Origin of the sequence: Shewanella waksmanii, assembly GCF_043643685.1 — a bacterium.
GTDB lineage: Bacteria > Pseudomonadota > Gammaproteobacteria > Enterobacterales > Shewanellaceae > Shewanella > Shewanella waksmanii_A.
Genome location: NZ_JBHZSN010000002.1, coordinates 336,182 through 393,852 on the forward strand (window position 1 = coordinate 336,182; position 57,671 = coordinate 393,852).

The 57,671-nt window shown below is 44.6% G+C and carries 45 protein-coding genes (2 of these 45 running past the window's edge); 17 read left to right on the forward strand and 28 right to left on the reverse strand.

Going from position 1 to position 57,671, the window contains the following annotated elements:
* The 9 genes from ACHUFW_RS04325 to ACHUFW_RS04365 all read right to left on the reverse strand — a co-directional run.
* Positions 1 to 950 carry the start of an exopolysaccharide biosynthesis polyprenyl glycosylphosphotransferase gene (locus ACHUFW_RS04325; RefSeq protein WP_394200880.1) on the reverse strand. Its footprint begins 1,033 nt before the window's first position, so 950 of the gene's 1,983 nt are visible here — the first part of the coding sequence; it begins with the start codon at positions 948 to 950; the stop codon falls past the left edge of the window.
* A gap of 313 nt (positions 951 to 1,263) precedes the next feature.
* Positions 1,264 to 2,304 carry a glycosyltransferase family 2 protein gene (locus ACHUFW_RS04330; protein ID WP_394200883.1) on the reverse strand — a complete coding sequence of 347 codons (1,041 nt, stop codon included), beginning with the start codon at positions 2,302 to 2,304 and terminating at the stop codon, positions 1,264 to 1,266.
* Complete coding sequence (locus tag ACHUFW_RS04335) at positions 2,294 to 3,589, reverse strand: oligosaccharide flippase family protein (protein ID WP_394200884.1); 1,296 nt, start codon at positions 3,587 to 3,589, stop codon at positions 2,294 to 2,296. Before ACHUFW_RS04335 ends, ACHUFW_RS04330 begins: the two co-directional genes overlap by 11 nt.
* A gap of 168 nt (positions 3,590 to 3,757) precedes the next feature.
* Positions 3,758 to 5,026 (reverse strand): O-antigen ligase family protein, encoded by a 1,269-nt coding sequence (locus ACHUFW_RS04340; RefSeq protein WP_394200886.1) that lies wholly within the window; start codon positions 5,024 to 5,026, stop codon positions 3,758 to 3,760.
* Positions 4,981 to 6,396, reverse strand: coding sequence for a GumC family protein (locus tag ACHUFW_RS04345; protein WP_394200888.1), 1,416 nt, complete (start codon positions 6,394 to 6,396; stop codon positions 4,981 to 4,983). The genes ACHUFW_RS04340 and ACHUFW_RS04345 overlap by 46 nt, the downstream gene beginning before the upstream one ends.
* 18 nt (positions 6,397 to 6,414) lie before the next feature.
* Positions 6,415 to 7,638 (reverse strand): polysaccharide biosynthesis/export family protein, encoded by a 1,224-nt coding sequence (locus ACHUFW_RS04350; RefSeq protein ID WP_394200889.1) that lies wholly within the window; start codon positions 7,636 to 7,638, stop codon positions 6,415 to 6,417.
* Between the two features lie 26 nt (positions 7,639 to 7,664).
* Positions 7,665 to 8,018 carry an STAS domain-containing protein gene (locus ACHUFW_RS04355; protein WP_394200890.1) on the reverse strand — a complete coding sequence of 118 codons (354 nt, stop codon included), beginning with the start codon at positions 8,016 to 8,018 and terminating at the stop codon, positions 7,665 to 7,667.
* 502 nt (positions 8,019 to 8,520) lie between these two features.
* Positions 8,521 to 8,910, reverse strand: a complete 390-nt coding sequence (locus ACHUFW_RS04360; RefSeq protein WP_394200891.1) for an ATP-binding protein — start codon at positions 8,908 to 8,910, stop codon at positions 8,521 to 8,523.
* 71 nt (positions 8,911 to 8,981) lie between these two features.
* Positions 8,982 to 10,193 carry a PP2C family protein-serine/threonine phosphatase gene (locus ACHUFW_RS04365; RefSeq protein ID WP_394200893.1) on the reverse strand — a complete coding sequence of 404 codons (1,212 nt, stop codon included), beginning with the start codon at positions 10,191 to 10,193 and terminating at the stop codon, positions 8,982 to 8,984.
* A gap of 297 nt (positions 10,194 to 10,490) precedes the next feature.
* On the opposite strand from ACHUFW_RS04365, the gene ACHUFW_RS04370 reads away from it, so the two are divergent.
* Genes ACHUFW_RS04370 through ACHUFW_RS04380 form a run of 3 tightly spaced genes read left to right on the forward strand, consistent with a single transcriptional unit; the run spans position 10,491 to position 16,333 of the window.
* Positions 10,491 to 11,375, forward strand: a complete 885-nt coding sequence (locus ACHUFW_RS04370; RefSeq protein ID WP_394200895.1) for a phosphate/phosphite/phosphonate ABC transporter substrate-binding protein — start codon at positions 10,491 to 10,493, stop codon at positions 11,373 to 11,375.
* A 1-nt stretch (position 11,376) separates the two neighbouring features.
* A complete protein-coding gene (locus ACHUFW_RS04375; protein WP_394200897.1) occupies positions 11,377 to 14,811 on the forward strand; it encodes a PAS domain S-box protein in 3,435 nt (1,144 codons plus the stop codon).
* 16 nt (positions 14,812 to 14,827) lie between these two features.
* Positions 14,828 to 16,333 carry a sigma-54-dependent transcriptional regulator gene (locus ACHUFW_RS04380; RefSeq protein ID WP_394200898.1) on the forward strand — a complete coding sequence of 502 codons (1,506 nt, stop codon included), beginning with the start codon at positions 14,828 to 14,830 and terminating at the stop codon, positions 16,331 to 16,333.
* Between the two features lie 79 nt (positions 16,334 to 16,412).
* On the opposite strand, the gene ACHUFW_RS04385 is transcribed toward ACHUFW_RS04380, so the two are convergent.
* From ACHUFW_RS04385 to ACHUFW_RS04435, 11 genes are all read right to left on the reverse strand, one after another.
* Positions 16,413 to 17,879: a capsule assembly Wzi family protein gene (locus tag ACHUFW_RS04385; RefSeq protein WP_394200899.1), complete on the reverse strand. Its 1,467-nt coding sequence runs from the start codon at positions 17,877 to 17,879 to the stop codon at positions 16,413 to 16,415.
* Between the two features lie 406 nt (positions 17,880 to 18,285).
* A complete protein-coding gene (locus ACHUFW_RS04390) occupies positions 18,286 to 19,014 on the reverse strand; it encodes a DUF6445 family protein (protein WP_394200901.1) in 729 nt (242 codons plus the stop codon).
* Positions 19,015 to 19,071: 57 nt separating this feature from the next.
* The gene (locus tag ACHUFW_RS04395) at positions 19,072 to 20,565 is read right to left on the reverse strand and encodes a tryptophan halogenase family protein (protein ID WP_394200903.1); all 1,494 of its coding nucleotides are present in this window, start codon (positions 20,563 to 20,565) and stop codon (positions 19,072 to 19,074) included.
* Positions 20,566 to 20,619: 54 nt separating this feature from the next.
* Entirely contained in the window at positions 20,620 to 21,636 is a 1,017-nt protein-coding gene (locus tag ACHUFW_RS04400) for a cupin-like domain-containing protein (protein ID WP_394200905.1), read from the reverse strand.
* Between the two features lie 24 nt (positions 21,637 to 21,660).
* Positions 21,661 to 22,398: a SapC family protein gene (locus ACHUFW_RS04405; protein ID WP_394200907.1), complete on the reverse strand. Its 738-nt coding sequence runs from the start codon at positions 22,396 to 22,398 to the stop codon at positions 21,661 to 21,663.
* A gap of 53 nt (positions 22,399 to 22,451) precedes the next feature.
* Positions 22,452 to 24,005, reverse strand: a complete 1,554-nt coding sequence (locus ACHUFW_RS04410) for a tryptophan halogenase family protein (RefSeq protein ID WP_394200909.1) — start codon at positions 24,003 to 24,005, stop codon at positions 22,452 to 22,454.
* A 132-nt stretch (positions 24,006 to 24,137) separates the two neighbouring features.
* On the reverse strand, positions 24,138 to 27,128 hold the full coding sequence (locus tag ACHUFW_RS04415) for a TonB-dependent receptor (protein ID WP_394200910.1): 2,991 nt from the start codon (positions 27,126 to 27,128) through the stop codon (positions 24,138 to 24,140).
* A gap of 346 nt (positions 27,129 to 27,474) precedes the next feature.
* Complete coding sequence (locus ACHUFW_RS04420; RefSeq protein ID WP_394200911.1) at positions 27,475 to 28,473, reverse strand: LacI family DNA-binding transcriptional regulator; 999 nt, start codon at positions 28,471 to 28,473, stop codon at positions 27,475 to 27,477.
* Positions 28,474 to 28,505: 32 nt separating this feature from the next.
* A complete protein-coding gene (locus tag ACHUFW_RS04425) occupies positions 28,506 to 29,837 on the reverse strand; it encodes a glycoside-pentoside-hexuronide (GPH):cation symporter (protein WP_394200913.1) in 1,332 nt (443 codons plus the stop codon).
* A gap of 38 nt (positions 29,838 to 29,875) precedes the next feature.
* The gene (locus tag ACHUFW_RS04430) at positions 29,876 to 31,411 is read right to left on the reverse strand and encodes an MFS transporter (RefSeq protein WP_394200914.1); all 1,536 of its coding nucleotides are present in this window, start codon (positions 31,409 to 31,411) and stop codon (positions 29,876 to 29,878) included.
* Between the two features lie 33 nt (positions 31,412 to 31,444).
* Positions 31,445 to 32,773 carry a GH1 family beta-glucosidase gene (locus tag ACHUFW_RS04435; protein ID WP_394201136.1) on the reverse strand — a complete coding sequence of 443 codons (1,329 nt, stop codon included), beginning with the start codon at positions 32,771 to 32,773 and terminating at the stop codon, positions 31,445 to 31,447.
* A 380-nt stretch (positions 32,774 to 33,153) separates the two neighbouring features.
* Here ACHUFW_RS04435 and ACHUFW_RS04440 point away from each other — a divergent pair, with 380 nt between their 5' ends.
* The 6 genes from ACHUFW_RS04440 to ACHUFW_RS04465 all read left to right on the forward strand — a co-directional run bounded on the left by ACHUFW_RS04440 (position 33,154) and on the right by ACHUFW_RS04465 (position 40,872).
* Positions 33,154 to 34,440, forward strand: coding sequence for a sugar MFS transporter (locus ACHUFW_RS04440; RefSeq protein WP_394200916.1), 1,287 nt, complete (start codon positions 33,154 to 33,156; stop codon positions 34,438 to 34,440).
* A 2-nt stretch (positions 34,441 to 34,442) separates the two neighbouring features.
* The gene (locus tag ACHUFW_RS04445; RefSeq protein ID WP_394200917.1) at positions 34,443 to 37,022 is read left to right on the forward strand and encodes a glycoside hydrolase family 3 protein; all 2,580 of its coding nucleotides are present in this window, start codon (positions 34,443 to 34,445) and stop codon (positions 37,020 to 37,022) included.
* A gap of 100 nt (positions 37,023 to 37,122) precedes the next feature.
* Complete coding sequence (locus ACHUFW_RS04450; protein WP_394200919.1) at positions 37,123 to 38,145, forward strand: glycoside hydrolase family 16 protein; 1,023 nt, start codon at positions 37,123 to 37,125, stop codon at positions 38,143 to 38,145.
* Between the two features lie 277 nt (positions 38,146 to 38,422).
* Positions 38,423 to 39,322 carry a fructokinase gene (gene mak, locus ACHUFW_RS04455; RefSeq protein ID WP_394200920.1) on the forward strand — a complete coding sequence of 300 codons (900 nt, stop codon included), beginning with the start codon at positions 38,423 to 38,425 and terminating at the stop codon, positions 39,320 to 39,322.
* A 152-nt stretch (positions 39,323 to 39,474) separates the two neighbouring features.
* On the forward strand, positions 39,475 to 40,176 hold the full coding sequence (locus tag ACHUFW_RS04460; RefSeq protein WP_394201137.1) for a YdcF family protein: 702 nt from the start codon (positions 39,475 to 39,477) through the stop codon (positions 40,174 to 40,176).
* Positions 40,177 to 40,197: 21 nt separating this feature from the next.
* A complete protein-coding gene (locus ACHUFW_RS04465) occupies positions 40,198 to 40,872 on the forward strand; it encodes a DUF2982 domain-containing protein (RefSeq protein ID WP_394200921.1) in 675 nt (224 codons plus the stop codon).
* 52 nt (positions 40,873 to 40,924) lie between these two features.
* Here ACHUFW_RS04465 and ACHUFW_RS04470 read toward each other — a convergent pair whose 3' ends face one another.
* The 4 genes from ACHUFW_RS04470 to galU form a co-directional block, all read right to left on the reverse strand.
* Complete coding sequence (locus tag ACHUFW_RS04470) at positions 40,925 to 41,311, reverse strand: bactofilin family protein (protein WP_394200922.1); 387 nt, start codon at positions 41,309 to 41,311, stop codon at positions 40,925 to 40,927.
* 95 nt (positions 41,312 to 41,406) lie between these two features.
* Positions 41,407 to 41,898 carry a ferredoxin-type protein NapF gene (gene napF / locus ACHUFW_RS04475; protein WP_394200924.1) on the reverse strand — a complete coding sequence of 164 codons (492 nt, stop codon included), beginning with the start codon at positions 41,896 to 41,898 and terminating at the stop codon, positions 41,407 to 41,409.
* Between the two features lie 47 nt (positions 41,899 to 41,945).
* On the reverse strand, positions 41,946 to 42,962 hold the full coding sequence (gene galE / locus ACHUFW_RS04480; RefSeq protein ID WP_394200926.1) for a UDP-glucose 4-epimerase GalE: 1,017 nt from the start codon (positions 42,960 to 42,962) through the stop codon (positions 41,946 to 41,948).
* A gap of 1 nt (position 42,963) precedes the next feature.
* Positions 42,964 to 43,878: a UTP--glucose-1-phosphate uridylyltransferase GalU gene (galU, locus tag ACHUFW_RS04485; RefSeq protein ID WP_394200928.1), complete on the reverse strand. Its 915-nt coding sequence runs from the start codon at positions 43,876 to 43,878 to the stop codon at positions 42,964 to 42,966.
* 398 nt (positions 43,879 to 44,276) lie between these two features.
* Between galU and phhA the strand changes: the two genes are divergently transcribed.
* From phhA to maiA, 5 genes are all read left to right on the forward strand, one after another.
* Positions 44,277 to 45,074 (forward strand): phenylalanine 4-monooxygenase, encoded by a 798-nt coding sequence (gene phhA, locus ACHUFW_RS04490; protein ID WP_394200929.1) that lies wholly within the window; start codon positions 44,277 to 44,279, stop codon positions 45,072 to 45,074.
* A gap of 17 nt (positions 45,075 to 45,091) precedes the next feature.
* Positions 45,092 to 45,430: a 4a-hydroxytetrahydrobiopterin dehydratase gene (locus ACHUFW_RS04495; protein ID WP_394200930.1), complete on the forward strand. Its 339-nt coding sequence runs from the start codon at positions 45,092 to 45,094 to the stop codon at positions 45,428 to 45,430.
* Between the two features lie 224 nt (positions 45,431 to 45,654).
* Positions 45,655 to 47,202: a transcriptional regulator TyrR gene (gene tyrR / locus ACHUFW_RS04500; RefSeq protein WP_394200931.1), complete on the forward strand. Its 1,548-nt coding sequence runs from the start codon at positions 45,655 to 45,657 to the stop codon at positions 47,200 to 47,202.
* Positions 47,203 to 47,462: 260 nt separating this feature from the next.
* Entirely contained in the window at positions 47,463 to 48,449 is a 987-nt protein-coding gene (locus ACHUFW_RS04505; protein ID WP_394200933.1) for a fumarylacetoacetate hydrolase family protein, read from the forward strand.
* A 150-nt stretch (positions 48,450 to 48,599) separates the two neighbouring features.
* The gene (gene maiA / locus ACHUFW_RS04510) at positions 48,600 to 49,259 is read left to right on the forward strand and encodes a maleylacetoacetate isomerase (RefSeq protein ID WP_394200934.1); all 660 of its coding nucleotides are present in this window, start codon (positions 48,600 to 48,602) and stop codon (positions 49,257 to 49,259) included.
* Positions 49,260 to 49,296: 37 nt separating this feature from the next.
* Here maiA and ACHUFW_RS04515 read toward each other — a convergent pair whose 3' ends face one another.
* Positions 49,297 to 50,187, reverse strand: a complete 891-nt coding sequence (locus ACHUFW_RS04515; protein WP_394200935.1) for a LysR family transcriptional regulator — start codon at positions 50,185 to 50,187, stop codon at positions 49,297 to 49,299.
* A gap of 94 nt (positions 50,188 to 50,281) precedes the next feature.
* Here ACHUFW_RS04515 and ACHUFW_RS04520 point away from each other — a divergent pair, with 94 nt between their 5' ends.
* The 3 genes from ACHUFW_RS04520 to ACHUFW_RS04530 all read left to right on the forward strand — a co-directional run bounded on the left by ACHUFW_RS04520 (position 50,282) and on the right by ACHUFW_RS04530 (position 53,314).
* Positions 50,282 to 51,520 carry an MFS transporter gene (locus tag ACHUFW_RS04520; RefSeq protein WP_394200936.1) on the forward strand — a complete coding sequence of 413 codons (1,239 nt, stop codon included), beginning with the start codon at positions 50,282 to 50,284 and terminating at the stop codon, positions 51,518 to 51,520.
* Between the two features lie 60 nt (positions 51,521 to 51,580).
* Positions 51,581 to 52,609, forward strand: a complete 1,029-nt coding sequence (locus ACHUFW_RS04525; protein WP_394200937.1) for an NAD(P)H-dependent flavin oxidoreductase — start codon at positions 51,581 to 51,583, stop codon at positions 52,607 to 52,609.
* Between the two features lie 228 nt (positions 52,610 to 52,837).
* Positions 52,838 to 53,314, forward strand: coding sequence for an Sbal_3080 family lipoprotein (locus ACHUFW_RS04530; RefSeq protein ID WP_394200938.1), 477 nt, complete (start codon positions 52,838 to 52,840; stop codon positions 53,312 to 53,314).
* Positions 53,315 to 53,358: 44 nt separating this feature from the next.
* Here ACHUFW_RS04530 and ACHUFW_RS04535 read toward each other — a convergent pair whose 3' ends face one another.
* From ACHUFW_RS04535 to ACHUFW_RS04545, 3 genes are all read right to left on the reverse strand, one after another.
* Positions 53,359 to 54,723: a sigma-54-dependent transcriptional regulator gene (locus tag ACHUFW_RS04535; protein WP_394200939.1), complete on the reverse strand. Its 1,365-nt coding sequence runs from the start codon at positions 54,721 to 54,723 to the stop codon at positions 53,359 to 53,361.
* Positions 54,723 to 56,588, reverse strand: a complete 1,866-nt coding sequence (locus tag ACHUFW_RS04540; protein WP_394200941.1) for a sensor histidine kinase — start codon at positions 56,586 to 56,588, stop codon at positions 54,723 to 54,725. The genes ACHUFW_RS04535 and ACHUFW_RS04540 overlap by 1 nt, the downstream gene beginning before the upstream one ends.
* Before the next feature lie 96 nt (positions 56,589 to 56,684).
* Positions 56,685 to 57,671: the 3' portion of a TRAP transporter large permease gene (locus ACHUFW_RS04545; RefSeq protein WP_394200943.1), read on the reverse strand. It continues 411 nt past the right edge of the window; only the last 987 of its 1,398 coding nucleotides appear in the window; its start codon lies beyond the right edge, outside the window; its stop codon occupies positions 56,685 to 56,687.

Consider the following 57,671-nt stretch of genomic DNA (forward strand, 5'->3'; position numbering starts at 1 on the left):
TTAATTTTGTCGATAACACTTGCATTGAGCGTGCTGTCGGCTAAGTAGCCATGATGAGTGCCGGCAATTTTTAGCTTAGGAAATCGCTTAGACATATTTTGTGCGGTGATTTGCGCGATACCGGGTCTGCCACCTAAAAGAAAGATTGACTTTCCTTGTAGGGATAGTTGCTCACATAGCAATGGGAACATATCGGTGCCGTTAACATTGTCTTTGAGCGCCAATCCTAGGTGTTGAGCGGCAATACGCACCCCTAAACCGTCAGCAAACACACTTTGGCAGCTGTTAAGTGCAGTGACGTAATCATGGTGATGGTAGGCGGTGTTCATGCAGTCGGCATTAACAAATGCAAACCGCGCTAGATTTTGCTTGTCGGTAGTAGCTTGCATTACTTGCTCTATCATCGAGGGCATGGTCACGTTGCTAATTTTGACATCAAATAACCTAAAGCTGTCACATTGAAGGTGTGTCGCTGAGCCGGAAAACAGGTTGATAAGTATTAATCGAAAAATAGCCAGTAGGTAACTGATAGCGTTGCGATGTGCATTGATGAGAGCTTGTTGTTGGCACTCAAAATTTAAGCCCATTTTAATGTGTACTTGATTGAAACAAAGGATGCCTGGCTTTGAAGCGACCACAGTGCTTTTTTCGAATATAAAACGCTGTTGCGATCCTAATAGGTGCAACTTACCAGTGATCACTTGTAATAACTCGGGAAGCTTACGCGCAGGGTGTTGAATATTTAAGTGATATACGTAGAAAGCTTGCTGCCTTTGGTCGAGTAGTGCAATGCGCTCAAAGGCGGCATTGAGTTTGAGTTTTCGAATGGTGGCAATCAACATAATGATAGGAGCGCTTAAAGTAAGCAGCATGACAGCTAAGGTCACGTCAACTAAACGTATCATTGCCTTGGTCATGTTCATGCCAGCTTTAATCTTGTATGAGGTCATAGGTGGCTCCTAATTCATGTTTAACTGTGCTTAGTGTTATATAAAGATAAGCATGAGGTGTGCCAACATTTAAAATTGCTAATTATCAATCGCTTGAGTTAAATTTGAGTTGGTTGAGTGTTGGCCGTGTGCGGTTTGAGGATTGCTCTTTGCAGTTTGCAATGCGCATTGCAGTGCTCACAGTCGGCCAAGATAGCGAACCAATACTGGCAACGGGGATTGTTAGCATTGGCAAAAGATGGAGGGCGACAAAACAGATTGGATCTGATGTTGTCGCAACAGCTTGTTATGGTTCATGTACTAAAACCCTGGCTTAAAATTGTGATGCGTTAACCCCATCACGCCCGATCACCCAGCGTTGCCTAAGTCCAATGCAGTATTGGCCTAGTTTGGCGCATGCTTTGAACATACTTGTAGGTAATATATACAATAAATAAGCGGCACTTAAGGTGACAACAGTACGCCCGGTTTCTTCCATCAATAGATCCGGTGATTGAGCAATGGCTTTATCAATCATTTGTTTAGCCGTTTTGCCTTGTCCGCTCCTTACCGCTTGCCTGGCTAAATATCTTAGCTGGTAAGCGCGCGCTTTATTTTCGTGCTTTTTAAGCAATTGCGGGGCAAAGATCCTCGCTTTATCAATCATTTTCTCCCACGATGCCAGCTGTTTATTTACATCAGCAGACAAGCCTTCTGGGTTTAACCGATAATAAGTCAGTGGCTGCGGGATACCCGCCATTTTCCAGTTGGTTGTTGCAATCATTCTAAGCCAACATTCGATGTCTTCTGACTGGCGAAAAGTTTCATCGAAGTAGCAACTATATTCATCGGCATGGCTGTAAGGTTTAAAGCGAATATCATTTAATGCTTCTCGGCGGATCACGGGGGCTGAACCATTACCAACAGGGTTGCGGCAAAGCAGCACTTCGGCACTAATATTTGTTAGTTGTGGCATCTGATAAATGGGTGTCATGGTGCCGTTGTGGCGCATAAATGCGCTGCGAGAAAAGCTAATACCGACCTTAGGGTTGGCATCGAGGTGGTCAACATGCAAGCGCAATTTATCTTGGTGCCATTGATCGTCAGAGTCGATAAATGCAACATAGCGACCAATAGCATGTCTGATACCAGTGTTTCTTGCTGCAGCCAAGCCTTTGTTGTTTCGATGATTAATGATGCGAATACGACTGTCATTAAATGTTTGGCACAGTGCTAGGCTTTGATCAGTCGAGCAATCATTTACAATAATCAGTTCAAAGTTTGTATAAGTTTGCTTCAATACAGAATCGATAGCACTTTTAACAAAGTGCTGCACATTATAAACAGGCATGACGACCGATACTTTAATATTCATAGCGAGCCTCCTGAGGCGACTTAAGATAATTTTTTGATGCACGCTGTTTAAGGGTGCGGTAGATGTAGAAACTGAAAATAGGCATACCGATTAGGTGGATAAGTAAAATAGCCAACGCAATCATGGTGAGCCCGAAGTAACTGGCAATGACAATCGCTATCGTCAGTGCTGCGGTAAATCCGACGTTGTAGAATAGATTGAGTTGGCTGCGGCCAATGCTTATTAATAATTGACTGGTTGCTTCACCCAGTGGGCGAAATAATCCGCTGAGGCATAGCAAGATAAAGATGGGCAGCGCGCCGGCATTGACCCATTGCTCGCCATAAACTAACGGTACGTACAAAGGGGCCAATATGGCTTGCAGGCCTATGATAGGTAGTGCAAAAACAAATATCAGTTTTAAAGAGTTGATGTACTGCTGGCTTCGTTGCTCGATAGGCGCTTCGCACAGATTTGAGTACAGGGCAGTGCCATAACTCTGAACCAACCCTAAACTAATACCAAGACTGGCATTGAAGGCAAAGAAATAGACCCCTAAAGCTTCGACGCCTAAAAGGTAACCGACAAGCAGGTAGTCGATGTTTTGTCGCAACGCGATACTTAAGTCGGCCAAGCCTACCTGCAAGCCTGGACGTGCCAAATTAGCCAGTGAGCGATTTTTTATCTGGTGACTTAATTCGATGTTGGTGGCGCGGCGGTGGATGAAAACCCATACAAATACAACTAGCACTTTAGGAACAATAATTGCCCAAATGCCAAAACCTAGTATCGCAAGCAGCCCCGTAAGTAGGCTATCGAAAATGGTTTGCCAAAGCACAGCACTGCCAACGACTCGCATATTATTATCTTTAAGATTTTTCGCAGCATGCAACATGCCAAATGGCAACAGTAAATAACTTGAAGCCATTACTATCATAGGCAGCACTAAGGGCTGTTGGTAATAACTGGCAATAGGAAAACTGACTAATGCCATGATGAAAAACGCTGCAATACAAGCTAACCAATTAAGTCTATTGGCCGAGGCTAAATGGGCGGTAAATTTTGTTTCAGACATCGCGATCAACATGGCAGAGCTAATTCGTTTAGTGGGTGTGTGAATGAGCTCGAAGCAGGTAAGAATGATGGCGACTTGGCCAAACACTTCCGGTGTTAGTAGCCGCGCAATAATAATACTTGAACCTAATCTAACGATGCGGCCAATCACTTGCGCCGAACCCAGCCAGAAAATACCTTTACTGAGTTTATCGCTGGCGATGCCTTTAAGATATTGAGTGAGTTTTGCCATGGTTCATCCTAGTTTGTTGTCGTGGCTGAGTGATTGCCTAACCTAGGGCTTACAGGATTTATGCCATGTTTTATACTATTGAAATTAAAGGGTAATATTTTTTGTGGCAGTAAGGCAGGCAGCACTTTTGCATTTTGCAAATGAGCTAAAGTGCATTTTGCTTAGGTTTTATGATGCGTTATCGGATTGACTCGGTGTTAATTGAGTTTTAAAGGCAATACCAATGATTAAAAGCCCTGGCCAAAACAGGTAGGCTAAGATTTCAAGGTTTTCACCAAAGGTGTAAAGAAATAACATAATGAGCACAGCCAAAGCGACGCGGCTTAATGGGTGACTAGCACAGTGTCTTATTAAGCTCATAGCGCTGAACAGCATTGCGATTGCTAACGCGGTAGCGCCAATAGCCCCTTTAACAAAGAGGAGTCCATACCAAGTGTGGTGTGAGCCAATGGGCATGTATTCCACTAGGTGGGGCCCGCGCTCGACAATCCCGTGACCCCACCATATCGCTTCATTGGACCAACGTTCAATCGCGATGTGTGCCAGTTCTCCTCTTACTCTTGTTGAGCCCGCCCTTGCAGCTTTGATTGCTAAGATAGTAGATTCGAGTTTTTCTAGTACATGAGTGCCAAATAGGCCTGCAACGAGCACGATTGGGCTGGCAATTAAATATAGCGCTGGTTGTTTGTGGTAGCGCCAAAAAATGAAATAAACCATTATGAAAAGATAACAAGCAATGGCGAGCCGAGATTGAGAAATTAATATCATTATCAATGCACCGGCTAAACCATAGAGTTTGTATTTTAGCGACTTTTCTTGCAAGGCAAATATTGAAAACAGATTGCCTAACATACCTAGAGCAGGTGCCCACGGGGTAAATAATCGCCACCTGGGTAAGCCGCTGCCGGGATCGATTTCATATAAGCTCACACTAAAGAATTCAGGACCTGGCCCGCCAATGATGCTGGTGGGTGACACATACAATGTTTCTGGTAATCGAACCAACCATGCTAAGACGAATAAAGGCAGTAAAATCAATGTATGTTTACAGACTTGGCAGCATGCGCGGTAGATAATTTCGGGGCGAATATCTAGTGCGCCAATTAATGGGAATACGGCTAATAATGCCCAACCTTTTGCCCAGCCAATTGTTGATTTAATCAGTTTGGGAGTACCCAGTTGATAGTCAATATGGGCGATGATTAGCGCGACGAGCATGATAAACATGGCAATACACCATGTTTTAACCGCTGGCGGGATCTGGTAGGGGGCATGGTTAAAAGTATAGCGGCGCAGCATTTTTAACAGCAATACCCAACCGATCACTGGTGCCACAATGTACACAGCGCCTAGCAACCAGAAAAGGTAGGTAAAACTAATACTATACCAAACTAACTTTTCATCACTATTTTGCGGAGTATGGGTTTGCGTATCCATGCGATTCCTAATCCAGTGATTAACATAAACGAACTTAACAACCCACCAATGATTGCCAAAATGGTGGCCATCTTGCTTGGTTTTTCAGCCAGACTTGGTGCTGAAAGCAATTGCACCATAGGGTAAGCTGAATAAATATCTGACTTTCCTACATCCATTTTTGCTAGTGCAGATGTAAATACCGCTGTTGCAACTTGGTGTTGGCGATGTAAGTCTTCGAGTTTGGCTGCATCATCGTGACTATGGGTCAGTCTGTCATACCATTGATTGATTTGGCTATCTAATGTATTGATCTCTTCTGTAAGACCATGCAACTCAGTTGTTGTTGATAATAAGCGACTCATCAATTCAGCACGCATATCAATGTCATCTGCAGATAGCTTTAACATCAAACTGTTATCAGCATAGCCCAATAAACTTTGACTGCGCTTAGTCATCGCTTTCATTATGGTATTTTGTTGTTGCTTCTGGGTAAGTACTTGGGGGTGTTTAGCCCCATATCGTCCGCTTATTTCGGCTAATGTGGAAGTCGCATTGGTATAAACCACAAGTAACTGTTGATACAGTTGGTCATTTTTTAAAGTAAGAATATCAGCTGCTTGCTGAGGCGATAGTGATAACTGTGCTTGAATTGATCGCTGGCTTGCTTTCAACCCTTCTAGCTTTGAGACGAGATTGACGCGATTATGGCGTAAACGCTCGATAGTGAGTGCTAATTCTTTAAATTGGTCAAGTGATACTAGGCCTATCTCAGACTGAAATGCGAGGATCTCCTTTTGGCTTGCGTTAACTTTAGAAGCGAAGCCTTCAATGCCCATTTTTATGCCGTTTTCACGTTGACGACTTTCATCTTCTCTGAGTGAGTTCAGTAAGGCTTGAAGGCTATGGTATAGTGCCCAAGCTTTGTCCTGCGCTCCTTGGGCAGTAGCACTCTTTATACTAAAGTGCATAATGCCTGTTTGAGTGGGCAGTTTTAATTTGGGCTTACCTAATTCGCTGGTTTTGATTTGTAATGATTTTGCTGCCAGTGCCAATACGTTATCACTGGTCGATAATGCCTTGTAGTTTTGGCGAGGATCAATTGCCGAACTTTGATAGGGTGAGTTTGAAGAGCTATTGGCTTGACCAATGCTATCTAGGCTCACCGTTGCACCCGCACCAACCCCCGGTAAAATCAAAGTCCACTTGCTTTCGTAACGTTTAGGGCTTGCGGTAACCGTAAGTAGCACGACCAGCCAAATCAACAGCAGTGCACATGCTCCGGTTTTGATATATAGCTTGCGGCGCTCGGCAGGTGCTAGATTGGTGCCATCGACAAAGGCACGCATCAACCAGCGCAGTTGCTTTGGAGATTGAGATGCAGTAGCCATAGCCGTCACCTAGATGCCTTACAGTACGCCCATAAGCGTAGCTGGTAATAAGATATCAGTGAATGTGCGGGCAATTTCGCGAATATTCGTTACGGTGGAGTCATAACACGCTAAGCCGTCGCCAGGCAGTAAGACCGGGTTTACCTTGCTTTGATAAGAGTTGGCAATCAGGTTATTGATTGAACGTTCAACCACATCCATTTGTTGAGTAATGGGGTTTTTAGTGATGAGCAGCACATGACGGTCAGCATTGGTGGTATTGGCGCCGCCGACACAGTTTGCGCCAATGGCCCCACTTAATAATCGCGTTCCGTAGGGAAAACGCGTGGCTTCAGTATCCACCGCTGATTGAGAGTTACTGCTCGCAGGTTGAGTCAGGTTTGAGATAAATACTCTGATACCGGGTATTGTAATTTGCGAAGGGCGGGCTAACTGATCTTCAAAGTGGGCCGTGTTTGGCACATGGATATGATCGCCGGTGACCAAATTAAACGTTGGGACTTTTTCACCGGTTAAGAAGCCGGTTAAATCAACATGAAAACTTTGATGGTTACGGGTAACAATGACTTGGCTGATGTCGGCATCAGGACGCACACCACCAGAGGCTCTAAGTGCCGCCGCGAGACTTCGCTCACTGGCCAGATCGCCACTAAATTGCTCATGTTCATCGGCCATTTGTACTTCAGATTTTTTATTTATCAAGCGAATGCCTGGCTCGTAGACCGCACCAGAAATACGCACCTCTATTGCTCCCCACTTTAACGGCACGATGCTGACTCTTACCGCATGGGCGTGCATCAGCTGTTCACTGATTAAGGTTTCCGCTACCGAAGTTTTAAGCTGAGCTAGTGAAAGACCTTGTGCTTTTATGGGGGGAAGGTAAGGCAGATAGACATGGCCATCTGGGTTGACTTCCACTTGACCACTGAAATCTGCGCCATGTAATACATCGATGTCTAATCGGTCACCGCTAGTTAACGAGACTTGTTGCATGGCGATGAGACTTGCATCTTGCAACTTAGGATGGACTGGCATAGGTGCGATGTCCAGTTGCTCGTCAACGGGCAGGTGCCTGACATAAGGTGTGGAGTTACTGTAGTAATGGCACTGTTTTTTCTGCGCTTTGGTCGCATCTTTATGGCAAAGAGATTTCTCTTCAGTGTGAAGCGGTGTAACGCAAGCGCTCAATGCCATTACTGAGGCCAATAGTAAACTATGCAGAAGTGTTATTTGATTACCCATAATACAGTGCTCCTTGTCGCTGCTTGCTAGTGACTGACTGCAGGTGAACATACGTGTTCAATCGCTGAGTGTTTGTTTTCAAAAATGGTGAACACTTGATGTAACTGAGTTAGTTCGATAAGCGCTCTGACACCATTGGTTGGTGACAGTAAAACAATTTCGCCTGCCGATTTATCAGCGATTTTCATTGCCGAAATTAGAATTGATAATCCGCTGGAATCAATATATTCAACTTCATGAAGATCAACCACCAAACGGTTGGTGCCAGATTCTAGCTGACGGATGATTGCGGCACGCAAAGTCGGTGTTTGAGACATTACAACTTGTTTGGGTAGGGTGACTAAGCAAGCATTGCTGTGTGGTAATGGAGAGAATTTCATTTTGAACTCCTTGGCCTTGGCCGGTAGTAGTAAAATTATTTAGTGAGTTAGTTCATAGTTAGCTAAAAGTGTGCCAATTTTTTAGGTGTTGTTTTTAAAGGTTTTTTGTTGGTTTTGTGATTTTGTAGGATTGTTTTGAGTGTGAGGTTTGCAATGTGACATGCGTTTTGCAATTTGCGAACTCATCGTTACGGCGAGCAAAGCTGGGTGGTTAGCTCACTAAAAAGAAGAGGGTCACAGCAGTGGGGCGTTTAACCGCAAAGCGCCGGTTAAGGCACTTTTTGAGTTAAGGTCATAACAGTGCTTGTTGTAAAAGCCAGTTGAATCAACTTGCTGAAATAGCGGCAATATAAGCCGCAACTGGCAGCTATGAACGTTCATCAAAACGGCGAGATTGCTAATCACACTGACTTTTAAAACTCTGGTTTATGTAACACCGGTTTTTAATCATATGGACTTTATACCCAGCATTAGGTCGTAATAGTATTAGCTCGTAATAGTATTAGTTGCGCAGTAGCGATAACCTTAAGTGGCTACCTGCAACAGTACCTTGATAGCGGACTTGATCCATCCAGTTTTGCATTATCCAAAGCCCCCTTCCTGATGGCGAAAACGCAGGAGGGCAGTGGGGCGTTTGCAATGGTTTGTGTGGGTTGTTGTCTAATAGGTCTATAGTTACTTTGTCTCGCTCACAACGTAATATTAAACTGACCTGTTCGAGGCTGTGTTGACTATGTTGCTGGATATTGGCTACGGCCTCTAAAATGCACGTGACGATTTTAAATCGCTGTGAGCCCATGACACTGTTTTGTAGTAAAAACTGATCAAGCTGAGTGCAGAAGTGCGGATCATTTAACACTGATTGGGTGACATTAAACTGTAAGCTGTTCATATCTTGTATTCCTTAGTAAATCATTTACACCAAGTTAGGCCAAACTGTTTCGGTGGCTATCATCGAGATAGCTATCCAGCTTGTGACTGTCTTTGGCGTGAATGGGTTGAAATTATCATCATTGAAATATCATCTTGAATGTTGTTTTGCTGCCACAGGCTGACTGCATGGCGTAAATGGCTCAGCAGATGCTTAGGTGACAATTTAACGGCTTGCTGGCAAAGGCGTTTAACCCTTGCTAAGCCAAACTCGCCGTATTTAGGGTGTTGGCATTCATATAAGCCGTCTGAAAAAAGCATTAAGTTATCGCTTTGCTGCAGCTTAAAGGTATCGAAGTGATAGCGGGTGCCGGCTTTTACCCCAATAGGGAGTTGGTTATCCAATGGCGGATGACTAACGCCGTGTTGATTGATGACAATGGCACGAGGATGACCCGCATTAGTCATTCGGCACTCGCCTGTTAGCGTGTTGGCGATACCAATAGACAGGGTGGCAAATCGCCCCAGATCTTCTGGATCAGAAAAGTCATTATTCAAGTTTTGCGCAATAATGGCTGGGTCATAGCTGTCCCAAGGACATTGTGGACTACTCAGTTGTTGGGCTAACGTAAAGCTTTGCATTGCAGCGGCAATGCCGTGCCCTGTGACATCTAGCAAGTAAAAACCTAAGTGGGTTTCATCTATTTCAAAGCATTGAAATATGTCGCCAGCCAGCTCTTGGGCTGGTTGAAACATAGAGGCAATGGACCAATTGGCCAACGTTTGGTTGTTGTCAGGTAATAATGAGCGTTGTAATAGGCAAGCGGAATGTAAGTCTGCGCGTATTTGTTGAAGGTAAGCTTTTTCTTTAATGAGATTATCTGCTAGTTGCTCATTTTGAGTACTTAAGGTGAGTTGTTGATGAATGATTCTTTCTGCGGCTAATAAACGTACTTTTAAAATGGCCGGGTTAAACGGTTTAGTCAGAAAGTCATCAGCACCTGCCTCTATACCTTCGACCGTGTGTTTGGCCTGATTGTTACCCGTTAATAAGATGATGTAGGGGGCATTAGGTTGTTGTTTCACCAATCTGGCAAGTTGCGGCCCAGACATGCCCGGCATGCACCAATCACTGATCACAATATCGTAATGTTGGCGACGGATTTGTGCCAATGCTTGCTCTGCACAGCTGCAAGTTGAAACATTAAAACCGAGTGCGCTAACAACATGTTTGATGTAATACATATCTGTTGGACTGTCTTCAACAAGCAGTAATGTTAGTGAGCTAATCGTGTTTGATTCCATTGTCTGCTACCTAATATGAACAGGTGATGGCAGTAATCATTCAACACTCGTGCCAAAACAGTGATTGTGTAGTTATCTTTTTTAAAATCATTACGTTAGATTTTTGGTGCTTTATTTCATTGATTCATCGCAGGTGATTTAGTTGCAAAATGCAAATCGCTAATTCATAGTGAGAATTATCAGTTTATGTACTATATATAATTGATATTGGTCGTTTTATTTAAATAACTAATCAGTAGTGTTAGATAAAACACATGAAGAAACGGATAGCGCAAGAACCAATAAAAGGATGTGCTGATGAAGCAGATTTATACGCTTTTACTGGGGTTAGCTTGGTTATTACTCATCCCTATGGTGATCGCCGGCGATATTGGTGATGTCGATAGCCGTGATGAAGGTAACCCACATAGCGATAAACCCACGATTGTGTTTGGCGTCGTACCTCAGCAAGCCGCTAGTACGTTGGCCAGAAAGTGGTCTCCTTTGCTCAATGAGCTTTCCCAGCGTCTGCCTTATCAATTGCAATTTGCAACAGCCCCAGATATTCCTACATTTGAACAACGACTAGCCCAAGGCCTTTATGACGTTGCCTATATGAACCCTTATCACTATGTGGTCTTTCACGAGCCACCAACGGATTATGTCGCCTTAGCCAAAGAGCGGGATAAAAAGCTGGCAGGGATTATCGTGGTACAAAAACAGTCGCCAATAACCGACATATCCCAACTTGCAGGTCAAACTATCGCATTTCCTGCGCCGGCCGCTTTTGCGGCCAGTGTGATCCCTAGAGCTAGCTTAAAGCAAGCGAAGATAGACATCGCGAGTAAATATGTTGGCTCCCATGACTCGGTATACCTTGCGGTATCACAAGGCTTAGTGAGTGCTGGTGGTGGTGTCGGGCGCACTTTTAATAACATGCCGCAATCGGTGCGGGACCAGCTTCGGATTTTGTGGAAAACCGATGGCTATACTCCCCATGCATTTGCTACCCATCCACGTATATCAATTGAGCAGCGACAATCACTGTTAAATGCCTTGTTGGATATTGGTCGTGATGATCACACAGCAAGTTTGTTAAAGAGCTTGGACTTTCGCTCCTTAGAAGCTGCAAATGATAGTGATTGGGATGATGTGCGGGCACTTTCTCTTGGCGAACTATCACAACCATTACAAGGGCAATAGTATGTCGTTTCGGCTAAAAACAGTGCTTGGTATTGCCTTGATTGAAGGTGCGCTGTTGATGTTACTGGTCTACACCAGTATCAACTATTTAAAACAAGCCAATGAAACAGAAGTCGAACGCCGGGCCCATGTCATTGGCGAGTTATTTGCGGTGGCAACAAAAGATGCGGTGATTAGCAGTGATATTTCAACATTGCAGGAGCTGAGTCAGGAGCTGATTGATAAAACCGGTGTTCAGCAAGTCAAGGTCTATGACCGTCACAATTTGCTTTATCAATCAAATACGCCTAAGCAAAATCTCACCGAGACAACGGAAGATAAACTGCAAGATAGGGTATTGCATGTCAGTGCCCAAGTGTCAGAAGGTGATTATCATTTTGGTCGAGTTGAGCTGACATTAACTAGCAGTGGATTTGGCGCATTTATCGATGATGCTCGGCAACATATATTGTCTATTGCCGCCTTGGAAATGGGCCTAGTGGCTTTATTTTCTTGGTTGCTAGGCATGTATCTGACCCGTAATTTACGCACCCTGAAAAAAGCGGCTAATCGGATACTTGCAGGCGAGAAAGGCGTTACTGTACCGGTTCATAACCGTGATGAGATTGGTCAGGTTGCCCATGTATTTAACGAGATGGTACAAACTGTTGATGCCAATCAAACGGCGTTGGAAAACGCCAATATCCAATTAACCACCATATTAGGTACCGCAATCGATGGCTTTGTGATCATTAATACAGACGGCGTGATCACCGAAGCAAATCAAGCGTTATTGCAGCGCTTTGGTTACCAAGAGTCTGAACTTATTGGTAAAAGGGCCTCCATGTTAACCCCTTCGGTAAGCCGACTTGAGTCTGAACATAGCCTACAGCAGTTTATCGCGTCATCGCGACAGCGTTTGAGCGTGAAGCCCCAAGAGGTGATAGCGCAAACCAAACGTGGCGCCCAATTCCCCATTCAATTAACAATTTCAAAAATGGTGATAAACGGACAGACTTGTTTGCTTGGCCTCGTTAAAGATCTTACCGAGGTGAAAAAATCCGAGCAGGCTGCGCAGCGGGTTGAGTCAATATTATTAGCGACCTTAGAGGCAAGTCACGATGCATTGATCACCATTGATATTACCGGCAAGATTGAGCAGTTTAATGACGCAGCTAGCATGTTGTTTGGTTATGCGCCTAAGAAAGCTATCGGTGAATTGATGGGAGATCTGCTGTTTTGTGACGGTGTCAGGGCCGAATTTAACCAAGGCCTGCAGGAATATCGTTTAACTGGTGATGGCCCGGCGATTAAAAAGAATGTGATGTTAACGGCGAAACGTTCTAATGGCAGTACGTTACCGATAGAGTTGAGGATGGTGCCGGTTCAGTTAGGTGATGAGGTGTTACTCACAGCGTATTTGCACGATGTATCTAGTCGAATTGAATACCAGCAACAACTGACTACAGCCAAAGAGCTCGCAGAGGCGGGCAGTTTAGCTAAATCTCGCTTTTTAGCGACCATGAGTCATGAAATTCGCTCGCCACTTAATGCTGTATTAGGCAGTGTTGATCTGATGCTTGAATCATCACTGAATCAGGAGCAGCGAATATACGCCAATACCGCCAAAGAGGCCGGTACTGCATTACTCAGTACCATTAATGACATATTGGACTTCTCTAAAATTGAGGCAGGGCAGATGTCGCTGCAGGTACAGGCCTTTAGCCCAGCAGATGTCGTTGCGCAGGTACTGCAAATTTTAGCGCCTAAAGCCCATATTAAAGCGGTACAGCTAGGTTCTTTTATCAATCGCAATGTGCCTGATAGCCTAGTTGGCGATCAACAAAAGTTACGTCAAGTTCTGCATAATTTAGTGGACAATGCCATCAAGTTTTCTGATAGCGGTTGTATTTCGGTAGAGATGTGGATCCCCGATAGTCATGTTGAGGAATGCGAGCTGTTTTGCTCGGTCACGGACCAAGGTATCGGCGTTAGCCAAGCTGCACAAAGCAAGCTATTTAAAGAGTTCAGCCAAGTACATGATACTCATAGCACTAACTACGCCGGTACGGGCCTTGGTTTGGCAATTTGTAATGAACTGGTGAGCTTGATGGGAGGAGAGATAACCTTAACCAGTCAACTCGGCCATGGCGCCTGTTTTCGTTTTAACGTAGCCATGCGCCGCAATCCAGATACCACTAATATTCCGTATCAAGTGCCTGCTCATTGCCGAGTACTTTTGGTGCATCCTAATGAAACTTATAGCCAATTAGTACGTAAACAGTACAACCAATACGGGGTACAAACGCAGTTGATATCATCGCTTAAAGAGGTGGTCGAAGGAGATTTAATCCGTGGGCGTTTTAATCTGATCTTAATCGATGATAGCTGTTTGGTAGACCTTAGTAGCCAAGCTGTTGAACTGTTAAAGCGTGATTTTTTGTTTGACGATGGCTTGCTGGCGGTCATGTTGTCTGCATTGGCATCGCAACAAATTGAGCATTTGAAAGCGATTGAAGTGGCGCAGTTTGTCAATAAGCCCCTTAGCCGAGAAATATTATTAGGTCTTCTTAGTGCAGAAGGGCCTTTAGCGACAGCAAACAATGAGAGCTTAGAAAAAGTGCTGACTCCCAGTGATCAAGGCGTGCGCTTATTACTTGCCGAAGATAGCCCATCAAATCAAATTGTGGCAGGGGCGATGTTGACCAAAATGGGATATGAAGTTGACTATGCTAACAATGGTATAGAAGCAGTAGAGATGGCGGCACAACGCCCCTATGGGCTAATCTTAATGGACATGCGTATGCCACGAATGGATGGATTGCAGGCAGCACAGCAAATTTTGCTAACGCAACCGCAAAGCGTGATTATTGCAATGACTGCCAATGTACAGCAAGAAGATAAGGACCAGTGTTTTGATGCGGGTATGAAAGATTTCGTGGCCAAACCCGTTAATCGTATTCAAATGCTCACAACGGTGCAGAAGTGGTTGGCAATGGACGCTACGCCGGAACTGGATGAAGCTGACTCGGATAGTGAGCCCAAGGCTGCTAGACTTGAATCAATACAGGATGTTAATCGTGAAACTGAGCAGGCAAAATCGATGACAGAAAATCAAGATTTGATTGATGGGCAAGTGATCTCTGAGCTAGAGTCAGTATTAGGCGCCGACTCTTTGCATGAGATGATGACGGTATTTATTGCCGAAACTGAGCAACGATTGCTAGATATTAAGAATTTGATGACGACAGAGGATAATCGTGCCATTGCCGATGAAGCGCATACATTAAAAAGCAGTGCTGGGAGTTTTGGGGCATTGCCGCTGTTTGAGTCCGCTAAACAATTAGAGCATATGGCGCAGTCTACCGCCGTTGCCCAAATGCAGTCACAAATTGAGCATACACTTACTTTAGGTGTGAAAACCTGTAAACAACTTAAGCAAAAATTTGCACAGTAATCTGGGATACATTGATATGGAAATAGCAGCAAATTTTACCGCCTTACTGGTCGAAGACAGCCTATCTTTAGGCGCGCTTTATACCGAATATTTGCGCAATGAAGGTGCAAGAGTCACCCAGGTTAATCATGGTGCAGATGCCTTGAGTGAGCTGGAAGCTTGGCAACCTGATTTGTTAGTGCTGGATATTAAGTTGCCTGATATGTCAGGGATGGAGATATTGGAAAAGTCCCAGGCTCGATACCCTGATACGATTGTGGTGATGATCACCGCCCATGGATCTATTGATATTGCCGTTGACGCGATGCGCCTCGGTGCATTTGATTTTCTGGTAAAACCATTTGATGCCAAACGTTTATCTATTACGGTACGAAATGCCCTTAAGCAGCGGCAACTGGTCAGTTTAGTGACCAATTATGAGCGCAGTTTACCCAAAGCAAACTACATGGGCTTTATTGGTGACTCTCTAGCGATGCAAACCGTGTATAAAACCATAGATTGTGTGGCAAATAGTAAAGCCTCGGTTTTTATTGTTGGGGAGAGTGGCACAGGTAAAGAGGTATGTGCTCACGCCATTCATCACGCTGGTCAACGCAAAGATAAACCGTTTATCGCGTTAAACTGTGCATCGATACCTAAAGATCTGATTGAAAGTGAGATATTTGGTCATACAAAGGGGGCCTTTACGGGGGCTGTAGCCAATCGCGATGGCGCGGCCAGTCGAGCCAATGGCGGTACGCTATTTCTCGATGAAATATGTGAAATGGATTTAGAACTACAAAGTAAATTGCTGCGCTTTATTCAAACCGGCGTACTTCAAAAGGTGGGTGGCACCAAGGAAGAAAGTGTCGACGTGCGATTTGTGAGCGCCACAAACCGCTCGCCATGGGAAGAGGTCAAGCAAGGGCGTTTTCGTGAAGACTTGTTCTACCGTCTGCATGTTATTCCCATTGAGTTACCGCCCCTAAAAGCCCGCGGTAATGACGTGTTACTGTTGGCTGAAAAATTGTTGCTTGAATACAGCAATGAAGAAGGTAAGCCATTTAAAGGCTTTAAAGACGAGGTTAAACAAGCATTATTACGCTATGACTGGCCAGGTAATGTGCGGCAGCTGCAAAACACAATTAGGCAAATGGTGGTGTTGAATCAAGGGGATTACATTGACAGCACTATGTTACCGCCGCAAATAAGTCAAACAGGTGCAGCCCCAGTGGTAAGTTCGATACCTCTGCCGGGCAAAGTTAAAACAGATGGAGCTTCAACGGGCATGACTTCGACGGACGTGAACGCAACGGGCGCTGCGGTGAGTAATGAATCAAGTATGCCAGTAGACAATGTTGTAGCTGATGAGGAAATTATTCCGTTATGGCAGTCAGAGAAGCGTACGATTGAAGCTGCAATAGCTCAATGTGACGGTAATGTGCCTAAAGCTGCGGCCTTATTAGATATTAGTGCGTCAACCATTTATCGAAAAAGGCAGAGCTGGGAAGAGATGGAAAAAGCTGCTGTGCAGTCAATTTAACCCCAATTGACGCAATACACCCATCTCACTATATCAGTGGCTGTATTGCGTCCTATTTTAGTGTGATAACGCGAATGATTTAAATCGGACGTTCCCAGACCGCATACAGTGTTCCATCCCAATCATTTCCGCCAGCATGAACAAACTCACTGTAGCTTAGGGTTCCGCCGACTTTTAATGTACCGCTAAAAAACGGACGATGATAACTGCTGTCTAGCTGATACACTCGCTCATACTCACCAGGCGAAACTGGATTGCCGCCAGTAGCATAAGGCACATCGGTGCCATCGGTATTTAATCTTAGCCAACGGAACTTATTGGTTAAGGTTTGGCCATTGCCTAATTGGGTGATCCCACCAATAACTAACGCTTCTGAGTCATTATCGTAGGTACTGCCAAGGCTTTTTCCATAGTAACGGTAGCCAGAGCGGTAAAACTCGTGTTCATACATGCAGTTGTAGATATTAGGATCGACACCACAAGCGACTTTGGTATCAGAGTATTCGATAAACATGCGAGTCTGCAGTGGGGCGATAAAGAAATCCACACCACCTAAATTAGCCGCGTTAATTAGCTTGTTTTTGCCATTATGATAGTCTTCGTGAATACGCTCGTAGTATATCCCGTAAGGAATACCAAAGGCGGTATCTGACCAGCGAAAATCGTAGCCTGCCAGCATGTTTTCTTGACCATTTTCTAGATCAGATTCCGTTCCACCACCATTGAATAGTCCATCCCACCAATCACTCAGGCTATTACCGTATCCTTCGCCACCCCATTGCATGGTCCATGAGAAACCAATTTCCAGCTTTTCTATCGGCCGCAGCGTACCACGGGCGCCCCAGTGTTTAGTATCAGGGACATAGCGGTCGCTTTCCATTTGGCTAAATGCTGTGGTAAATGTCCAAGGACCAATCCAGCTTAGCCAAGGCGTTTCAAAGCCTTGGCTATTATTGCGGCTAAAGGTTATTCCCGGCATAGGGCGGGCATTGGTTGTCTGAATCAATCCGGTGTCCCAGCCCGGCCCCCAGTATTTTTGCTGGGCGCCGTAACTAACAATCCAGTTGCCGAGCATAACCGCTGCAAAGCTGTTATCTAAACGAGCACTATTGCCGTCAATAGGATCGTAATGATAGCTCGCTTCCACTCTGCCGCTAAACCAATCTTGGGTCACTTCTGCTTTGACACTGGTTTCGGCTTTGTCGCGATAATCATGACCAAAGCCAATAAAGCGGGCATTATCTGTTGCTGCGGCTAGGCTGATTTCGGCATTGAAACCTTGGTGGTCTCGCTGGTGGGCACCGATGACCCGCTGATAAGCGGCTTGCTGCATAGGGCTAAGCTTTTCAAAATCTGCGGCATCTAAATCATGTTTGATGCCACTCCACATTAGCGGGTAGGTATTAATAGGTTGAACGATGACACCTGTGTCAGCTAGCAGTTGAATATCTGCGCGTAATGCGAGATCGTTTGGTTCTATCCACCAAGATGCATGTGCGGTATGTGAGCCGATAAGTAGTAAGCCTGCTAGCAGTGGTTTTTTCATAATCCCCCCTAAAAATGAAGCGAACATTTTAAGGGGTTTACCTAGAAAAAAAAGCAAAATAATCACTTGGTTAATGTTTATTTTGACTTTTATTAGCCGACTAATATGAGTTGTTTTATTGCTGTTGGTTTTATGTGAGCTGTATGGTGGTTATGCAGCTTTTTTTGTTACCAGTTTTTTTTGTTACCAGCTATTTTTGGTAGCTATGTAGTGCTCACGACCAACATGTTCTAGTTATTTTATACTGGTGGCTGCTTTATTTTGACAGCGTTAATGGCTATTAACGCTTATACAAATAGCTTGTGGCATTAGCAAAGTTAGCAATGGGCACTAAAGTCTATTCGCTGTTTTGATCGGTTTTAGCTAAAGATAGTGTTTTAGCTTAAGTATTGCTTCAAGCAAGCGATTAAGCCTTACTAAAATCGATAAAAATATTGGCGGTTAAACGACCTGTTTGTGGATCTGCATCAATATCGTGCTGTGCATCAACTAATACGCTATGCAGTAAATTGCCTGGGTAGATAACCAGCCGATTAGCACGATATGGGATCTGCTGATATAGATAGTATTGATCGTCGCTAGCGATAAAATACCCCGGTTTAGGTTGACCATTAATATTGATGTGCTGCTGTGCGGCACTAAAGTATGTGTCACTGCGTTTAGGATTAATGCGCTCAAACCCAGTTGGCACATGCCTAAAGAGTCCTGTGTCACCGTGAGGGCCGTCATTAAGGTAATGGAGCACGGCAAAATAATAGGGGTTGAGAGTATCGAAATGCGGCATCCGTTGCAGTGCTTGTAGCTCTTGCGGCTGGTGGCTTATCAACGAAAAGCAATAATTTTGGGGTTGCAACTGCCGCTGACGCGGGATGTTATAAACATCATATATCATTTGGTAAATCGCATTGAGTACCGCAATGACATAGGGTTTGGGTAAGGGAGTCCTTACTCCTGGATAATAAGAGCTTTCATCGTGATTAAAAGCGCCATGCTCAATAGCAAAGCGCTTAATAGTCTCGGGGTTGATGAAAAAGTCATCGAGGATTATCACCGGTGTCTGTTCTTGTCCGACTTTAATTACTTGATGACTAAACTTTGGATTGACTTCAAATTGTTGCAACTGCTTTGATTGCACATTTACTCCCAACGCCGGCTCAAACCGGTGAAATACCCACTATATCGCTCATGACCATTACACATTGGCTGCTTTGCAATAGTGTTGAATAAAATCATAATGATCGGGGAAATTATCAACCTGCTTAGAGACATTGCCTTTTATTGTGCTTAAGAAGTGTTCAAGTTCTGCATCAGACATGGTATCAACGATTGGATGATATTGCTCTGGCATTAACCCTTGTCCAAGCATGACTTGAACCCATGAGCTTTCGCCAAAGAGTTCTCCGTCTTTTTTAAACATACGTGCGGCAGCTTTAAAATGCGCCATACGATGCCTAAGCGAGTCGGGTATATCCATGTTTTTACAATAGCGCCAAAAGGGCGTGTCTTCACGTTCAGTGAGGTGATAGTGCAAAATAATAAAGTCGCGAATGTTGTCACATTCAAATTTAGTTTGGGCGTTAAATTCATCAATATCAGTTTGGTTAATGCCGTTCAACGGGAACATTTGTAACAGACGAATAATACCTCGTTGAAATAGATGAATACCGGTAGATTCAAGCGGTTCAATAAAACCGCTTGCCAGGCCAATGGCAATACAGTTTTTGTTCCAGTGCTTCTTACGGGTGCCTGTTTGATATCGGATGACCCTCGGCTCATTAAGCGGCTCGCCATCAATATTAGCGAGTAGCTGCACTTTGGCTTCCTCTTCGCTCATGTAGTGGCTGCAATAGACAAGCCCATTGCCGGTACGATTTTGCAGGGGAATACGCCACTGCCAACCTGCATCCCGGGCAATTGAGCGGGTGTAAGGAACTTGTTTAGTGGTGCAGTCAGTTTGAACCGCAATAGCCCGGTCGCACGGTAGCCAGTGTCCCCAGTCTTCATAACCTGTGTGCAGTGCCTGATCGATTAGCAGGCCTCTAAAGCCGGTACAGTCGATAAATAAATCACCTTTGACCGTATGACCATTTTCCAATTCGATTGCGGTAATATGGCCCGATTCATTGTCTAATAATACGTTGTTAATTTTGCCTTCCACGCGCTGACAACCATGGGTGAAGGCAATGTTTTTTAGGTACTTAGCATACAACCCTGCATCGAGATGGTAAGCGTGATTTAAATCTCTGCTGGGTAATACCGCAAATCTTCCACGGCGGGCTGCTAGGTGCTCGGTACAGTAATCTCCAATTTCAGATGCGATACCACGCTGCTGTCCTTTTACCCAAAAACTGGTAAATCCTGTTGCCCAACAATCCTTGCCTAAATAGCCGAAGGAGTGGATATATTTATCCTGACCATTTTTCCAGTGTTCAAATGAAATCCCAAGCTTGAAGGTGGCATTGGTCGCTGCCATAAATTCTTGCTCGTTAATCCCTAGTAAGCGATGAAAAATATGTAAAGTGGGAATGGTCGCTTCACCGACACCTACCGTTGGGATCTGATCTGACTCGATTAAGGTCACTTCAATGGCTTTGCCAAGCAACTTAGATAACGAAGCTGCAGCCATCCAGCCAGCAGTGCCGCCGCCAGCAATGACAACTTTTTTGATTTTTTTTGGTTGCTGCATACTTTGTACCTCTAGTTATTCGCTTGTTGGCTGCTGATGCCATAGTGGCGTAGGTTATCGTTTTAGTTGATTCAGCAGTTCGGCTCTCAATTGCCGAGCGTTTTGTTCATTCATGGGTTTAGCTAATATTCCCTGCGCTTCAGGCTTAATATGTTGATTGTTGTCATCATCATGATCAAAGACATAATGAGCAAAGATAGCTTGCCAAGCTTGGCGCTGATCTTTTGGTAAGTTTCTTAAACTTAAAATGGCATGGTTTAATGCAGACTCCGGTCTACCCATAAAGGCCTCACTATTACGCCACCAATGGGTAATAAGGATATTGAGCGCGGCAAAGCCTTGTACATGATGCCACCACATGCTGGGGATAAATAGGGCGTCACCCGCTTCAAGCTCGACTATACGAGCGGCCTCAACAGCCCGTTTAAAGCGAGGAAACTGTTGATAATCGGGGGCATCAAAATCAACCATACTTATACTTTGACCACCAGGTGCATGTTCTAAAGGTCCCGGGTATAGGTTGCTGACTTGCTCGGGCGGAAACAAGGTAAAACGACGCTTGCCTGAGACACAACAAGCTAAGTTAAGTGGGAAGTCATAATGGGCTGCGATTTTACTTTGATTGCCAATCCAGATGTTAGTCAGTGGTAAAGTCTCGCCGAAATCTACATGATTATTTTCGCTGAAGCTTGGTAGATATTGCTGTACGTTGGACGAGCCAATATACATGGTGGGCGCGTGGGGATTTTTTGCTTGAGACAAAATCCGCTCAAGCACCATCGGCATGGGGACTTTGCTAGCCGAATAGTTAAAGCCAGTGTGGTGTTCATCGTAGAATATACGGCCGTTAGCTTCACTTGGAGCGAGGTAGGCCGTCATTGGCTGACCACTATAATGGCTGGTTAAGTATTCGCAGATACGCTGATCGGAATGCTTGGCTGCCTTAATCGCAGGCCAATGCTCACAAAACCCTCTTAATACCAAAGGTTCGCTGGCATTAGCTAAACTAGGTGGAAAAACACCCGGGATAAAGTCTTGGTATTGTTCCACTTGCCGAGTGATGTTAAGCATTGATCCCCCTTAACCCCATGTCGTTTAGCTTTGAAGTTCAGGACTTAGCGCATTTTTGCGATTAAGCAGTTCACGAATATTATTTTGCGACGCGATCATCATATAAATAGCCTGTAAAAAGCCACTTTGATGCAGCTGGGCAATAACATCGGCGTCTAATTCGTTAAGAACATCCTCATTGATGGTATAAAAGCCAATCATTTGATGTTGTGCACCCGAATCTAGTGTGACTTCTAGGGTAAAGGGTTCGAGCAAGTCATGTGCAAGCAAGGTTGCCGTAAATGCCTTACTTTCTTCAAGTCCATGGTGAATTGCTTCTAGCATGTCTGCTGCATTATCCAAAAATTCACTGTTGCCACCGTATTCTAAAAACAGGGCTTCGCCTTTTTCGGTGTTGACTCTGGGGTTATCCATATCAATGTGTAACACGCGCTGCTCAACTTCGACACCATCTTCAATGCCGGTGCGCTTGCCAATTAAAAATGGCTGGCGTTGTACCGTTAGCGGAATATAAGAAACCGTCCATTTTCCTTGGTCAATGAACAGGTTTTCTTTATCTTTAAAGCCAAATAATGCAACAGCGTAAAACTCACCTGTGGTGGGATCTTTTTGATAAAAAATGGGGTAGTGTGCTTGCACACTGCGGTATTCAGCCGGGAAGGTAAGGGCATACCAGATATTGTCACCGTATTCGGCGCTGCGCTCGGTGATCACCTTGAGGTCTTTATGATCAACGCTATTGAGAAGAAGGGTGTTGGCCATGTTAACTCCAGTTTGTTGTCATTTATTGTTGTAAACTCGCGAGTAAATAACTGCTATTTAGCGCGGGCTAACCCATGTTGTTTTATTTGTTCAAGCAATGTTCTATTGCTACTAAGATGTTGCTGTAATTGTCTGCCTTTGGCGACATTTTGATTAAATAAGTGCGCCGCTTGTTCGCTCAGAGATTGGCGTTGACGTTGCGGCATCTTAGTGTTGAATCCCATGCCGTAAAGAATGTACTGAAAGCTTGCAGCAGGAAACAGCTCTTCAGTATGGTGCGTATCCCAGTGATAAGGGAAATGGTATTGCCATAGCGCCAACTGTTGCTGCAGATGGGCAGGAATCGTGTTGCGCTCACAATTGTCTATCCAGTAGTCACTGTCACTGCGTTTTGTCAGTACATAGTGTAATTTGAGAAATTCGATAATGCGTTGCCAGCGGTAATCAAAACTCGCGTTAAAGCGCTCGGCAATGATATCCATAACTTGACGATTAGCAGGCATTTGTTCGGCAAGCATTTTGGCAGAGAGCTCTACCATGGCGATGGCAGAGGCTTCAAGCGGCTCAATAAATCCAGCAGCCATGCCTATTGCCACACAATTTCGATGCCAAAACTTTGCTCGATGACCAGGGGTAAATTGCAGATGCCTAGTGGCAACTTGCTGTGCTGCTTGCTCACCAATACTTTTAGTCAAATATTGCCTTAAGCTGGTTTCTGCCTGCTCAGCATCACAATGTGCACTAGAGAAGGTATAACCGACACCACGGCGAGAAGGCAGACCAATATCCCATATCCAGCCGGCGGTTTGCGCTGTGGAGTGGGTAAAAGAAGCGATGGGGTCGTGTTCATTGACATAGGGCACTTGTGCGGCGATGGCACTGTTATTAAACAACACATGATCTTGCTTAACCAATTCAATACCAAAGTGCTGGCCAAGCAATAATGATTGCATGCCGCTGCAATCGATAAACAGATCGCCAGTGATATCTTGCTGGGTATCTGTTGTAACTGAAGCGATATCGCCGCTGTCATCACTATTAATTTTGACGACATCTGCGATGATCTGTTTAACGCCCAACTTGTTAATGCAGTGGGCTTGCAGGCATTGGCCAAACTTGCCCGCATCGAGGTGGTAACCGTAGTTTAATGCAAAGCCATACTCTTCAGTGTTGAGCATTTTAGGCGCAAGACCTAATGCGGCAATTTTACCTTGGGGGCAAACTGCGTCAGCAAAACTGACTTGGTCTCGAAAAGGCTGCCAATATTCGGCTAAATTGATCTGTTGAAATCCAGCGGGGGGAGTAAAAGGGTGGTAATAACTGTCTTGGCCATTTTGCCAGCCATGAAAAACTGAGCCTTGCTTAAAGCTCGCGTCACATTGCTGCAGAAAATCAGTTTCACTCAGGCCAATTTTTTGCAACGTTGCTCGCATCGAAGGCCAAGTGCCTTCACCCACACCAATCGGCGGTACGGTGGCTGATTCAATGAGCGTTATGGTGATCCCTTGAGAATTAGAAGCATTAAACTGCGCTGCTAACACGCCCGCAGTTAACCAACCTGCGCTGCCGCCGCCAACAATCACAATATGATTCAATGCACTTTTCATACAACCTAGCCTGAAGCCGTTAGGGTAACAATTTCAATGGTAAATGATTTTAGTTAACAGCCTGTAGCCGCTAACTGAAATGATTTAACAATAAGGTAACGCCCATTGCAGGGCGCTACCAGTATTTTTTAGTTAAAAGGTGTATCGTGCACCTAAGCTATACCTAGCACCTGTTTGAGTATAGTTAAGTACCTGATTGGTTGAACGGCCGTGAACACGTGTTTTCTCATCGGTGATATTTAATCCTTCAAAGAATACCGTTAAGCCTTCAATAGCAGCGATATCGTAGCTAACGTTGAAGTCAACTTGCGAATACGCTTCGGTATATTGTGGGTTAGCACCCGTATCTTGACCGGTTGAATTTAGGAACTCATCACGCCAGTTATAAGCTAAACGTGCTTGGAAGCCATAATTCTCATACATCAAGATGGCATTAGCTGTATCACTGATACCAACAATCACGTCCTGACTGACATCACCCTCTCGGTTCAAGTTGGTATTGTCATAGGTGCTATCTGAATCCACTTTGGTGTAGTTTGCTTGAACACCAAAACCGGTATCGCCAAAGAAATGCTGAATTGCTATTTCCCAACCGTCGATCACAGAGCTACGGTTACTGTTTGTTGGTGAGTTAATCAAGAAGTTGACAGCAGGGTCACCAGGATTACCAGTGATCTCAATATTACCATTGTCAGGGTTAATCGTTACGTTTGGATCGGTAGCGCCATAAGTTGCATAGATCCATTCACGCTGCTGAATTGCCGTGGTAGCGCCTGCTGCAATCGCTTCTTGTACATAGGCACCATTGGTTGGATCAGGAATGTTAAATACCGTTGAGTTGGTAACATTACTGGCAATAAAGTTAGTGACGTCTTTTCTAAAGTAACCGACTGAAACATAGCTGACGTCGTCATAGTACCATTCAGCTGAAAGGTCATAGTTGGTTGACTCAAGAGGTAACAAGCTTGGGTTACCTGCATCACCACTACCACCGCCACGGTTACCTAGTGCGCCTACAGAAGTACCACCTTGGATAGAGGTGTAGTCTGGACGGCCAATGGTTTCGCCGTAAGCTGCACGAAGTATTACATCGTCAACAATTTCGATATTGAAGTTGATGTTTGGTAGGTAATAATCATATTCACCCTTTTGGGTTAACAAGACCTGTTGGCCAGTTCCTTCATAGGCAACTTCTGTTTCTGCAATCCAAGTCGCTGAATTATATTCAGGTACTGCAGAGCGAGATTCAACATCTGTTTTCTCATAACGAAGACCGACATGAACATCAAATGGTCGCTCGAACATTTCGCCTTCATAGTTATATTGAATGTAGGCTGATTGCGACTTCTCTTCAGTGTATCTATCTGTTCCACCAGGACGTAGGTAGTCTGTTGATGGACAGAAACCATTACCACAATCGCCAATATCGGTTGAACCATAAAGCTCAGCGGCGCGGGCACGAACGGCTTCAAAGTCCCAGAAGAACATTGTATTGAGTATATCTGTAGAAGCAGGTCCCTGATAATCAGAGAAGTCACCTTTAGAGCCATCTAACTTGTCGTGGATGGTGTCTGCAGGGAACCAAGCAGGGTCTAGATCACCGGCTTGGCCAACACCGCCCCAGTCGTTACGCTGAACGTTGATCTGTTGGGTACGGTTATTGACATTGGTCATCGCGATACCAAAATCAATGCTACCCATCTCATCGGTTTCGAATGTACCGTTAATTTGCAGCTGGTCGATCTCTGAGCGATTAACTTCATTACTAAATGTTGAACCGGTGACGCGCATGTCTTCTGGGCGTACGCTATTGCCTGCACCAACGGCAAGCATTGGAATATCACCAGTAAAGTCAGTGGCTGCGCTGGTTCGAATGAAAGCGGCAGTACTTAGGTTTGCGTTACTACCATTGGCATGATTTGGACTGCGTTCAGCAGTTGATGAATGGTAATCTAGGTTAAGTGATAGATTCTCTGATACATCCCAATCTAGGTTAAAGCCTAATGAACCACTTTCATCACGTGTCCCATACTCACCCGCTGCCATTGATAAATCGGCAGGGCCATCGCCATACACCTCTGAATAGACGAGTGGTGATGATACCGGACCATCGCTCCAAGTGCTGTATTGCGTCGGTACGAAGTTAAACCAAGCAGACACATCTTGATGTTGTTGGTCAACATCGTTTTGCATCATGGTGTAATCAAGCGTCGCACGAATCGAATCAGTAGGTTGATACTGCAATACTAGCTGGCCGTTTAAACGGGTACGTTGTTGTTCTTCAAAGCGGTAAATTGTGGTTTGAGGAACACTATAAACATCGTCATCACCAGGACGGTTAATCTGGTTTTCATCTTTTGGTACGCCGCCCCATTCAGCATTGTTGCCTCCCCAATCTTGGTCGACAATACCTGGGTAACTACGCCAACCGGTACCCACTTGTGCTTGTTGGTTACCACTTTCACGTTTTTGATAGCTGGCCGAAATCGATACGCCAAACTTGTCATCAGCAAAAGTGTTTGAATATAAGCCGGAAAACTCTGGTGTCACACTGCCTTTATCTGTTGAGGTATCATCAACAGCTTTCGCACCAAATGTCGCTTTTAACCCCGGAGAACTCAATGGACGGTGGGTAAGAACATTAATGGTCGCACCCATACCACCCGTTGAATTTTTAGCTTGGCTGGTTTTTTGTACTTCAACGGCACTGACAGATTCTGATGCAATATTGGCAAAATCAAATGAACGCGAACCGGTAGTAACCGGCATTTGACGACCGTTTAACATCACTAAGTTTTGATCTGGGCCAAAACCACGCACGGTCACTCGGCTTCCTTCACCGTTTTGACGGTCAATAGAAACACCCGTAATACGTTGTAAAGATTCTGCTAGGTTACTGTCTGGGAATTTACCGATATCTTCAGCGTTAATAGCATCGACGATACCGTCGGAGCTGCGCTTTAAGTCCATTGATTTAATTAAACTACCGCGAATACCTTTTACTGCGATAACTTCGATGTCTTCATTTTGTTCTTCAGCGTAGACAGGGTTTAGTACCGTGGCGCTCAATGCGAGCGACAAGCTGGTAGCTATCCTTGTTCTTTTAAACAGTGTTTGCTGCATTTCCATCTCTCCCCGGGAAATAGTGAAACTCTCGTTTTCTTCAATTTTATGTAAGCGCTTACAAGTACCGCTAAAAAAATGAGGTCTTATAATCTTTTTAAAATTTGTAAGCGCTTACACAAAGCTAGATTAATTCGCTTGTTTGGTCAACAAAAATATCACTTTTATGCAACATTTTTATCCAGGTGAATGCGGGCGGGTGTTGCAAGTTGTTGTTTTTAATTGTTATTTTTGTTGTTTGGCTTTTCTGGAAATGATGGAATTGTATTATAAGATTGTGTCTTTCCCCGTGAGGTTTTTACGTTCACGGGGACCTGTTTGGTATTTGGAATAATCGACTTGCTAATTAGTGCTGGCTAATTGAATCTCGTAAGACTAGCTTAGGGTCGAAAATGTTGCTCAGGTTCTCTTGGGGGGACTGATAACACTGTTTAAGGACCATCTTTGCTGCCATGTGGCCCATTTCTGCGATGGGGTAGTCAACGGAAGAAAGTTTAGGAAACATATAGTTAGCTAGCACATTATTGTCAAAACCCATAACGGACATTTCATTCGGCATTGACAGGCCAACAGTGCGAACCGCATCCATGGCGCCAGACGCCATCTCATCGTTTGCACAAACGACAGCGCTAAAAGATTGTTGGGTTTTGTGTAGGGCTAAAAAACCTTGAGAGCCGCTTTCCTCGCGATAGTCACCTTCATACACCAGTTGTTCATGGAAAGTGAGGTTATGCTCTTCTAAGGCGCGTTTATGGCCGTGAAGACGGTTTTGGGCATCTTCTTTCCAAGAGGGGCCAGCAATATAGGCAATGTCTTTGTGGCCTTGGTCAATGACCGCTTTGGTGGCGATGTAACCACCAAGTTCATTATTTAAGTGGACACAGCGGTCTTCGATCTGCTCTATGTAACGGTTGATCAGTACCACTGGCACCGGGCCTTGACATAGTTCGATAAGGTATTCATCGGACACGGCTTCAACATGCAGAATGAGCGCATCACATCGACGGCTAATAAGAAACTCTATGCCTTCTTTTTCGAGTTGTTCTTCGCTGTGGCCTGCGGCAATAATAACGTGTTTATGCGCAACTCTAAACTCAGCTTCAATGCCGCTCATCATTGAGCCATAGAAGTGACCTCTAAGCTCAGACACTAACACGCCAACACTATTGGAGCAGTTTGAAGCGAGTGACTGTGCGATGGCATTGGGACGGTAGCCAAGTTGAGCCATGGCATCAAGCACTTTCTTTTCTGTTTTTTCGCTCACTTTAGCGTTTTTGTTCATTACGCGTGAGACAGTGGCTAATGAAACGCCAGCCAATACAGACACATCATAAATTGTCGCCATATGCTTCCTTTTCTAGCAGCATTTGTTGCTTGTTAATTTGCTGCTTTGGCCGTAAATGCTAAATGAATTTGTTCTATTTTCTTACTCGTTAGGGTGTAGCGAGTCATAATCATTGCCGCTATCAAAGAGCCGAGAGCTGGGAACAAGGTAAAAGAGTACAAAATGCCTTGTTGTGTTTGCTCACTTTGCACCGTATCGGCTTGATAGCCATAATAAGCTAGTGCCCATCCAGCGATAGCACCACCAAGTGCAATCCCTAACTTGATGAAAAGTATCACAGTAGAATAAACCATACCAGAGAGTCGGATACCTATTTTCCACTGACCATAGTCGATGGTATCTGCCATCATCGCCCATAATAATGGTGTGGCCATATCAAGTAAAAACTTCCATACAAAAAATGCGATGCAAGCGAGTATGGTTTGCTCTGGTGCGATGAGTATGGCACCGGCGCAGACAGCAACGGCCAGCAGTTGTAGGCTGATATAGGCTTTAATCTTGCAAACATATTTGGCTAAAGTTTGTGAAAATGCGCAACCTAACATGCTGCCTATCATGCCGATTGTCATAAATGGAGTAATTAAGTCTTCCCTGAGTAAAATATACTTCACATAGTAAACGGCAAGGGTGATTTTTAGGACTTGTCCGGTCAGTAAAAACAGGCCAGCAAGGCATAGTAATCTTGCTTGATCGTTTTGCCAAAGTAGCTTGAGGCCATCAATAAAGTGGTGTTTGTGTTCGCCACTGACTTGGACACGTTCTTTAGTGCCTGCAAAGCACACTAAGAAAAATACGACTCCCATGGTGCTCATTGCAGCCATAGTGAGCTGATAACCTTTGGCCTTATCTCCTTGGCCAAACCACTCAACCATCGGCATCGTGCATGCTGCAACAAATACACCGCCAAGCATCGCCAACACAAAACGGTATGACTGAATGGAGACGCGCTCTTTGGGGTCAACAGTCAGTGCACCACCTAAGGCGCAGTAGGGGATATTGATGGCGGTATAGGCCAGCATAAGTAGCGTGTAGGTGACAAAGGCATATATCAGTTTCTGGTTTTCGGCAATATCTGGGGTGGTAAACGCCAGTACACTGATCAAACCAAAGGGTATCGCTAGCCATAGCAAAAACGGACGAAATTGTCCCCATTTACTGCGGGTACGGTCGGCCAAGTTGCCCATGATAGGGTCGGTGATAGCATCAAAAATTCGCACAATAAGAAACATGGTGCCGACAGCTTCTGGCGGCAGGCCGACAACATCGGTGTAATAGATAAGTAGGAACATCATCACGGTTTGAAAAATGATGTTGCTAGCTGTGTCACCTAATCCATAAGCGAGTTTTTCTTTTACTGAAATCATTATGACTACCTCAAATCGCCTTAGTTAAGGCAAAGCCATTAAGCTGCACTCGGCGCGGCTCGACGTTCGATTAATGTTTGGCTGATATCTTGGTTTCGAGCACTGGTTAATGGATAGAAACACATCAACATTGCAGCTGCGAATGCAAAGGCTGCAGGTATCCAGCTCATCAGTAATTGCATACCGGGTAATGAGGCGGCGATGGTTTCAGGGCGCATGCCATCATAGCCATAGCTTGACAGCACCACTAATACCAGCGCGCCTGCAAAGCCGCCGCCCGTTTTTTGTACAAAGGTCCCCGCTGAGTAGACCAGGCCGGTGGCACGACGACCGTTTTTCCATTCTGAATAGTCAGCAGAGTCACCTAACATAGAAAAGAATAGCGTTGGCATCATGGCTGCAAAGAACTCAGCCGCGCAGCCTAAGGCAAATACTAAGGTAATGTTGTTGGCTGGCACCCAGAAGAAGGCGGCTGTGAGTATGGCACTGGCCAATAAAGTACTAATAAATAACCGCCGTTTATCAAATCGTGTTGATAAATAGCTCGTTGAAAGCGCGCCTAATATAGAAACAATTAACAATGCGATGAAATATTTGCCAGCCATTAATTCATCACCGACTTGGTATTTGAAGTAGTAGGCGATCACACCATATTTGATGCCGTTGAACATCATTGTAAGAAAACCAATACCCAACAAAATCAACCAAGGTTTATTGGTTAACAAATCAATCATGTCTTGCTGGCTACCGCATATGGATGACTGAGGTGTGTTAATTAGCCTGCGGATCACGATTGCCATCGCGGTGAATACTAAGACAAAAAATAGGCCGCTGTATAAGTTGCGGTAATAGAAGAATAGGGTCATTGCCAATAACGGCAAGATGATAAAGGGAAGGTTTTTGAGTAAATCACTCAGCTCTTTGCTTAAACTACTGTTTGCGTTAATCGCAGGGGTAATGCGCTCTTTGGTGGATAAAAAGGTAAATAACATCAGGATGGCTAAAATCGCGGCAAATAAATACATAGTGTACTGATAGCCCATAGCATCATTGCCTTGCCCGAAATAAGCCACAAGCTGCGGCAGGAAGCCCATTACCAGTAGCCCTCCGGCAAATGCACCGGCAAAGCGAAATCCAGATAGGCTAGTGCGCTCTTTATCATCAGGTGTCATAACCCCCATTAACGCGGAGTAGGGCACATTATTCACTGTATAAGCCAAGGTTAAGCCGATATAGGTTACGTAGGCGTAGATGAGTTTGCCTGAATCAGAAAAGTTTGGGGTGGTAAAACACAGCACCATAAACAGCGCTAAAAACGGTGTTGACCATAAAATCCACGGTCTAAACTTTCCCCATTTGCTTTGGGTTCTATCCGCCACCATACCCATAATGATGTCAGTTACGCCGTCCGATAGTCGCACAACAAGAAATAGCATCGCTGCTGCCGCAGCACTAAGTCCGAAGGTATCGGTGTAAAAAACCGCAAGGTAAGCCAATGCGCCGCGCCAAACTAGGTTAGCCGCGGCATCTCCCATGGCATATCCAACTTTCTCTCGAAAAGGTAGAGTACTCATCTATTGTCCATTGTTATTATTGTGTTGAGTGATTTACCGCTCGGTAATTAATCGCTTGTACGCCAATCCACTGGTCTTGATGGTGCGTTTTTGTGTCAGGTAATCCACATATACAATGCCAAAACGTTTTAAATAGCCTTCAGCCCATTCAAAATTATCCATTAGGCTCCACGCAAAATAGCCCTGTACGTCAACGCCTTGCTCACAAGCTAGGTGCACTGCATTTAAGTGTTGTTGGTAATATTCAACTCGTCGTTGATCGTTTACCTCGCCTTGCTCAATCTCATCATCAATGGCTGCACCGTTTTCAGTGATAAAAATGGGTGGCAATGCATAACGTTGATTTAATGAACATAACAGCTCTGTCATTGCTTGTGGATATATTTCCCAACCAATATCGGTTCTCGGTACATCCAGATCCATCACTTGTTCAAAAATGGTGTCAGGGTGAGCACGATAGACCGCGCGGGTATAGAAGTTAATGCCTAAAAAGTCCAGTGGCTGGGCAATGATCTCCATATCTCCGTCAAGAATTGGCGGTTTAACCTCGTCAGGTAGACTGTGAATAATCTCTGGGTAGCAACGATCAAACAGTGGTTTGATATACCATTGATTATGGTAGTCTTCCGCATAGGCAGTTGCTGCCTTATCTTGCTCAGATTCTGTTAATGAGTAGGCCGGGGTGAAATTGAGTACGATGCCGTTTTGGCTATTAGGTGCATGTTCTTGCAATACTTGCATGGCCAAACCGTGGGCAAGTAGCAAGTGATGAGCCGCAGCGCGCCCAGCTTTTTGGCTGGTGATGCCAGGTGCGTGAATGCCTTCTTCATAGCCAAGGTACGCGCTACAAAAAGGTTCATTGAGCGTAGCATAGGAGTAGACTCGATTGCCGAAAGCTTGAGCGACTTTGGCGGCATAATCTTGGAATAGATAGGCTGTTTGGCGATTCTGCCAGCCACCGTTATCTTCTATATGTTGCGGTAAGTCCCAATGATATAAGGTCACATAGGGCTTGATGTTCAGTGAAATCAGCCTATCTAGCAATTGGATATAGAAATCCATACCCATTTGGTTAACGCTGCCATCTTGATTTAATACTCGTCCCCAAGAAATTGAAAAGCGATAAGCATCAACGCCTAATGAAGCAATGAGTGCGACATCTTGCTCCCATAAATGATAATGGTCACAGGCGATGTCGCCATTAGAACCATCCGCAATCGTGCCTTGCTTAGCACAAAAAGTATCCCAAATATTATTGATGCGCTGATTGGCAGCTCCCTCAATTTGAAAGGCTGCAGTTGCTACACCATAAGTAAAATCTGCAGAGCGCATTACTGAATGCTCTGGTAGCGCAATGGTCATCTTGGTCATCTTTTTTCTCATTGTTCCAAAATCAAGGATGCGATTAATCTCTGAATGCTATCTGTGATTGTCGCGAGCAAAAATGCTTGGCTCTGCTTGCGATGGCACCTCAGTACAACCTCGTTATCAAACACTAATCATGTAAGCGCTTACAAAATGTATCCGACTTCCTGTCGAAATGAGTTGCTAATTGTTATTACTGTGTTATAAATGAAAGCGCTTACATAACAATAGAGCTTTCATAATTAAAGGTCAACCTGTTTATAAATGCGCTTTTGGAGCAAGTAATACAAACTGCTACATTTTGAGCGCAACATAAAATCAACAATAGGCTGTTGGCTAACTTATGAAGTAAATATTTGAGTTTACTGGGGATTATTATGGCTATTACACCGCAGGCTGAAACTGCATCGCAAACAACGGCGACACCGCAAGGGCAAAACTATGCTTTTCCTTTGGTGTGTTTAACATCGTTATTTTTTATTTGGGGCTTAATCACCAGCCTAAATGATATTTTGATTCCTTATTTAAAAGGGATGTTTGAGCTTAACTATACCCAAGCTATGCTGATTCAGTTTTGCTTTTTTGGTGCTTATTTTCTTGTGTCAGTCCCGGCTGGCGCATTGGTCGCTAAGCTTGGTTTTCAGCGCGGAATCGTGGTTGGCTTGTTAGTCGCCTGTGTTGGCGCACTGGCGTTTTACCCCGTTGCGACTACGGGGTCTTATGCCGCATTCTTAACCGCACTATTTGTGTTAGCCGCAGGTATTACTATTTTACAAGTTTCTGCCAATCCTTATGTCAGCATACTGGGTAGCGCTGAAACTTCATCTTCTAGACTGACCATGACCCAGGCTTTTAATTCTCTCGGCGCAACGGTTGCACCTATTCTTGGAGGTTGGTTAATTTTGTCGGTGGCTGCAGAGTCACTCGCGCCAGCAACAGAGCAAGCCAAAGTTCAGGCGACAGCGGTGCAGACGCCTTATCTGATCCTTGCCGGCACCTTGTTATTAATGGCTGTGATTTTTGCGTTATTAAAATTGCCTAAGCCAACGATGCAAACAGCGGTATCACCCACTGACGATATTGATGGTGGCTCGGCTTGGCAATATAAGCACTTGGTTTTAGGTGCAGTGGCCATTTTTGTGTATGTCGGGGCAGAAGTTGGCATCGGCAGTTTGATTATTAACTTTGCGGCACAAGATGATATTGCCGGACTAACAGAGCATCAAGCTGCAAAATATGTCACCTATTTCTGGGGCGGGGCCATGGTTGGGCGCTTTATTGGTGCTGTGGTGATGCAAAAGTTTGCTGCCAGTAAAGTACTCAGCTTTAACGGTATTGTTGCAATCGTACTTTTGCTGGTAGCCACATTCTCATCTGGTATGACAGCTTTATGGGCCATTACTTTAGTGGGGCTGTGTAATTCGATTATGTTTCCAACGATTTTCACGCTGGCGTTGAATGGTTTAGGAAAATACACCAGCCAAGGCTCGGGCATTCTCTGCCTAGCGATAGTCGGTGGCGCAATATTACCGGTGGTTCAGGGAGTGATGGCTGACAGTTTAGGTATCCAGCTGTCTTTCCTATTGCCATTAATCTGTTTTGTTTACATCGTATTTTATGGTTTATCTGGCCATAAGCTGCAGCTTGCCAACAAGGAACTATAGTCATGGGAGTTTTGACAATGTCATCAATGAACAACAAGTTTGTTAAACACACTTTGGCACTATTGGCGACAAGCACGCTGATCACCGCTTGTGTTGAAAACCATACAGCACCTACTCAAGCGACTGTTGATACCAATGCTGCGACAGATAGGCAGTTGACCCGCTGGCCAGTGATTGTAAGCGATGTAAAGGCTGATACTGAAGTTGAGCAGCGAATTAAAAGCCTACTGGCAGACATGACACTTGAGCAAAAGATTGCACAGATGATTCAGCCAGAAATTCGCGATATTACCGTTGAGGATATGCGTAAATATGGCTTTGGCTCTTACCTTAATGGTGGGGGAGCTTTCCCTAACAATGATAAGCATGCCACACCGCAAGATTGGATAGCTTTAGCTGAATCCATGTATCAGGCTTCAGTTGACGATAGCCTTGATGGTTCTGCTATTCCGACAATGTGGGGCACCGATGCTGTGCATGGTCACAATAACGTGATTGGTGCCACCTTGTTTCCACATAATATTGGTTTAGGTGCGGCAAATAATCCTGAGTTAATTGAGCAAATTGCCGCTATTACCGCTACTGAAGTGATGGTCACCGGTATAGATTGGGTATTTGCCCCAACTGTTGCTGTGGTACGTGATGACCGCTGGGGGCGTACCTATGAAGGTTACTCTGAAGATCCTGAAATTGTACGAGAGTATTCGCGTGCAATCGTTAGTGGTCTGCAAGGTCGGGTCGATGAGGATTTTCTTGGCAATGAACGCGTTGTTGCAACGGTAAAGCATTTTCTTGGTGATGGCGGTACGGTAAACGGCGTTGATCAGGGAGAAAACCTAGCGACTGAACAACAGATGATAGATATCCATGCACAGGGCTATGTTGGTGGCTTAAGTGCTGGCGCGCAAACGGTTATGGCGTCATTTAACAGTTGGCACGGTATCAAAAACCACGGCAATCCATATTTACTTACCGATGTGTTAAAGACGCGCATGGGATTTGATGGATTTGTCGTTGGCGATTGGAACGGTCACGGACAAGTAAAAGGTTGTAGTAACGAGTCTTGCCCAGAATCGATTAATGCAGGCTTAGATGTATTCATGGTGCCAACTGGTGCTTGGAAGCCATTGTATTATAACACCCTTGCACAAGTGAAAGCGGGCGAGATTCCGATGTCGCGCGTTGACGATGCGGTATCACGTATTTTAAGAGTGAAAATTCGAGCTGGACTGTTTGAAAAACCAAGCCCTGCTAAGCGCCAACTTTCAGGAAAAACTGAGCTAATAGGTGCTAAAGAACATCGTGATGTTGCTAGACAAGCTGTGCGTGAATCTTTGGTATTACTTAAGAACAATCAGCAGTTATTGCCATTGTCTGCCAATCAACATGTGTTGATTGCCGGTGATGGCGCCGACAATATTGGTAAGCAGTCTGGGGGCTGGTCAATTACTTGGCAGGGAACCAATAATCAAAATAGTGATTTTCCCGGCGGTACCTCAATTTATGACGGTGTTAAACAGCAGGTTGAAATGGCTGGAGGCAAAGTCACCCTCAGTGAATCAGGTAAGTTTGACACCCGCCCTGACGTGGCAATAGTTGTTTTTGGTGAAGAGCCTTATGCAGAGGGCCACGGTGATAGAGATGATTTAGAGTATCAACGTGGTGATAAGCAAGATTTAGCCTTACTTAAACGCCTTAAAGCTCAAGGAATCCCTGTTGTATCGGTATTTATTAGCGGCAGACCAATGTGGGTAAATGCAGAGCTTAATGCGTCGGATGCATTTGTTGCTGCTTGGCTACCTGGCTCTGAAGGAAATGGCGTTGCTGAGCTGTTATTTAGAGACAAACACGGCAAAGTTCAACATGACTTTACCGGACGACTTTCATTTTCTTGGCCAAAAAGTGCTGATCAAACCAATGTTAATCGTTTTGATGAGCAATACTCTCCGTTGTTTGCCTATGGATACGGTTTAAGTGTTAGTGACAATATCAATATCGCCAGTGATTTATCTGAAGTGGTGGAGCGTGATATCAAAGCGTTGCAGCCACTTGCGCTGTTTGACCGTGGCATAGTTACACCGTGGAAAATAGCCATTGGTAGTGAGAAAGGCGTGGCGCCTTTAACTGAAACCATCGCTGAAAATGATGTGATTTATACCCGAACTATAGATAAAGCGGTGCAGGAAGATGCGCGTTTATTTACCTTTAATGGTAGCGCTGAAGGTGGGTTTGCTATTTTTGGTAACTTCCCGCGGGATTTGCGCGCCTACAGCGAAGCCAAAGGTGTATTGAGTTTTGATATTGATAAGCGTGCGTTTAACACCGATAACGTAATGCTGACGATGGATTGCGAACCTGAATGTACTACGGCTATTGATATTGCTGCTCAGTTAGCGGCTTTGCCTGAGGGACAGTGGCAGCATTTTGCTGTTGATTTAAAGTGTTTTGCCGACAAAGGCGTGGATTTTAGTCGCGTCAGCAAACCGATGCAGCTCTCTTCTAAAGGGCAGCTATCTATCGGTATAGCTAACATCGCGATCGTGCCTAACGGTGCAGAGCAGGCAAACATGAGTTGCCAGTAACCACGAGGGCATGTTGATCTTCCGAGCAAAAGGTTAACACGCCCGAATTACTTTAAGTGCTCGCGGGTCAAACTCGTGAGCGTATGGCAAGGATTTATTCATGAAAAAGTGCTGTCAAATAATGAGTTTTGCCGCTTTGTTGCTAATGGTTGGCTGCGGTTCTGATAGCGCAAGCGAGCCACAAGCACAAACGGCAACTTCTGCCGCAAACAGCAGTCTAGACACGCCGCAGTGGCAACTGGTTTGGTCGGATGAGTTTGATGCCAGTGAAATAGATGAGAGCAAGTGGAGTTTTGAAGTTAATTGTTTTGGCGGCGGTAACCAAGAACAGCAGTGTTACACAGCTCGAAAAGACAACGCATATATTAGTCAAGGAAAGCTCGTTATCACTGCAAAAGCTGAGTCTTATAGCGGGCCAGCTATGCAAGATGATTCACCCGAATATGATGCGAATGATACCAGTCGACCCCAAGCTTATACTTCTGCTAGGCTGCGGACGGTCGATAAAGGTGACTGGACTTATGGTCGATTTGAAATTCGCGCCAAATTACCCAAAGGCCAGGGTACTTGGCCGGCGATTTGGATGCTACCAAGTGATTGGGAGTATGGAGGTTGGGCCGCTTCCGGAGAGATAGATATCATGGAGGCGGTTAATTTAGGTACCGCGTCGGATAGAGCTAACGCCCCTCTAAATGAGCGTGAAACCCGCGTACATGGAACTTTGCATTATGGCAGGCCTTGGCCAGAGAACGTATATAGCGGCTCTGCTTATCGGTTACCCAATGATGTCAGTCCAGCAGATGATTTTCATACCTATGCGATAGAGTGGCAACAAGGCGAAATTCGTTGGTATGTTGACGATGTGCACTATGCCACCCAAACTCAGAGCGATTGGTATAGCCAACAGCAAGTTAATGGACAATGGGTGACTGCGCATTCCAGTGCACCGTTTGATCAGCCGTTTCATTTAATCCTGAATTTAGCGGTAGGTGGAAATTGGCCGAGTCAGGTCAATGAAAAAGGCGTTGATGCTTCAGTATTCCCGCAATCATTAGTGATTGACTACGTAAGGGTATATGAATGCAGTATTGCGCCTAATACTGGTGAGGGGTGTGCAATATAAATGCTGGCTTTGTGTCTATTGTCGGCATTGGCAGTTATCACAGCTTGAAATAGTTTCAGCATTGTTGAATACGAATGCATAGGTTAGCTAAGAACTTTAATATTGTGCACAACTGACATAGTATCGGCAAAGCAAAGTGTAAAATTTTTGTAATAGCTCAGCTGGTGAGTAGCGCTAGCAATACAGAACCAATGGTTGAACAATAAATTGATTGTAAGCGTTAACACAAGTTAATGGCTTTTATGACAACATGAATAATGGTGATTTGGAGTAGAACATGATGCGGATGGGGATAGATCTTGGTGGCACCAAAATTGAGTTGGTAGCCATAGATGATCAAGGCAAAGAGATTTTTCGTAAACGAGTGCCTACACCAAGAGAGTATCAGCAAACACTGAATACCTTAGCGCAGCTGGTTAATGAAGCCGAGCAGGCAACCGGCCAACAGGGCACTGTTGGGGTCGGTATACCAGGCGTTATCTCTCCATTCACCGGTTTGGTCAAAAATGCAAACTCTACTTGGATCAATGGTCACCCATTGGATAAAGATTTAGGTGAGATGCTCAACCGTGAAATACGCGTAGCCAATGATGCCAACTGCTTTGCGGTATCCGAGGCGGTAGATGGTGCCGCTGCTGGCAAAGGGGTGGTATTTGGGGTAATTATCGGTACAGGCTGCGGTGCTGGACTAGCGATTAATGGTAAAGTTCATGGCGGTGGCAATGGCATTGGTGGTGAGTGGGGACATAATCCTTTACCTTGGATGACCAGTGAAGAATTTAATAGCACTGAATGTTTTTGTGGTAATAAAGATTGTATTGAAACCTTTATTTCTGGCACTGGGTTTGTCCGTGATCACAATGCCCATGGCGGTAAAGCGCAAACAGGCAACGAAATCATGGCGCTGTTTGCTCAAGGAGATCAATTAGCGATTGACTGCTTTGAGCGATATATGGACAGATTAGCCAGAGCACTTGCTCATGTTATCAATGTGCTTGACCCGGATGCTATTGTGCTGGGTGGTGGCATGTCTAATGTGCAAGAAATCTACCCAAGGTTACCTGAGAAACTCAATCAATATGTATTAGGTTCCGAATGCCGTACACCTGTGGTCGCCAATCTTTACGGCTGCTCCTCTGGGGTTCGTGGTGCTGCGTGGCTTTGGTACAATAACTAGTCTTAAGTAAACCTAAGTAGAACTATGTCTGTATAAGTGGCGTAACGGGTTTGGACCCATTTAGTTTCTAATGTAAACTTGCTCTATCTTTAATAGGGCAAGGTACATTACCTTACGTGTTTGGCTTAAAAAAATTCCTTTCACAGTTCTTCATGCCAATTCCATTTACCTTGATGCTGTTGCTGCTGGCCGTACTGTTTTGGCACCGCTCAGCTTTGGCAAAGTCTCTAGTCAGTGTCGCCGTTATTTGGCTTTTAGGCTTAAGTAGCCAATTTGGTAGTGCGCTGCTTGTTGCACCCTTAGAGCGACAATACTCTATCAATAATGTCCCATTGCAAGGTCAGTGTTATATCGCAGTGCTGGGGAACAGTCATCAAGTAGCGCATAGCCAATTTGCCTTACAGCAGTTATCGTCGACGGCACTGGCGCGACTAATTGAAGGATTACGTCAAGGCAGCTTGACTCAGGGATGCTATTTTATTTTTAGTGGCTGGACTGGCGGAGGGGCAGGACCTGCTCATGCAGATATTATGGCTGATGCCGCAATGTCATTGGGGATAAGTCGCGATCGAATCATCACTTTTCCTGAAGCAAGGGACACGATTGAAGAAGCGCAATATGTTGAACAATATCTTGGTCAAACACCCTTTAAACTAGTGACATCTGCCACACATATGCCAAGAGCTATGGCAACATTTGAAGCAGAAGGACTGGTTCCTATAGCAGCGCCGACAGACTTTATTACACCGACAGATAGTTGGTGGAATGTCAGTGTTGCTAACCTATCTGCATCACAACGGGCTATTCATGAATACTTAGGCTTGCTGTGGCTGCAAATTAAGTATGTATTTTAATAAAGCTAACAGCGGCTAACTATGTCACAAGAAAATATTAAACAGATTCGCTCTATTACTAAGCACAATGGCATTACTTGTACCATTGCGGGTATAACGTCGCTGGTTATCGGCCTTTTTATCTTTTTGTTTTACCAGTCAATATTTGCAGTAGGCATGTTGTGTTTCATTGTTGGCGCTATTCTACTCGTGATTGGTATTGCTAAAATTATCGAGCCTGCTGTGCCAGTTGAGCTCAGTGATAGAGGGCTGGTGTATCGACATCGACGTGGCACCATAGCGGTCGAGTGGGTTAATATTCAACGAATAGATATCCCATGTGTGCACAGCGCTGATGGGCTAACAGAGCTGCCTTATATTGGCATCAAACTAAAACAAATATCACCATTATTGCAGCTTATTTCGCCGAGATTGGCCACTGGATTGCTTACAGAGCAGCGACCTTTACTGATTTCGTCGATAGAGCTTGATGGTGAACTTTTAATGTTAGAAAACTACCTCAATTCAGAGTTTACGCCTCTAAAGATAGAAGGTAACCGTTTTACCGGAGTGATGGCGATGTTTGGCCATCGCTGTCGGTTTTTGGGGGAGCATCTCGGATATCACGTCTATGTCCCGTGGGATTGTCTAGATAGAGAGCCACAGGCATTTATGCAAATGCTACGTCAGTACCAGCAACAAGCGCTGTCAGATTAATTGGGTAAGGAGGCGCTAACAGATACTGTGTTAGCGCAAGAGCAGCATAGGATTAACCGTTAGCGGCGACATTATCTTCGTCGATGACACTGGACAGCAGGTTGACTTCTTCGCGTACACGCATCCCAATGAATTGACCACCTTCAAAGATCTCCATCGATTCACAGGCTATTTCACCCTCGACAGATCCTGTGTTGGTAATATTGAGTTTATCGCACTTTAATTTACCTTTAAAAACACCAGAGACTTTGAGCTCTTTGCAACGTAAGTCACCGTCGATATAACCTTCGGCTTCTATGGTTATTTTGCCAGTAGAACTGATCTTTCCATACAGTTCACCGCCGATAAGTGCTTCGCCTTCAAAATGGGTTTCGCCCGAGAGTTTAGTACCTTGAGCGATAAAAGTAAGTCCATTGGTATTTTTCTTATTTCCAAACATAAACAAGATTAATTTTGAGGTTGTACCTAGATATTATCTTGAATTTTTACACAATCAAACCACTAATATTTGGCGCTGTAGTCAGATTTTTGTCATTAGGATGTTACATCATTGCCAACAATGATTGCACCATTAGGGCAGGGAGCAACGCATGCGCCACAACCAGTACAGCTGTTTAGGTTAATGGTTGGTTGAGGGGCTTTACCAATTTGAGGACTAAAACTGATGGCTCTTGGTTCACAGGCATCTTTGCAGCTTTGGCACCACACGCCATTAAAGGCCAAACAATTATCCTTTATTGAAGCTTTTATTGTCCAAGGAGACGTTTGCTGTTTATCAAATAGCGGTTCAGGGCAAACCTCTGAGCAATTGCCGCAAAAAGTACATTCATCACGGCTAAAATTAATTTCGGGAAACCCGCCATCTCCTCTAGCAATAATCTGAGTTTCACAGGCATCGATACATTTGTCACAGCGAGTGCAATAATCGGTGAACTCAATATCCAGCTTGACCCAAGGGGGACGAATGACATTGGTTTTGCGGCGGCTAAATAAATTACGTCTACTTTGATTAATTCGATTGGACATGAACAGCCTTAAAGTGCTCGCCAAAACCTGGCGAGCTATACAACACGTTACTGGCTATTATAACCATTGGGGTTGTTTGATTGCCAATGCCAGGTACTTTTTGTCATGTCATCAATCGAGTGAGATGCATACCAGCCTAGCTCGGCGTTAGCTTTAGAAGGGTTAGCGTAACAAGCTGCAATATCTCCAGCGCGACGAGGCTCAAAGGTATATGGCAGTGTTTTACCACAAGCCTTTTCAAATGCCTGAACCATATCAAGTACGCTATAGCCATTCCCAGTGCCTAAATTGTAGGTAACTAGGCCAGGTTTGGTGGCGATTTTTTGCAATGCTTTTAAATGGCCATTGGCTAAATCGACTACATGGATATAGTCCCGCACTCCGGTACCATCATGGGTATCATAATCGTTGCCCCAAACATTTAGGGAAGGGCGTTTACCTACGGCGACTTGGGCAATAAACGGCATTAGATTATTTGGAATATCATTAGGATCTTCACCAATCAAGCCGCTGGGGTGAGCACCAACCGGGTTAAAGTAGCGTAGTACGGCAATATTCCAACTGTTATCAGCCCGGTATAAGTCATTGAGTATATGCTCAACCATGAGCTTAGACTGGCCATAAGGGTTGGTTGCGCTGGTTGGGAAATCTTCGGTAATTGGCAGGCTTGCGGGATCGCCATAAACAGTCGCAGATGAACTAAATACCAGGTTTTTCACGTCAAATTGAGCCATCACTTCACAGAGGCTTAAAGTACCGGTGACGTTATTCTCATAATATCTAAGTGGCTGCTGGACTGATTCACCCACGGCTTTTAATCCAGCAAAATGGATAACAGCATTGATATCATGGTCAGTAAATATCTTTTGCAATAGCGCTTTGTTAAGTACATCGCCTTGGTAAAAAGTTATCTGTTTACCGGTGATGTTCTCTACTCTAACGAGTGACTCAACGCTGGCATTGCTGAGGTTGTCAATCACCACAACTTGTTGATTATCTTCAAGTAGCTGAACTAGTGTGTGGGAGCCGATATAGCCTGCACCACCGGTTACGAGTACTGTCATGTTATTTTCCTTGTATATCGTTGGCGAGTTCGACAATACAATCGGCGAAAGAAGAACCTATTTGGCTATGACGTAAGCCATACTCGACATTGGCACGCATGTAGCCGAGTTTATTACCGCAATCATGGCTTTTACCCTGCATTAAATAAGCGTTGACTTGGGTCCGCTCCATTAGCATTGCAATGGCGTCGGTGAGCTGAATTTCACCGCCGGCTCCGGCTGGTGTCTTAGCCAGTAATGGCCAGATCTCCTTAGGTAAAATGTAACGCCCAACTACAGCAAGGTTCGATGGAGCTTGTTCTATTTTAGGTTTCTCTACTAATTCGGAAATAGGCATCGAATCACCAGGGGAAAGGTTTTCCCCTTGAACATCAGCGATACCGTATTGATCAACACTCTGTTGCGGTACGCTTTCAACCATGATCTGACTAATACCATCTTGGTTAAAGCGAGATACCATATCGGCCAAGTTGTCTTTGGCCAAATTGCTGTGATATTCATCGACGATAACGTCAGGCAGCAAAACTGCAAATGGCGCGTCACCAACTACTTGTTGGGCGCACAAGATTGCGTGTCCTAGGCCTTTGGCCTGAGATTGACGTACACTGATAACGGTTACGCCATCTGGGCAAATAGACTGAACTTCAGCGAGCAGCTGACGTTTGACGCGACTTTCTAATTGCGCTTCCAATTCGAAACTGCAGTCAAAATGGTTCTCTATCGAATTTTTACTGGCATGTGTCACTAATACTATTTCAGTAATTCCCGCAGCAATTGCTTCATTAACCACATATTGAATCAGGGGCTTATCGACAATGGGAAGCATCTCTTTTGGAATGGCTTTAGTGGCTGGCAGCATCCTTGTGCCTAATCCTGCAACGGGAATGACTGCTTTACGAATATTATTTGCTTTCATGCAAATCCTTGTAATGAATAGTTTGTGAGCATAATAAGTACTTAATTGTACTTAATATCGAAAGAATATCCATCTTCAGAAGCAACGGTTAAACCATGATCAATTTTAGTTAGCTCTTGATGCTTTAGAAATAAATTATGTCGCGACTATTTAATGAGCCAAAGTAATATGAAATCTTTCTCTAGTCAGTAAATCTCCTCAATGCATGTATATTTTGGACATATTTATTTACGACATTAGTGTTTGTTTTTCCGATGATATCTGTATTTGATTACTCTTGTGTACCATTTAGTTTACAAAATTTTCCGGTATTTGCCCGATCAACGGAACTGTGATCTATTAACAAACCAGCAACTTTGGTCAACTATGAAAGGGAGAGTACTAACGATAATTAAAACATGAGCAAACTAACGCAATATGAAGCTAGGCTACCCAATGCCCAAGGGGTGATTGAGTATCCACAAGCTGAACATGATATTTGGCAACAACTTTTTGCCCGTCAACAAGACAACTTGCCGCCATATGCTTGCCAAGAGTATTTGGATGGACTCACTAAGTTAAATTTACCTTCTGACCGAATCCCGCAATTGAGCGAAATTGATGCAGTGTTGCAACAAACAACGGGTTGGAAAACAGCAGCAGTGCCCGCGCTGATCTCATTTGAGAAGTTTTTTGAGTTACTCGCGAATCAAGCGTTTCCTGTGGCGACCTTTATTCGTAGCAAAGAAGAGTTTGATTACTTGCGCGAGCCGGATATTTTTCATGAGATATTTGGCCATTGCCCGCTGTTAACTAACCCATCATTTGCCCGTTTTTCACATGCCTATGGCAAGTTAGGTCTAGCCGCTAGTAAGCAAGAGCGGGTGTACTTAGCCAGACTTTATTGGTTTACCGTGGAGTTTGGGCTACTACAGTCATCTGATGGTAAAAGATCGATATACGGCGGCGGCATTTTAAGCTCACCGGGTGAAACTGAATACGCAATGAGCAGCACACCTATTGTGAAGCCATTCGATTTAATTGAAGTATTACGTACACCATATCGAATCGATATTATGCAGCCTATTTATTATCATATTGAGTCAATTGACTTTTTAGATGAAATTGTTGCGATGGACATTATGTCAGCAGTAAAACAGGCGATGTCACTTGGATTATTGCCACCGTTATTTGAACCAAAGAATCAGACGAATTAATTATCAAAGGAATAATAATGACCAAGCTAGCAGAAATGAAGTGTGAAGCATGCCAAGCAGATGCCCCTAAAGTGACTGATGCCGAGTTGGCTGAGTTAATTCGCATGATCCCTGATTGGGGTGTTGAAGTGCGCGATGGTATTATGCAGTTAGAGCGAGTATACAAGTTTAAAAATTTCAAACTTGCTATGGCCTTTACCAATAAACTTGCCGACTTAGCCGAGGAAGAGTTCCATCATCCAGGTATTTTGACTGAGTGGGGCAAGGTAACTGTGACCTGGTGGTCACACTCAATCAAAGGTTTACACCGTAATGATTTCATTATGGCTGCGAAAACAGACCAGTTATTAGATTAGTAAAAAAGATTATAATTATTAGTGCATTACATTTAGTGGTGCACTTTTTTTTTGCCGCAAAACAATTCAATTTGTAAACAATGCTTGCCACGAAAGCCATTCCATTCTAACGTATCATAATCTCTACACTTGGCCGGATTTACCCGTAACGGCCTGTTTGTCGTACCAATGAGATGACTTAAATCCCAGAAGGGCATAATTAAAATAATAGGGACAATGACACTATGCGCTTGGAAGTGAGCTGTTTGGATCGCGTCGGCCTTGCCAAAGATATTCTGACTATCATGGAAGGCTATGGCATCAATTTATTAGCTATCGATGCGAGCAACCAAGGATTCTTATACTTACAATTTGCTGAAGTAAACTTTGATACTTTAAGCGAATTGCTGCCGCTAATTCGTAAGGTTGAAGGGGTGCATGATGTACGCACAGTCTCCTTTATGCCCTCAGAGCAAGAGCACTATGCTTTAAAAACTCTACTTAAAACCCTACCAGACTCGGTATTTTCAATAGATGCCAAAGCTCGGGTACGCATTGTTAATGAATCAGCATTGATGACTGTGGGCATGGAAGAGCACGAGGTACTTGATGAGTCGATTAACCATTGGGTGCAAGGGTTTAACTTTAGCCGCTGGCTAAGTGAAAGCGTGGTACTCGCGCAAGCGACGCGGGTTAACATTGGTCCTAATGAATACCTTGCAGAAATGCTACCTATCTACCTGCCAGATGAAAATGACAGCAGCATTTTAGCCGGCGCCGTTGTATCGCTAAAATCACCCGCGAGAGTGGGTAAGCAGTTTAATGCGCTACAAAACCAAACCAGCGGTTTTGAAAATGTGCTGGCAGCCAGTGATAAAATGAAAGAAGTGTTGGTCCAAGCTCGCAGAATGGCGCAACTGGATGCACCGCTGCTGATCACCGGTGAAACCGGCACTGGTAAAGAGTTAATGGCAAGGGCATGTCATGATGCGAGTATGCGCCGTGAACATCCATTTATCGCGATTAATTGTGCTGCAATGCCTGATAGTGCTGCAGAAGAAGAACTGTTTGGTTTTGTTAGTAGCCAAGGCGAAGTGGTTAAACGCGGCTTTTTTGAAGAAGCAAAGGGCGGCACAGTATTCCTCGATGAAATCGCAGAAATGTCACGCTCAGCGCAGGTTAAACTGCTACGTTTGTTGCAAGATGGCACTTATCGCCGAGTGGGTGGAGATGAAGAAGTGCAGGCCGATGTTCGTATTATCTGCTCCACTCAAAAGAACTTAGCAGAGTTATGCCAAACAGGTGACTTTAGAGAAGATCTGTATTACCGCATCCATGTATTAAGTTTCCACATGCCATCGCTACGTGATAGAAAAGTCGATGTGATCCCACTAACGGAAATGTTCTTAGAGCATTATAGTCAGCAACTGTCGATACCCATTAGGCGAATTTCGGCTCAATGCCGTGACCACCTGTTAGGCTATGCTTGGCCGGGCAATGTGCGTCAATTGAAGAATGCTATTTTTAGAGCGGTATCGATGTGGGACGGTTCTGCTGAGCTAACGGTAGAGCAATTAAAACTGCCATCTTATGCAGAAGGATTTGGTTATTTTGACCACCAATTTGAGGGCAGTTTAGATCAAGCCATGAAGCAATTTGAGGCTAGCCTACTACGCCGCTTGTATCCAGCTTATCCAAGTACCAGACAGTTGGCGAAGAAATTGGGCGTGTCTCATACAGCAATCGCCAATAAGTTACGCGAGTATAAGATCAGCAAGCAAAAAAGCATGTAACAGCAAATTGCCACTTTGATGATGGATATTTAGCCAATTATTGAGCAAAAAGCAGCGATTCAGCTGCTTTTTTGTGACTGTAAATTAAATTGTACAAAAACAGCGTTGCAGGCTAAGAATGTGATTAATATCACGCTATTCCTATCTGTAATGGCTTGGGGTATTTCTATAATAACAGCAGTTCTGTACAGCCATAAAACACACAAGCAGTGTGATTGAACAATAACATTTGGCTGTACTCATCAGTTTTAGGAGTGGGTATGAAGTTAGCAACTTATAATAACGGTCGTCGCGATGGCCAGTTAATGTTAGTCAGCCGTGACTTGAAAAAAGCCGTTGCAGTGCCAGCGATAGCACACACTATGCAACAACTATTGGATGCATGGGCATTGCTTCAACCTCAGCTACAAGAGCTCTATGAAGCGCTAAATGCTGGCCAGTTAGATAACAGTGTCGATTTTGATGAGAGCAAGTGTTTATCTCCGCTACCACGCGCTTATCAATGGGCCGATGGCAGTGCTTACGTTAACCATGTGGAGCTGGTACGTAAAGCGCGTGGTGCTGAAATGCCTGAGACATTCTGGACAGATCCGCTAGTTTACCAAGGTGGCTCAGATTGCTTCATTGCACCAAAAGCTGACATTGAGCTTGGTAGTGAAGACTGGGGTATCGATTTTGAATCAGAAGTGGCGGTGATCACCGATGACGTGCCTATGGCTGTGAGCGCAGACAATGCTGCCCAGCACATTAAATTGCTCATGTTGGTTAATGATGTGTCGCTACGTAATCTTATTCCGGGTGAACTAGCGAAAGGGTTTGGTTTTTTCCAGTCTAAACCTTCAAGCAGCTTCTCACCTGTGGCGGTGACCCCTGATGAGTTAGGTGATAAGTGGCAAGAAACCAAAGTGCATTTACCACTGGTGACCCACTTAAACGGTGAGTTGTTTGGTAAGCCAAATGCCGGTGTGGATATGACATTTAACTTTGGTGAATTGATCACTCACTTTACTAAAACTCGTCCATTGGGCGCCGGTGCCATTATTGGCTCCGGTACCATTTCAAATTATGACCGCAGTGCAGGCTCGAGCTGCTTAGCCGAAACACGCATGCTAGAGACGATTGCAGATGGAAAGCCTGCAACATCGTTCATGAAGTTTGGTGACCGTGTGCGTATTGAAATGTTTGATGACAATGGAGATTCTATTTTTGGCTCAATTGACCAACAAGTCGTGGAATATAAAGCCTAAGACCATTGTGCAATAAATGATGATAACGGGGCGACGGTGTTTGCCCCGTTTTGCTATCTAATACCAGTCAGCATAAGAATTTGCTCTGCTAAACGCTTGCTGAGCGACTAAATGTTTACACTGATTGGCATAATTTTAAAGGGGATGATGATGAAGTTATATGGTTATTGGCGATCCAGTGCTGCTTATCGAGTGCGTATCGCGCTCAATCTAAAACAGCTGCAGGCCGAGCTTATCTCAGTTCACTTAGTTAAAGATGGTGGTCAACAACACAGTGAGCAGTACGCCAAACTCAATCCTCAGGAGTTGGTACCTACCTTGGTCGTTGAAGATGCACAAGGGGCAGAGTTAGTATTAACCCAGTCACTTGCTATCATCGATTACTTAGAAGAGCAATTCCCACAAACACCGTTGTTACCGCAAACGGCTTTTGATAAAGCCCAAGTTCGGGCAATGGCTTTTGCCATAGCGTGTGATATTCATCCACTGAACAACCTTAAAGTACTGCAGTATTTGGCCAAAGAGCTTAAAGTGACCGATGAATCAAAATCTCAGTGGTATCATCAATGGATTCACCAAGGATTTAAAGCGATAGAGGCGCAACTGGCTGAACATGCAGGTCAATATTGTTTTGGTGACTCGGTAACCTTGGCTGATGTTGTGTTAATTCCACAGATATACAACGCAAAACGATTTAATGTAGATTTATCGGCTTATCCATTAATCGAGCAAGTTTGGTATAACTGTAATCAGCTTGAGGCGTTTAAATTAGCGCTACCTGAAAACCAAGCGGATGCAGTGGTCAGCTAATACGCGATTTTTCGCTATTTTTGTTTGGCTTCTGTCGTTATCGGTTTTGCATTAAGAACTCGAAAAACGCCCGATCAGCTTGGCCTAACGGGCGTTTTTTATGCCATGCAATATGTAGATCCAAATTAACCGCGGGGTCAAAAGGTTTGGCAATAATCGGATCATTTTTCTCAATGACCATCTCTAATACACTGGTGATGGCATAGCCTTGCGAAACCACTTGTTTAATCAAGTTGATCAGGTTGGTTTCAAAAGCGATATTGACATCAATGTTGAGTCGCTGCGCATGTTTCAGCATCCACTCGCGGTGAAAGTATCCAGGTTTAAACATTACCAGTTCATGCTCAAAAAAATCAGGTAGTGGTACGGCAGATAGCGCCGCTAAAGGATGATCTTCAGCCATCGCGACCACCATTTGTGCGGTCAGTAGACACTGACTATCAAGTTCATCAGTCAAGTCTTGCTCGGTGATGATAGCGATATCCACTTCCTCATTTTGCAACATTCGTAGCGTATCTCGGGTTCCACCTTCAAATAAAGACAGTTTGAGTGAAGGGTATTGATGCCGAAACGCCATCAAACGGCGTGGCAGATAATAAGAGCCTAACATACCCGGTACGGCCACTCGCACTTCACCACGACTCAAATTTGCTAAATCCTGTAAGTGACGTTTTGCCTGAGCCACTTGCTGTAAAATGACTTTTGCATGGTCATTGAGTGCCAGACCTTCAGATGTTAAAGCCAGACGACTGCCTTTTTGACCTCGATGGTGGGCATTGCGATTAATGAGTAGTACGCCAAGCTCTTGCTCCAAACGCTTAATGCTTTGGCTAATAGCAGGTTGGGCGATGTTGAGCTCACTGGCTGCTTTAGTAAAGCTGCCACATTTGGCCAATGTATGTAGATGGTTAAGCTGCTTAATATCCATAATTTAATGTTATGGCTTCAATAATAACTATGTATTTTTATTATGCTACGTCGAGTGATAGCCTGTGTCTAGGGTTAATTGAAGTATGATATTAATGCAGACAACACAATCGCAAACAAGACGGTTAATCGCCGGGCTATCCATTGCTTCCATCGTTATTTACATCAACTTGTATATCGTACAAGGCATGTTGCCACTGGTTTCTGAGCAATTTGATGTGGCACCCGCTCATGCAACCTTATTGCTTTCTGTTACCAGCTTTTCAATGGCGATTTCGTTACTGTTTTATGCATTGTTGTCAGACAAAGTCGGTCGCAGGAAACCCATCATAGTGAGCCTGTATCTATTGGTGATGGTTGATGGGCTAATGATTTGGCTAGGGTCATTTGAACAACTCATGTTGATTCGCCTTTTGCAAGGCGTGTTGCTTGCTGCCGTGCCAGCCATTGCTATGGCGTACTTTAAAGATATGCTCACTAACAAGCAGTTACTGCAAGCCGGAGCGATTTATATCGCAGCAAACAGTGTTGGCGGCATTGTGGGCCGACTGATTGGCGGCATGATGACAGCACTATTTAACTGGCAACAAGCCATGCTCTTACTGTGTGGTTTAACGGCTTTAGGGGTGGTGATTGCGGTGCGATGCTTGCCAGATATAGATGCAGTGAGAGCACAACATGCAAAGGTGCCAGTTAAATTTAGCATTGAGGATTTCAAAGGATTTAAGTTCCATCTAAAAGATCGCAAGTTACCGTTAATTTACTTGCTTGGCGGCATGGCATTTATGGTGATGGTTAACCAATATAGTTATATTCAACTGCACTTAATGCAAGCGCCATTTGAATGGGGGCGCTTTGAGGTCACCTTAATATTTCTATGTTACTTCGCTGGTACATACGCATCATCAAGGAGTGCTAAGTGGGTGAGTTTGTTTGGCCGAGAGCCGCTGCTGATGATAGCGAGTGTGTTGATGTTTATCGGCACGTTAATCACCTTGTTCGATACGATTGCAGCAATCATCGCCGGATTTATGGTGATGAGTTTTGGCTTCTTTACTTTGCATAGTAGCGCTAATGCATGGGTGGCTGAACGTGCAAGTTATCATAGGGCCAAAGCGACAGCGCTGTATTTATGTAGCTATTATTTAGGCGCAGCGTTAGGTGGACCTTATCTACTACCATTTTGGCAACAAGCTAATTGGCAGGGCGTGGTACTTGGCAGTGTCATGTTGTTAATCGTGCAACAAATACTGGTATTGGTGTTGAGTCGGCATAAACTGCAGGCATTTTATCGTTATCAACGTCTGCTTCGACGTCCAATGTTAGACCGCTAGGGTATTAACAGTTAAGCTAGTAAACAGTGAGTTAGTCATATCGTTTTTAGGATGAAAACCATGCTGTTATGCCAACTTTTGTCAATTAGTAAACCCATTATCCAAGCGCCAATGGCTGGTGTGCAGGATTGGCGCTTAGCCGTTGCGGTGTCTCAAGCAGGTGCTCTGGGATCCATTCCTTGCGGCATGTTAACCAGCGAGCAAGTGATTGAGCAGGTTAGCTTGTTCCAACATCATTGCGACAAGCCCTATAATTTAAACTTCTTTTGCCATCAAATGCCCCAAATGAATGACGCAGAATTAGCCCGCTGGCAAACCTGTCTTGAGCCTTACTATCATCAATATCAGTTACCCCCTAGTGCATCAATAACCGGCCTTCGTAAGCCGTTTGATAAGCAGATGGCCGATAAGCTTGATGCGATTAAACCGCCCGTTGTGAGCTTTCATTTTGGTTTGCCTGAGCCACAACTGGTTGAGCAAATTAAAACTTGGGGAACGATTATCTTATCTTCAGCCACCACAGTGGAGGAAGCTATCTGGCTACAGAACAACGGCGCCGATGTGATCATTGCTCAAGGCTGTGAAGCCGGAGGGCATCGGGCAATGTTTTTAACTGACGATCCAAACACCCAGCAATCAACACAAACATTATTGGCGGCGATAATGGACGCCGTTTCTATTCCCGTTATTGCAGCAGGTGGCTTGGCAACCGCGACTGATGTAAAACAGATGCTTGCTAAAGGCGCAGCTGGTGTGCAATTAGGGACTGCATATCTATTGTGTGATGAAGCAACAACGTTTGCACTACACAGAAAAGCGCTGAGTTCGCCAGCCCATAAGACAGCACTAACCAACATTTTTTCCGGCCGCTTAGCTAGAGGCATTGTTAATCAAGCTATGCAAGAGCTGGGCTATATCAATGACAATGCCCCGCGCTTTCCCTATGCATCACTGGCAATGGCACCACTAAGAGCCAAAGCTGAATCTGTTGGGGACGATGGATTTTCACCATTGTGGGCCGGCACCAATACGTCCGGTTGTAGGCAAGTGAGTGCGAGTGAGTTAACGCGATCGTTATGGAACGTATAGTTTAGTCGCAATGTTAATGCTGTATTGAGATGGTGGCTGTCTTCTGAGGTTTGTTCTGTTTTTATCCTGCACAGCTTTAGCTTTTTATCACTGTTTTAATTAATACTTTAGATTTATATCGGCTTTATTGGCTAATCGCATATTCTGTATTAACTTGTTGTAACTGAAGTGTTATTTTTAAGACGCCCAAAAGGGGGTATTTCTAAGTATTATAAGATAGGGAGCGTCATGAAAAAGTTAGTCATAGGTTCGATTTTGGTTGCATTGAGTAGCGGTTGTAGCATTAAGCAGCGTGTTGACCCAGTGGAGATGAGCAACACCGCTGAAGTGTGTATTCAGAAAAATCCAGATGTGCGTCCAGGTTTCTTGGCTGAGATGGAAAAAGTACTTACGGAAAAACAGATTCAATATCGTGTGCTAGATCAATTGGATGCAAATCAACAATGTGAATGGACTGCTACCTACACTGCAAATTGGGCTTGGGATTTAGCCTTGTATATGGTTTATGCAGAAATTAAGGTCTTTCGCGATGGGCGGTTAGATGGTGAAGCTATTTATGACGCGCGATATGGCGGGGCGAATATGAGTAAATTTATTGATGCAGAGCCGAAGATCCGTGAATTAATTGAACAGTTAATTAGTCAAAATAAGGAAAAACATCAGGCTTCAATGTCTTGGGCGTTCCCTTATGATGTTGCTATTTGATAACCTTGCTTTTTGAATAAACTAAGCCAGCCTATGCTGGCTTTTTACATAAAATGCTTGCGGTTTATCGCGTATTTTTGCATTTTGTCATAGAGGGTTTTTCTGGGTAGCTCAAGCTGCGCCATAGTATGTTTGATGCTGCCTTTATGTAAGCTAAGTGATTCTTCAATCAACATTTTTTCGAAAAACTCCACCCGTTGCTGCAGAGACATACCGCTACTGATTTGTGGCTGCTGAGCCAATGAGGTCGCAAAGGCGGCATCGGCGCCCAATAATACATAGCGCTCAGCAAAGTTACGCAGCTCCCTGACATTACCAGGCCAATCGTGGGAGGTGAGAATAGCCATTTGTTCAGGACTCAATGCGATATGGGCTTTGTGATAACGAGTTGATGCAATTCGAGCAAAATGCAGAAACAGCAGTGGAATATCTTCACGGCGATCGCGCAGGGCCGGGATCGGTACAGTGACGAGGTTTAGCCGATACAATAAATCTTGGCGGAATTGCCCTTGCTCGCATAGTTGTTGCAGGTCGACTTTAGTTGCGGCAATCACTCGAATATCCACTGCGATGGTTTTATTTGAGCCTAAGCGCTCAATGCAGCGATCTTCAAGTACTCTAAGCAATTTCACCTGTAATGATAATGGTGTGCTTTCAATTTCATCGAGAAATAGGGTACCGCCATCGGCATACTCAAATTTCCCGATACGGGTTTTATCTGCGCCTGTAAATGCGCCTGATTCAGCCCCAAATAGCTCGCTTTCGATAATCGTTTCCGGAATAGCGCCGCAGTTAATGGCGACAAAGTTGGCTTGATGGCGAACACTATGGTCATGTAGGTAGCGGGCGACAAGCTCTTTACCTGTGCCAGTTTCACCATCAATGAGGACATCGGCAGGTAGATCGATAACTTGGTCGATAATATGCCGCATTTGATTAATGCCTGGACTGTGGCCCAAGATCCTTGGCCCTGGGCGACTATGGTTTTCAAGCTCTTTTTTCAGGCTGCGGTTTTCAAGGGTAAGCGCACGTTTATCTAATGCACGCTTAACCACATCGAGCATATGTTCATTGTTAAACGGTTTCTCTAAAAAGTCGTAAGCGCCTTTTTTAAGCGCATCAACCGCCATGGCGATATCGCCAAAGCCAGTTAATAAAATAACCGGTAAATCGGGGTCACGCTGTAGCAGTTGGTGCAGTAGGGTCACACCATCCATTTTTGGCATGTTAACGTCACTGATGATAATACCAGGCCAGTTCTTGGGCAGGGCATCAAGTAAGGTTTGTGCCTCACACACTGTGGCTGCTTGGTAGGATTCAAGCTCAAATAGTTGCACTAAAGCTGCGCCAATTAACGGCTCATCATCAACAACAATAATGTTCAGTGAATCTATTTGCGTTAGGCTCATTAAGCTTCTCCGTTGGCGGCTGGCTGAGTATTGATTGATGGTGATGACATATCATAAGTGGGCAAGGTAATGGTAAAAATGGCGCCGTGGGCAGCGGCATTTTCGACCCCTATTTTGCCATTCATGGCTTCAATTATGCGTTGTGAAATCGATAAGCCTAATCCCAAGCCATGGCTAGTGCTGGTGTAATAGGGTTCAAATATTCGGTCAATTTTATTGGCCTGGATACCTGTGCCCGAATCCGTAATCGTGATGGTTAGCGGATGGCCACTTTGGGTGGCAATGTGTAGACGCTTACTTGGGCTATGCTTCATTGCCGAAATAGCGTTGCTCATAAGATTAACCAGCACCTGCTGTAAGCGAATACTGTCTCCCCATATCTCTAATCGCTCCTTGGCAAGTGCAAGGGTGAGTGCGATGCCTTGTTTATCGATTTCGGGTTGCACAATCGTCAAGGAATCTTGAATACATTGATGTAAGTCGATTGCACTATCTTGGCCATGGCTTTTGCGGGTAAAACTCTTAAATTGTGCCACGATGGCTGCTAGGCGATCGGTGAGGGTTATGATGGTGTCGACATTGGTTGAGACCATGTCGAGCCTGCCGCGCTCCACCATGGTTTTGGTGTTTTGTGCGTAACTGCGTATTGCTGCTAAGGGTTGGTTAATTTCATGGTTGATACTCGCTGATAGACTACCAATCACCGTCAGTTTAGCCGCTTGAATTAATTCATCCTGGGTATCTTTTAGCTTGGCGTTACTGGCCTCGAGTGCTTGAGTGCGGTTCTTGACTCTTTGTTCTAGTTGCTGCTTTGCTTGCTGCATCTGGCTGATATTTTTGCGACGCTCTAAGCTAAACAATAATGCTAGTGCTGCGGCAACATACAGTGCGGCATACAGCAATAAAATCGCTGGCATACGCTGATAGACTGGCTGCACGGGCGTTAATATGTGCAATCGCCATCCCGCCTTATTCATTAACGATTTTATCTCTAATAAGCGATGATCGGGTTGGTCAGCTTGGTTAATACTAAACAGGCGGTATTTCACACCGGTTTGTTGATAACTTGGGGCGATGTCTAATGAGGTGATCACCCGATTGGCATAGCGCTTACTGGCGTTAATGTTGATTTGTGTTTGTTGATCTAGCGGTAAAAACGCGTGCAGGCGCCAGTCTCTTTGGCTCGATAAAAAGATGATATTGTCGAGATCTGAAATAGCAAACTCATAGCCACTGCCACGAGCAATACGGGTACTTTGGCTTTCGATATCGCTTATATCTACCTTAACAACGATGACACCAATCACTTGTTTGCTATTGGCGGCTTTTGTCGATTGACTCGCGGTTTTTTCACTTGGATAGATAGGGTAAGAGAAATAAAATCCGCGTTTGTTTGATGTTACCCCTACCGCAAAATAACGACCGAGCTCACCGTCAATGGCTTCGGTGAAATAGGGTCTAAAGCTAAAATCTTTACCGACAAAAGAGTAGCTAGTTTGCCAATTACTGGCTGCTACGGCCACGCCGTCCTGATTAAGCAGGTAGATATCAAGTGCTTCGGTGATGTTTTGTACTTCTTCTAAATAGGCGTTGACGTCTTGTATTGCCTGAGGACTTTGCTGGTGGTAGAGGGCTTGACTAAGTAATGGGTTAGTAGACAGTACGTGAGGAATGCTTTCGTAGCGAGATAATGCCCCGTCAATAAAGCTTTGTAGCTGTTTTAATTGGGTTTGGCTTTGCGCTTTGGTTTGCAGCAGGCCTTGATCAAGGTGAAACCAATAAGCTATTCGCAGTGTCGCCGCCAATCCAATAGCAAATAATAATATGACACTGATATGTTTCTTGTTCTTTTTTGACAATGGCATAACTACACATCCAAGTGAATACAAACTGAGCCTAAGGCAAATCGCTTTGCTGCCGTTACCTTAGGCTCGCTTAAATGTTTCGTTTAATCAAGCACTTTAGTAGCCATTTAGTGAATCAATATACTCGGGCAAAAATAGTGAAATTTGCGGTATATAGGTGATTAAAGCCAAGAACAGTAGCAGTAAGCCTAACCAAGGTAGGCAAGATTGAATGACCCAGCCCATGCTTTTGCCTGTTATGCCTGCGGTGACAAATAAATTGAGCCCAACTGGCGGTGTTAACATGCCGATCTCCATATTGACCACCATGATAATACCTAAGTGGATGGGGTCGATGCCCAACTGAGTGGCAATCGGGAACAGAATCGGCGCCATAATTAATAAAATGGCCGATGGCTCCATAAAGTTACCCGCTGCAAGCAGCAGTAAGTTGACAATAATTAAGAAGCCCCACACGGGTAACCCCATACCGACAATTGCCTCAGCGATAATATGTGGGATACGTTCAGTGGTTAACACATGGGCAAATAACATGGCATTGGCAATGATAAACAGCAGCATGATGCTGACTTTAGCGCCATCTCTCACCACATGACGGACCTCTTTATCCAGTGGTGTTTTAACCACGCCAGCTATCATTGCTAGGGTGTTGCGAACAATGGCTTTAACTAGTGGTTCTTGCTGCTCGCGCCATTTAACCGCTTTAAGCGGGCCGATATCTCGATAACCAAACACCGCAATAAAATACGCGTAGACACAGGCCACAGCCGCTGCTTCCGTTGGACTTGCTACTCCGCCATAGATGGAACCAAGTACAATAAAAATAAGGGCTAAGCCACCCATGGCTTTAGCACTCGATGTGGCGAGTACTTTTACCCCGGGGAACGGCCTGGAGGGGAGTTTCTTAATTCTTGCTACTACATAGATAGCCAACATCAGCAGTAAGCCCATCATCAGGCCAGGGATAAGACCGGCCATAAACATGCGCGCCGCCGATACTTCAGTAGCTGCCGCATAAACCAGCATAACAATTGACGGAGGAATTAAGATCCCTAAGGTACCGGAGGTGGTTATCACCCCTGC

What these genes read in the sequence shown, in the direction of transcription:
- ACHUFW_RS04430 (WP_394200914.1), bottom strand. Translation starts at nt 31,411, where the DNA reads ATGAGTACTCTACCTTTTCGAGAGAAAGTTGGATATGCCATGGGAGAT.
- phhA (WP_394200929.1), top strand. Translation starts at nt 44,277, where the DNA reads ATGAGCAAACTAACGCAATATGAAGCTAGGCTACCCAATGCCCAAGGG.
- maiA (WP_394200934.1), top strand. Translation starts at nt 48,600, where the DNA reads ATGAAGTTATATGGTTATTGGCGATCCAGTGCTGCTTATCGAGTGCGT.
- tyrR (WP_394200931.1), top strand. Translation starts at nt 45,655, where the DNA reads ATGCGCTTGGAAGTGAGCTGTTTGGATCGCGTCGGCCTTGCCAAAGAT.
- ACHUFW_RS04420 (WP_394200911.1), bottom strand. Translation starts at nt 28,473, where the DNA reads ATGGCGACAATTTATGATGTGTCTGTATTGGCTGGCGTTTCATTAGCC.
- ACHUFW_RS04330 (WP_394200883.1), bottom strand. Translation starts at nt 2,304, where the DNA reads ATGAATATTAAAGTATCGGTCGTCATGCCTGTTTATAATGTGCAGCAC.
- ACHUFW_RS04415 (WP_394200910.1), bottom strand. Translation starts at nt 27,128, where the DNA reads ATGCAGCAAACACTGTTTAAAAGAACAAGGATAGCTACCAGCTTGTCG.
- ACHUFW_RS04540 (WP_394200941.1), bottom strand. Translation starts at nt 56,588, where the DNA reads ATGCCATTGTCAAAAAAGAACAAGAAACATATCAGTGTCATATTATTA.
- ACHUFW_RS04465 (WP_394200921.1), top strand. Translation starts at nt 40,198, where the DNA reads ATGTCACAAGAAAATATTAAACAGATTCGCTCTATTACTAAGCACAAT.
- ACHUFW_RS04360 (WP_394200891.1), bottom strand. Translation starts at nt 8,910, where the DNA reads ATGAACAGCTTACAGTTTAATGTCACCCAATCAGTGTTAAATGATCCG.
- ACHUFW_RS04530 (WP_394200938.1), top strand. Translation starts at nt 52,838, where the DNA reads ATGAAAAAGTTAGTCATAGGTTCGATTTTGGTTGCATTGAGTAGCGGT.
- ACHUFW_RS04460 (WP_394201137.1), top strand. Translation starts at nt 39,475, where the DNA reads ATGCCAATTCCATTTACCTTGATGCTGTTGCTGCTGGCCGTACTGTTT.
- ACHUFW_RS04470 (WP_394200922.1), bottom strand. Translation starts at nt 41,311, where the DNA reads ATGTTTGGAAATAAGAAAAATACCAATGGACTTACTTTTATCGCTCAA.
- ACHUFW_RS04405 (WP_394200907.1), bottom strand. Translation starts at nt 22,398, where the DNA reads ATGGCCAACACCCTTCTTCTCAATAGCGTTGATCATAAAGACCTCAAG.
- ACHUFW_RS04425 (WP_394200913.1), bottom strand. Translation starts at nt 29,837, where the DNA reads ATGATTTCAGTAAAAGAAAAACTCGCTTATGGATTAGGTGACACAGCT.
- ACHUFW_RS04375 (WP_394200897.1), top strand. Translation starts at nt 11,377, where the DNA reads ATGTCGTTTCGGCTAAAAACAGTGCTTGGTATTGCCTTGATTGAAGGT.
- ACHUFW_RS04450 (WP_394200919.1), top strand. Translation starts at nt 37,123, where the DNA reads ATGAAAAAGTGCTGTCAAATAATGAGTTTTGCCGCTTTGTTGCTAATG.
- ACHUFW_RS04380 (WP_394200898.1), top strand. Translation starts at nt 14,828, where the DNA reads ATGGAAATAGCAGCAAATTTTACCGCCTTACTGGTCGAAGACAGCCTA.
- ACHUFW_RS04350 (WP_394200889.1), bottom strand. Translation starts at nt 7,638, where the DNA reads ATGGGTAATCAAATAACACTTCTGCATAGTTTACTATTGGCCTCAGTA.
- ACHUFW_RS04385 (WP_394200899.1), bottom strand. Translation starts at nt 17,879, where the DNA reads ATGAAAAAACCACTGCTAGCAGGCTTACTACTTATCGGCTCACATACC.
- ACHUFW_RS04445 (WP_394200917.1), top strand. Translation starts at nt 34,443, where the DNA reads ATGGGAGTTTTGACAATGTCATCAATGAACAACAAGTTTGTTAAACAC.
- napF (WP_394200924.1), bottom strand. Translation starts at nt 41,898, where the DNA reads ATGTCCAATCGAATTAATCAAAGTAGACGTAATTTATTTAGCCGCCGC.
- ACHUFW_RS04395 (WP_394200903.1), bottom strand. Translation starts at nt 20,565, where the DNA reads ATGCAGCAACCAAAAAAAATCAAAAAAGTTGTCATTGCTGGCGGCGGC.
- ACHUFW_RS04355 (WP_394200890.1), bottom strand. Translation starts at nt 8,018, where the DNA reads ATGAAATTCTCTCCATTACCACACAGCAATGCTTGCTTAGTCACCCTA.
- ACHUFW_RS04440 (WP_394200916.1), top strand. Translation starts at nt 33,154, where the DNA reads ATGGCTATTACACCGCAGGCTGAAACTGCATCGCAAACAACGGCGACA.
- ACHUFW_RS04335 (WP_394200884.1), bottom strand. Translation starts at nt 3,589, where the DNA reads ATGGCAAAACTCACTCAATATCTTAAAGGCATCGCCAGCGATAAACTC.
- ACHUFW_RS04505 (WP_394200933.1), top strand. Translation starts at nt 47,463, where the DNA reads ATGAAGTTAGCAACTTATAATAACGGTCGTCGCGATGGCCAGTTAATG.
- galU (WP_394200928.1), bottom strand. Translation starts at nt 43,878, where the DNA reads ATGAAAGCAAATAATATTCGTAAAGCAGTCATTCCCGTTGCAGGATTA.
- ACHUFW_RS04400 (WP_394200905.1), bottom strand. Translation starts at nt 21,636, where the DNA reads ATGCTTAACATCACTCGGCAAGTGGAACAATACCAAGACTTTATCCCG.
- ACHUFW_RS04435 (WP_394201136.1), bottom strand. Translation starts at nt 32,773, where the DNA reads ATGACCATTGCGCTACCAGAGCATTCAGTAATGCGCTCTGCAGATTTT.
- ACHUFW_RS04525 (WP_394200937.1), top strand. Translation starts at nt 51,581, where the DNA reads ATGCTGTTATGCCAACTTTTGTCAATTAGTAAACCCATTATCCAAGCG.
- galE (WP_394200926.1), bottom strand. Translation starts at nt 42,962, where the DNA reads ATGACAGTACTCGTAACCGGTGGTGCAGGCTATATCGGCTCCCACACA.
- ACHUFW_RS04345 (WP_394200888.1), bottom strand. Translation starts at nt 6,396, where the DNA reads ATGGCTACTGCATCTCAATCTCCAAAGCAACTGCGCTGGTTGATGCGT.
- ACHUFW_RS04495 (WP_394200930.1), top strand. Translation starts at nt 45,092, where the DNA reads ATGACCAAGCTAGCAGAAATGAAGTGTGAAGCATGCCAAGCAGATGCC.
- ACHUFW_RS04410 (WP_394200909.1), bottom strand. Translation starts at nt 24,005, where the DNA reads ATGAAAAGTGCATTGAATCATATTGTGATTGTTGGCGGCGGCAGCGCA.
- ACHUFW_RS04370 (WP_394200895.1), top strand. Translation starts at nt 10,491, where the DNA reads ATGAAGCAGATTTATACGCTTTTACTGGGGTTAGCTTGGTTATTACTC.
- ACHUFW_RS04340 (WP_394200886.1), bottom strand. Translation starts at nt 5,026, where the DNA reads ATGGATACGCAAACCCATACTCCGCAAAATAGTGATGAAAAGTTAGTT.
- mak (WP_394200920.1), top strand. Translation starts at nt 38,423, where the DNA reads ATGATGCGGATGGGGATAGATCTTGGTGGCACCAAAATTGAGTTGGTA.
- ACHUFW_RS04365 (WP_394200893.1), bottom strand. Translation starts at nt 10,193, where the DNA reads ATGGAATCAAACACGATTAGCTCACTAACATTACTGCTTGTTGAAGAC.
- ACHUFW_RS04520 (WP_394200936.1), top strand. Translation starts at nt 50,282, where the DNA reads ATGCAGACAACACAATCGCAAACAAGACGGTTAATCGCCGGGCTATCC.
- ACHUFW_RS04515 (WP_394200935.1), bottom strand. Translation starts at nt 50,187, where the DNA reads ATGGATATTAAGCAGCTTAACCATCTACATACATTGGCCAAATGTGGC.
- ACHUFW_RS04535 (WP_394200939.1), bottom strand. Translation starts at nt 54,723, where the DNA reads ATGAGCCTAACGCAAATAGATTCACTGAACATTATTGTTGTTGATGAT.